The organism is Micromonospora sp. NPDC051196 (assembly GCF_040682415.1).
GTDB lineage: Bacteria > Actinomycetota > Actinomycetes > Mycobacteriales > Micromonosporaceae > Micromonospora.
On sequence record NZ_JBFBAY010000012.1, the window covers coordinates 59965 to 116093 of the forward strand.

The 56129-nt window shown below is 70.5% G+C and carries 56 protein-coding genes and 1 tRNA gene (2 of these 57 only partly in view); 16 read left to right on the top strand and 41 right to left on the bottom strand.

The features are described 5' to 3' along the window. From AB0M35_RS21890 to AB0M35_RS21910, 5 genes are all read left to right on the top strand, one after another. Positions 1-219 carry the final stretch of a DUF4126 domain-containing protein gene (locus AB0M35_RS21890; protein WP_363747597.1) on the top strand. It extends 402 nt beyond the left edge of the window, so the window shows 219 of its 621 coding nt (coding positions 403-621); its start codon lies beyond the left edge, outside the window; it ends in the stop codon at positions 217-219. Positions 220-309: 90 nt separating this feature from the next. Beyond that, positions 310-1239 carry a polysaccharide deacetylase family protein gene (locus tag AB0M35_RS21895; protein WP_363747415.1) on the top strand — a complete coding sequence of 310 codons (930 nt, stop codon included), beginning with the start codon at positions 310-312 and terminating at the stop codon, positions 1237-1239. An 84-nt stretch (positions 1240-1323) separates the two neighbouring features. Beyond that, positions 1324-1623, top strand: coding sequence for a DUF1540 domain-containing protein (locus AB0M35_RS21900; RefSeq protein ID WP_363747416.1), 300 nt, complete (start codon positions 1324-1326; stop codon positions 1621-1623). Positions 1624-1768: 145 nt separating this feature from the next. Further along, on the top strand, positions 1769-2617 hold the full coding sequence (locus AB0M35_RS21905) for an ABC transporter ATP-binding protein (RefSeq protein ID WP_363747417.1): 849 nt from the start codon (positions 1769-1771) through the stop codon (positions 2615-2617). Further along, on the top strand, positions 2614-3462 hold the full coding sequence (locus AB0M35_RS21910; protein WP_363747418.1) for an ABC transporter permease: 849 nt from the start codon (positions 2614-2616) through the stop codon (positions 3460-3462). The genes AB0M35_RS21905 and AB0M35_RS21910 overlap by 4 nt, the downstream gene beginning before the upstream one ends. A gap of 152 nt (positions 3463-3614) precedes the next feature. On the opposite strand, the gene AB0M35_RS21915 is transcribed toward AB0M35_RS21910, so the two are convergent. Together AB0M35_RS21915 and murA are read right to left on the bottom strand one after the other, a co-directional pair. Continuing rightward, positions 3615-4463, bottom strand: a complete 849-nt coding sequence (locus tag AB0M35_RS21915; protein ID WP_363747419.1) for a 3-hydroxyacyl-CoA dehydrogenase family protein — start codon at positions 4461-4463, stop codon at positions 3615-3617. A gap of 75 nt (positions 4464-4538) precedes the next feature. Next, positions 4539-5981 (bottom strand): UDP-N-acetylglucosamine 1-carboxyvinyltransferase, encoded by a 1443-nt coding sequence (murA, locus tag AB0M35_RS21920; protein WP_363747420.1) that lies wholly within the window; start codon positions 5979-5981, stop codon positions 4539-4541. Here murA and AB0M35_RS21925 point away from each other — a divergent pair. Both AB0M35_RS21925 and AB0M35_RS21930 read left to right on the top strand, forming a co-directional pair. Beyond that, positions 5980-6552 carry a cob(I)yrinic acid a,c-diamide adenosyltransferase gene (locus AB0M35_RS21925; protein WP_363747421.1) on the top strand — a complete coding sequence of 191 codons (573 nt, stop codon included), beginning with the start codon at positions 5980-5982 and terminating at the stop codon, positions 6550-6552. The genes murA and AB0M35_RS21925 overlap by 2 nt on opposite strands. After that, a complete protein-coding gene (locus tag AB0M35_RS21930) occupies positions 6528-6968 on the top strand; it encodes a VOC family protein (protein ID WP_363747423.1) in 441 nt (146 codons plus the stop codon). The genes AB0M35_RS21925 and AB0M35_RS21930 overlap by 25 nt, the downstream gene beginning before the upstream one ends. On the opposite strand, the gene AB0M35_RS21935 is transcribed toward AB0M35_RS21930, so the two are convergent. Next, complete coding sequence (locus AB0M35_RS21935) at positions 6914-7513, bottom strand: helix-turn-helix domain-containing protein (RefSeq protein ID WP_363747424.1); 600 nt, start codon at positions 7511-7513, stop codon at positions 6914-6916. The genes AB0M35_RS21930 and AB0M35_RS21935 overlap by 55 nt on opposite strands. 68 nt (positions 7514-7581) lie before the next feature. On the opposite strand from AB0M35_RS21935, the gene AB0M35_RS21940 reads away from it, so the two are divergent. Continuing rightward, positions 7582-7923: a hypothetical protein gene (locus AB0M35_RS21940; RefSeq protein ID WP_363747425.1), complete on the top strand. Its 342-nt coding sequence runs from the start codon at positions 7582-7584 to the stop codon at positions 7921-7923. Next, entirely contained in the window at positions 7920-8846 is a 927-nt protein-coding gene (locus tag AB0M35_RS21945; RefSeq protein WP_363747426.1) for an alpha/beta fold hydrolase, read from the top strand. The genes AB0M35_RS21940 and AB0M35_RS21945 overlap by 4 nt, the downstream gene beginning before the upstream one ends. Before the next feature lie 61 nt (positions 8847-8907). On the opposite strand, the gene AB0M35_RS21950 is transcribed toward AB0M35_RS21945, so the two are convergent. The 14 genes from AB0M35_RS21950 to glyA form a co-directional block, all read right to left on the bottom strand. Further along, complete coding sequence (locus AB0M35_RS21950) at positions 8908-9492, bottom strand: hypothetical protein (RefSeq protein WP_363747427.1); 585 nt, start codon at positions 9490-9492, stop codon at positions 8908-8910. A 570-nt stretch (positions 9493-10062) separates the two neighbouring features. Continuing rightward, complete coding sequence (locus AB0M35_RS21955; RefSeq protein ID WP_363747429.1) at positions 10063-10521, bottom strand: DUF2550 domain-containing protein; 459 nt, start codon at positions 10519-10521, stop codon at positions 10063-10065. Positions 10522-10533: 12 nt separating this feature from the next. Next, entirely contained in the window at positions 10534-10818 is a 285-nt protein-coding gene (locus tag AB0M35_RS21960; RefSeq protein ID WP_013735633.1) for a F0F1 ATP synthase subunit epsilon, read from the bottom strand. An 87-nt stretch (positions 10819-10905) separates the two neighbouring features. Continuing rightward, positions 10906-12057, bottom strand: coding sequence for an LCP family protein (locus AB0M35_RS21965; RefSeq protein ID WP_363747431.1), 1152 nt, complete (start codon positions 12055-12057; stop codon positions 10906-10908). A gap of 226 nt (positions 12058-12283) precedes the next feature. Next, positions 12284-13741: a F0F1 ATP synthase subunit beta gene (atpD, locus tag AB0M35_RS21970; RefSeq protein ID WP_363747432.1), complete on the bottom strand. Its 1458-nt coding sequence runs from the start codon at positions 13739-13741 to the stop codon at positions 12284-12286. Next, a complete protein-coding gene (locus AB0M35_RS21975; RefSeq protein ID WP_363747434.1) occupies positions 13738-14676 on the bottom strand; it encodes a F0F1 ATP synthase subunit gamma in 939 nt (312 codons plus the stop codon). The genes atpD and AB0M35_RS21975 overlap by 4 nt, the downstream gene beginning before the upstream one ends. Before the next feature lie 9 nt (positions 14677-14685). Then, on the bottom strand, positions 14686-16332 hold the full coding sequence (atpA, locus tag AB0M35_RS21980; RefSeq protein WP_363747436.1) for a F0F1 ATP synthase subunit alpha: 1647 nt from the start codon (positions 16330-16332) through the stop codon (positions 14686-14688). Between the two features lie 93 nt (positions 16333-16425). Next, a complete protein-coding gene (locus AB0M35_RS21985) occupies positions 16426-17247 on the bottom strand; it encodes a F0F1 ATP synthase subunit delta (RefSeq protein WP_363747438.1) in 822 nt (273 codons plus the stop codon). Next, positions 17247-17777 (bottom strand): F0F1 ATP synthase subunit B, encoded by a 531-nt coding sequence (locus AB0M35_RS21990; protein WP_013735639.1) that lies wholly within the window; start codon positions 17775-17777, stop codon positions 17247-17249. Before AB0M35_RS21990 ends, AB0M35_RS21985 begins: the two co-directional genes overlap by 1 nt. A gap of 31 nt (positions 17778-17808) precedes the next feature. Then, positions 17809-18030, bottom strand: coding sequence for an ATP synthase F0 subunit C (gene atpE / locus AB0M35_RS21995; protein ID WP_013735640.1), 222 nt, complete (start codon positions 18028-18030; stop codon positions 17809-17811). A gap of 95 nt (positions 18031-18125) precedes the next feature. Next, the gene (atpB, locus tag AB0M35_RS22000) at positions 18126-18947 is read right to left on the bottom strand and encodes a F0F1 ATP synthase subunit A (RefSeq protein ID WP_081476197.1); all 822 of its coding nucleotides are present in this window, start codon (positions 18945-18947) and stop codon (positions 18126-18128) included. Continuing rightward, positions 18948-19169 carry a hypothetical protein gene (locus AB0M35_RS22005; protein ID WP_203222149.1) on the bottom strand — a complete coding sequence of 74 codons (222 nt, stop codon included), beginning with the start codon at positions 19167-19169 and terminating at the stop codon, positions 18948-18950. Positions 19170-19336: 167 nt separating this feature from the next. After that, a complete protein-coding gene (locus tag AB0M35_RS22010) occupies positions 19337-19810 on the bottom strand; it encodes a hypothetical protein (protein WP_363747441.1) in 474 nt (157 codons plus the stop codon). After that, positions 19807-21093 carry a serine hydroxymethyltransferase gene (glyA, locus tag AB0M35_RS22015; RefSeq protein ID WP_363747443.1) on the bottom strand — a complete coding sequence of 429 codons (1287 nt, stop codon included), beginning with the start codon at positions 21091-21093 and terminating at the stop codon, positions 19807-19809. Before glyA ends, AB0M35_RS22010 begins: the two co-directional genes overlap by 4 nt. Before the next feature lie 35 nt (positions 21094-21128). Here glyA and AB0M35_RS22020 point away from each other — a divergent pair, with 35 nt between their 5' ends. Then, a complete protein-coding gene (locus AB0M35_RS22020; RefSeq protein WP_363747445.1) occupies positions 21129-22586 on the top strand; it encodes an SDR family oxidoreductase in 1458 nt (485 codons plus the stop codon). A gap of 59 nt (positions 22587-22645) precedes the next feature. Here the strand turns inward: AB0M35_RS22020 and AB0M35_RS22025 are convergent, their stop codons facing one another. The 4 genes from AB0M35_RS22025 to prmC all read right to left on the bottom strand — a co-directional run bounded on the left by AB0M35_RS22025 (position 22646) and on the right by prmC (position 27063). After that, the gene (locus tag AB0M35_RS22025; RefSeq protein WP_363747447.1) at positions 22646-24757 is read right to left on the bottom strand and encodes a transglycosylase domain-containing protein; all 2112 of its coding nucleotides are present in this window, start codon (positions 24755-24757) and stop codon (positions 22646-22648) included. Between the two features lie 96 nt (positions 24758-24853). Further along, on the bottom strand, positions 24854-25465 hold the full coding sequence (locus AB0M35_RS22030) for a phosphotyrosine protein phosphatase (protein ID WP_363747449.1): 612 nt from the start codon (positions 25463-25465) through the stop codon (positions 24854-24856). Then, the gene (locus tag AB0M35_RS22035) at positions 25466-26110 is read right to left on the bottom strand and encodes an L-threonylcarbamoyladenylate synthase (RefSeq protein ID WP_363747599.1); all 645 of its coding nucleotides are present in this window, start codon (positions 26108-26110) and stop codon (positions 25466-25468) included. Beyond that, on the bottom strand, positions 26110-27063 hold the full coding sequence (gene prmC, locus AB0M35_RS22040; protein ID WP_363747451.1) for a peptide chain release factor N(5)-glutamine methyltransferase: 954 nt from the start codon (positions 27061-27063) through the stop codon (positions 26110-26112). Before prmC ends, AB0M35_RS22035 begins: the two co-directional genes overlap by 1 nt. Before the next feature lie 70 nt (positions 27064-27133). Between prmC and AB0M35_RS22045 the strand changes: the two genes are divergently transcribed. Further along, complete coding sequence (locus AB0M35_RS22045; protein ID WP_363747601.1) at positions 27134-28684, top strand: GGDEF domain-containing protein; 1551 nt, start codon at positions 27134-27136, stop codon at positions 28682-28684. 6 nt (positions 28685-28690) lie between these two features. Here AB0M35_RS22045 and prfA read toward each other — a convergent pair whose 3' ends face one another. The 7 genes from prfA to AB0M35_RS22080 form a co-directional block, all read right to left on the bottom strand. Beyond that, entirely contained in the window at positions 28691-29779 is a 1089-nt protein-coding gene (prfA, locus tag AB0M35_RS22050; protein WP_363747453.1) for a peptide chain release factor 1, read from the bottom strand. A 94-nt stretch (positions 29780-29873) separates the two neighbouring features. Then, positions 29874-30098 (bottom strand): 50S ribosomal protein L31, encoded by a 225-nt coding sequence (gene rpmE / locus AB0M35_RS22055; protein WP_131305033.1) that lies wholly within the window; start codon positions 30096-30098, stop codon positions 29874-29876. A gap of 485 nt (positions 30099-30583) precedes the next feature. Beyond that, entirely contained in the window at positions 30584-32662 is a 2079-nt protein-coding gene (rho, locus tag AB0M35_RS22060; RefSeq protein WP_363747455.1) for a transcription termination factor Rho, read from the bottom strand. 296 nt (positions 32663-32958) lie between these two features. Then, a complete protein-coding gene (gene thrB, locus AB0M35_RS22065) occupies positions 32959-33912 on the bottom strand; it encodes a homoserine kinase (RefSeq protein WP_363747457.1) in 954 nt (317 codons plus the stop codon). Between the two features lie 94 nt (positions 33913-34006). Further along, complete coding sequence (locus AB0M35_RS22070) at positions 34007-35251, bottom strand: MFS transporter (protein ID WP_363747459.1); 1245 nt, start codon at positions 35249-35251, stop codon at positions 34007-34009. Positions 35252-35471: 220 nt separating this feature from the next. Continuing rightward, complete coding sequence (locus tag AB0M35_RS22075; protein WP_363747461.1) at positions 35472-38765, bottom strand: efflux RND transporter permease subunit; 3294 nt, start codon at positions 38763-38765, stop codon at positions 35472-35474. A 9-nt stretch (positions 38766-38774) separates the two neighbouring features. After that, positions 38775-40661: an ABC transporter ATP-binding protein gene (locus tag AB0M35_RS22080; protein ID WP_363747463.1), complete on the bottom strand. Its 1887-nt coding sequence runs from the start codon at positions 40659-40661 to the stop codon at positions 38775-38777. A 73-nt stretch (positions 40662-40734) separates the two neighbouring features. Between AB0M35_RS22080 and AB0M35_RS22085 the strand changes: the two genes are divergently transcribed. Further along, positions 40735-41304, top strand: coding sequence for a TetR/AcrR family transcriptional regulator (locus AB0M35_RS22085; RefSeq protein ID WP_363747465.1), 570 nt, complete (start codon positions 40735-40737; stop codon positions 41302-41304). 106 nt (positions 41305-41410) lie between these two features. On the opposite strand, the gene thrC is transcribed toward AB0M35_RS22085, so the two are convergent. The 4 genes from thrC to argS form a co-directional block, all read right to left on the bottom strand. Next, a complete protein-coding gene (gene thrC, locus AB0M35_RS22090) occupies positions 41411-42460 on the bottom strand; it encodes a threonine synthase (RefSeq protein WP_363747466.1) in 1050 nt (349 codons plus the stop codon). A 191-nt stretch (positions 42461-42651) separates the two neighbouring features. Next, positions 42652-43953 (bottom strand): homoserine dehydrogenase, encoded by a 1302-nt coding sequence (locus tag AB0M35_RS22095; RefSeq protein ID WP_363747603.1) that lies wholly within the window; start codon positions 43951-43953, stop codon positions 42652-42654. 8 nt (positions 43954-43961) lie between these two features. Beyond that, entirely contained in the window at positions 43962-45347 is a 1386-nt protein-coding gene (gene lysA / locus AB0M35_RS22100) for a diaminopimelate decarboxylase (RefSeq protein WP_363747468.1), read from the bottom strand. A 116-nt stretch (positions 45348-45463) separates the two neighbouring features. Then, positions 45464-47128 (bottom strand): arginine--tRNA ligase, encoded by a 1665-nt coding sequence (gene argS / locus AB0M35_RS22105; RefSeq protein WP_363747470.1) that lies wholly within the window; start codon positions 47126-47128, stop codon positions 45464-45466. A 100-nt stretch (positions 47129-47228) separates the two neighbouring features. Between argS and AB0M35_RS22110 the strand changes: the two genes are divergently transcribed. The 4 genes from AB0M35_RS22110 (at position 47229) to AB0M35_RS22125 (ending at position 49864) form a co-directional block, all read left to right on the top strand. Continuing rightward, positions 47229-48035 carry a DUF3105 domain-containing protein gene (locus AB0M35_RS22110; RefSeq protein WP_363747472.1) on the top strand — a complete coding sequence of 269 codons (807 nt, stop codon included), beginning with the start codon at positions 47229-47231 and terminating at the stop codon, positions 48033-48035. A gap of 1 nt (position 48036) precedes the next feature. Continuing rightward, complete coding sequence (locus AB0M35_RS22115; RefSeq protein WP_363747474.1) at positions 48037-48693, top strand: DUF305 domain-containing protein; 657 nt, start codon at positions 48037-48039, stop codon at positions 48691-48693. Between the two features lie 269 nt (positions 48694-48962). Continuing rightward, the gene (locus AB0M35_RS22120; protein ID WP_363747476.1) at positions 48963-49655 is read left to right on the top strand and encodes a winged helix-turn-helix domain-containing protein; all 693 of its coding nucleotides are present in this window, start codon (positions 48963-48965) and stop codon (positions 49653-49655) included. A 134-nt stretch (positions 49656-49789) separates the two neighbouring features. Further along, positions 49790-49864, top strand: a tRNA-Arg gene (locus tag AB0M35_RS22125). Between the two features lie 136 nt (positions 49865-50000). Here AB0M35_RS22125 and AB0M35_RS22130 read toward each other — a convergent pair. From AB0M35_RS22130 to AB0M35_RS22170, 9 genes are all read right to left on the bottom strand, one after another. After that, positions 50001-51368 carry an integrase gene (locus AB0M35_RS22130; protein WP_363747478.1) on the bottom strand — a complete coding sequence of 456 codons (1368 nt, stop codon included), beginning with the start codon at positions 51366-51368 and terminating at the stop codon, positions 50001-50003. Beyond that, positions 51365-51586, bottom strand: a complete 222-nt coding sequence (locus AB0M35_RS22135; RefSeq protein ID WP_363747480.1) for a helix-turn-helix domain-containing protein — start codon at positions 51584-51586, stop codon at positions 51365-51367. The genes AB0M35_RS22130 and AB0M35_RS22135 overlap by 4 nt, the downstream gene beginning before the upstream one ends. After that, complete coding sequence (locus AB0M35_RS22140; RefSeq protein ID WP_363747482.1) at positions 51583-51750, bottom strand: hypothetical protein; 168 nt, start codon at positions 51748-51750, stop codon at positions 51583-51585. Before AB0M35_RS22140 ends, AB0M35_RS22135 begins: the two co-directional genes overlap by 4 nt. A gap of 381 nt (positions 51751-52131) precedes the next feature. Then, positions 52132-53718, bottom strand: a complete 1587-nt coding sequence (locus tag AB0M35_RS22145) for a YfjI family protein (protein WP_363747484.1) — start codon at positions 53716-53718, stop codon at positions 52132-52134. Beyond that, a complete protein-coding gene (locus tag AB0M35_RS22150; protein ID WP_363747486.1) occupies positions 53715-54605 on the bottom strand; it encodes a bifunctional DNA primase/polymerase in 891 nt (296 codons plus the stop codon). The genes AB0M35_RS22145 and AB0M35_RS22150 overlap by 4 nt, the downstream gene beginning before the upstream one ends. 14 nt (positions 54606-54619) lie before the next feature. After that, entirely contained in the window at positions 54620-54919 is a 300-nt protein-coding gene (locus AB0M35_RS22155; RefSeq protein ID WP_363747487.1) for a hypothetical protein, read from the bottom strand. Continuing rightward, the gene (locus tag AB0M35_RS22160) at positions 54919-55209 is read right to left on the bottom strand and encodes a hypothetical protein (protein WP_363747489.1); all 291 of its coding nucleotides are present in this window, start codon (positions 55207-55209) and stop codon (positions 54919-54921) included. The genes AB0M35_RS22155 and AB0M35_RS22160 overlap by 1 nt, the downstream gene beginning before the upstream one ends. Beyond that, complete coding sequence (locus AB0M35_RS22165; RefSeq protein ID WP_363747490.1) at positions 55206-55454, bottom strand: hypothetical protein; 249 nt, start codon at positions 55452-55454, stop codon at positions 55206-55208. Before AB0M35_RS22165 ends, AB0M35_RS22160 begins: the two co-directional genes overlap by 4 nt. A 142-nt stretch (positions 55455-55596) precedes the next feature. Continuing rightward, positions 55597-56129, bottom strand: the end of a protein-coding gene (locus AB0M35_RS22170) for a cell division protein FtsK (protein ID WP_363747492.1). The gene runs 1663 nt beyond the window's last position; 533 of the gene's 2196 nt are visible here — the last part of the coding sequence; its start codon lies beyond the right edge, outside the window — the gene reads right to left on this strand; the stop codon is at positions 55597-55599.

The window sequence follows — 56129 nt, forward strand, 5'->3', positions numbered from 1 at the left end:
CCGGTCATCAACGCGGCCACGGCCGGCGTCGGGGCGCCGGTGGCGAGCACCGCCGAGGACGCCACGAGTGTGGTGATGTCCCTCGTCGCGATCCTCCTGCCGGTGCTGGTGCTGGTGTTCCTGGTCGCCCTCGTGTTCTTCCTGCCCTGGTTCCTGCGCCGCCGGGCGGAGCGCCGCCGGGAACGCCGGGCCGCCCGCGAGGCCGGCTTCCGCGTCTGAACTGGGCGTACGCGCTGCGCTTCCCATCCCGCCCAGGCGCTGCCTGGCCGGATGATGTTGGCGGTCGGACGCGGTTGACATCATCTCCCGGTGCCCGTGAAGAATTCCCGCGTTCCGCTCGTGGCGACGCTCGCCGCCGTCGTCGGTGCCCTCACCCTGCTGGTCGTCATGAACCCGCTCCAGCGCAACGGCGCCGACCTGGGGCAGCCGTCCGAATCCGGCGCGAGGTTCGTCGAAGCGGAGGTGGGTGCCAGCGACCGGCCCAAGGCGTCGGCGACACCGTCGAGTGCGTCGTCCACCCCGCCGGCCGGGGCGCTGCCCGGCGCGACCCGGACCGACGCGCTGCCTCCGGTAGTCGACCACGGCCCACGCCGGGGCAACAAGGTGGCGCTGACCTTCGACGCGGACATGACCGACGCGATGCGACGCCAGCTACGCAGCGGCGCCGTGCGGTCGTACGCCAACCTGGAGATCATCGACCGGCTGGAACGGGAGGGCGTACCGGCCACCTTCTTCCTCACCGGCATGTGGGTCGAGCAGTACCCGGACGTGACCCGGCGGCTGGCCGCCAACCCGCAGTTCGAACTGGCCAACCACACCTACGGGCACCTCGCCTTCACCGCGGACTGCTACGGACTGCCCCGCATCGACCGCCGGAAGATGACCGCCGATGTCGCCCGCACCTTCGACCTCGTGAGCGCCTACGGCGGTCGGCAGACCCGGTATTTCCGATTTCCGGGGCTCTGCCACGACCGGACGGCGCTGACCGCACTCGCCCCGCTCGGTCTCACGGTCGTCGACGGCGACGTGGTCAGCGGGGACCCCTTCGCGACGGCCTGGCAGCCGATCGTGCGGGCCGTGCTGGACCGGGTCCGCCCCGGCTCGGTGATCGTCCTGCACGTGACCGAGGCCAACGCGCCGATGACCGACGAGGCGCTGCCGCACATCCTGGCCGGGCTCGCCGAACGGGGTCTCGAACCGGCCCCGCTCTCCGAGGTGCTCGACGCGCCACCGGCCTAGGGTCGGTCGCACGGATCCCGGCGAACCCGACCGCACAGATCTCCCAGATGCCTAAAATCGGGCAAATACCTAGAGGAGGTCGCGATGACCGCAGCCTTGGAAATGCCGCGGGTCCAGGAGTGTGTGGTGGCCGCCTGCGCGTACAACCACACCAACGACTGCCACGCGTTCGCCATCACGATCGGCAGCATGGACCACGCCCACTGCCACACCTTCGTCGAGATGCCGACCATCCGGGCCGGCGCTGACGGCCAGAAGGCCCAGGTGGGCGCCTGCAAGCGAGCCGACTGCCGACACAACGTGCAGTTGGAGTGCCAGGCCCCCTCGATCCGCGTCGGCCCCGACGCCGACATGGCCGACTGCATGACCTACACCCACCGCTGACCGGTAAGGAAGGGCCCCTTCTTAACGCCTGCGGTATAGGAAGGGGCCCTTCCTAACATCTCGGCGCCGACACCTCGGGACGGGTGGCGGGAACCACCACCCCCGGTGCGGGCGACCCGCCGATGCAGGTCGCACACTTGACGACATGAGTGACGACGTCGCGATCCACGTCCGGGGGCTGCGCAAGGCGTACGGCGACAATGTCGCGGTGGCCGGGCTGGACCTGGACGTTCACCGGGGCGAGGTGTTCGCCCTGTTGGGGCCGAACGGCGCCGGCAAGAGCACCACCGTGGAGATCCTGGAGGGCTACCGGCACCGGGACTCGGGTGAGGTGCGGGTACTCGGCATCGACCCGACCGAGGCCACCCCGCAGTGGCGGGCCCGGGTGGGCATCGTGCTCCAGGGCACCGGCGAATTCGACGAGCTGACCGTCACCGAGGTGGTCCACCACTTCGCCGCCTTCTATCCCGACGCCGACGACCCGGACAAGGTGATCGCGCGCGTCGGTCTGGCCGACAAGGCCCGCGCCCGTACGCACACCCTCTCCGGCGGGCAGAAACGCCGACTGGACGTCGCGCTGGGCATCATCGGCCGCCCCGAACTGCTTTTCCTCGACGAGCCGACCACCGGTTTCGACCCGGAGGCACGCCGCGAGTTCTGGGAGCTGATCCGGGACCTCTCCGCGGCCGGCACCACCATCGTGCTCACCACGCACTACCTCGACGAGGCCGAGGCGCTCGCCGACCGGGTCGGCGTCATCGCCGGCGGCCGGCTGGTCGAGGTGGCCCCACCGAACAGCCTGGGCGACCGGCAGGAGGCGCTGGCCACGGTCTCCTGGCGTACGCCGGAAGGCACCCTGGAGAGCGCGCAGAGCGCGACGCCGACGGCGCTGGTGGCGGAGTTGGCAGCGCGGCTCGGTGGCGAGGTGCCCGGGCTCACCGTCACCCGGCCCACCCTCGAAGACATCTACCTTCGGATGATCGGACACCGATGACCACCACGACGAAGCCGGCGGCCCCGGTCGCCGCCGCCGCGCCAGCCCGCCGGCCGGGGCCGGCAAGTCTCGCCCTGCGCCAGGGACGGCTGGAGATCCGGCAGTTCCTGCGCAGCCGGGAATCCGTCGTGTTCACGCTCGGCTTCCCGATCATCATGGTGCTGATCTTCGCCTCGATCTTCGACGGCGACCTCGGCAGCGGGGTGAGCTACACGCAGTACTTCATCACCGGCATGATCGCGACCGGTCTGATGACGGTCAGCTTCCAGAACCTCGGCATCTGGATCCCCATCGAACGGGATCGGGGCGTGCTCAAGCGCTACCGGGGCACGCCGATGCCGAAGTGGGTCTGGTTCGCCGGCAAGGTGATCATGGTTTTGGTGACCGGCGTGGTGATGACCGCCCTGCTGCTCGGCGTCTCGGTGGCCCTGTTCGACCTGAACCTGCCGAGCACCGCGACGGCATGGCTCACCTTCGGCTGGGTCAGCGCGCTGGGCGTCACCGCGTGCACCCTGTGCGGCATCGCGATCTCGTCGCTGGCCCGCACCGCGCGCAGCGGCTCGGCGGTGGTCACCCCGATCGCCCTGATCCTCCAGTTCATCTCCGGGGTCTTCTTCGTCTTCACCAACCTGCCGAGCTGGATGCAGCAGGTGGCGGCCATCTTCCCGCTCAAGTGGATGTGCCAGGGGCTGCGCGCGGTCTTCCTGCCGGAAAGCTTCGGCGCCAACGAGCCCGGCGGTTCCTTCGAGCTGACCCGGGTCGCCCTGGTGCTGGGCGCCTGGTGCGTGATCGGCCTGGTGCTGTGCCTGACCACCTTCCGCTGGACCACCCGCCGCGACGGCTGAGCCCGGTGTAAGGAAGGGCACCTTATTAACGCCTGCGGTAGAGGAAGGGCCCCTTGTTAACAGACGCCAGCGCCCGAGCTGCTGATCTTGTTAATAAGGGGCCCTTCCTATGCACGAGGCGTTAACAAGGTGCCCTTCCTTACGCCACACCCTCAGTACGAGTAGAAGCCCTGGCCGGTCTTGCGGCCCAGATCGTTGGCGGTGGCCATGCGCTGGAGCAGCTCCGGTGGGAAGAACTTCTCGTCGGCGGTGTCGCTGTAGATGTTGCGGGTGGCGTTGAGCAGCACGTCGACGCCGGTCAGGTCGACGGTGGCGAGCGGTCCCATGGCGTGCCCGAAGCCGAGCTTGCAGGCGGTGTCCAGATCCTCGGCGGAGATGACCCCGGCCTCGACCAGCCGGACCGCCTCCATCGCCAGGGCGCAGATCAGTCGGGTGGTGACGAAGCCGGCGATGTCCCGGTTTACCACCACGACGGTCTTGCCGATCTCCTCGGCGAAGGACTTGACCGCCTCCAGGGTCGCGTCGCTGGTCTTGTAGCCCCGGACCAGCTCGCAGAGCTTCATCATCGGCACCGGCGAGAAGAAGTGGGTGCCGACGACCGCCTCGGGACGGTCGGTGACCGCCGCGATCTGGGTCACCGGGATCGCCGAGGTGTTGGTGGCCAGGATCGCGTCCGACTTGCAGATCCTGTCCAGCGCGCGGAACACCTCGTGCTTGATCTCCAGCCGCTCGAAGACCGCCTCGACCACGATGTCCGCGTCTGCCGCGGCCTCCAGTTCGGTGGTGGGGGTGATCCGTCCGAGCGCCGCCTCGACGTCGTCGGTGGAGATCTTCCCCTTCTCGGCGAACCGGGTCAGCGACTTGCGGATGCCGTCCACGCCACGCTGCGTCGCCGCGTCGTCCAGATCCCGCAGTGTCACCTGCCAGCCTGCCTGCGCCGCCACCTGGGCGATGCCCGAGCCCATCAGCCCGGCACCGACGACTGCGAGTCGACCCGCCATCTGCCTCTCCCTCGCTGCGATTTCGAGTGTCTGCCTGCACCCTAGTCGGCGAGCCTGAACGACCACTAAGGCGGCTCAGATGGTCAGTTCCGGTTCCTCCGGCGCGGTGGCCCGCTCGACCTCGATGCCGAGCGCCCGCAGGTCGGCGACGAAGTCGGGATAGCCCCGGTCGACGTGGTGCACGTGGGACACCTCGGTCACCCCGTCGGCACAGAGCCCGGCGATGATCAGCCCGGCGCCGGCCCGGATGTCGGTGGCGCGTACCGGTGCACCGGAGAGCCGCTCCCGGCCGCGTACCACCGCGTGATGCCCGTCGGTCTTGATGTCCGCACCGAGTCGCATCATCTCGTTGGCGAACATGAACCGGCCGTCGAAGATGTTCTCGGTGATCAGGGAGGCGCCTTCGCTGAGCGCGGCCAGACCGATCGCCATCGGCAGCAGGTCGGTGGCGAAGCCCGGATAGGGCAGGGTCACCACGTCCACCGCCCGGGGCCGGTCGTCCATCCGTACCCGGAAGGCGTTCGCCCGGGTTTCCACCAGGCCGCCGGCCGCGACCACCTTGTCCAGCGCGATCTCCAGGTAGGTCGGGTCGAGACCGGTCACGGTGACGTCGCCACGGGTCATCGCCGCCCCGAAGGCCCAGGTGCCGGCGACGATCCGGTCCCCCACCGTCGCGTGCCGGACCGGTTGCAACCGGGGTACGCCGACGACGGTGATGGTGGACGTACCCTCGCCCTCGATCAACGCGCCCATCCGGATCAGCATGGTGCAGATGTCCACGATCTCGGGCTCACGGGCCGCGTTGTCGATCACGGTGGTGCCGTCGGCCAGCACTGCCGCCATGATCAGGTTCTCGGTCGCCCCGACGCTGGGAAAGTCCAGAGTTATCTCCGCGCCGTGCAGTCCGTGCGGTGCGGCGGCGATCACGAAGCCGTGCTCGCCGGAGATGTCGGCACCCATCCGGGTCAACCCGGCGATGTGCATGTCCAGCCCACGCGAACCGATCGCGTCACCGCCCGGGTGGGCCACCCGCACGTACCCGCGCCGGGCCAGCAGCGGGCCGAGCACGCAGATCGACGCGCGCAGTCGGCGGACCAGGTCGTAGTCGGCCTCGACGCCCGGCTGCTCGGGCACGCCGATGGTGACCGACCGGGAGCGGGGCACCCCGCCTACCCCGACCATCGGATCCACCGGGTCGTCCACGTCGAACCGCACGTCGCAGCCGAGGCGCCGCAGCACCTCACCCATGATGGCGATGTCGGTGATCCGCGGGACGTTGGTGATCACGCTCCGGCCGGGGGCGAGCAGCGCGGCAGCCATCAGCTTGAGCGCCGAGTTCTTCGCGCCGACCACGTGCACCGTGCCGGCGAGCCGGGCCGCACCGTTGACCTGGATGACGTCGACGTCGGATATCGCCGGGTCGCCCGCGTCACCCGGTCCGACCCCGGCGGACCAACCCGTACCCGTCTCCGGACGCGTCGGGATGGTCAGGTCCGGTATCCGTAGGCTGTGCGTCATGGCCGTCCACCTCACGCGCATCTACACCAAGGCCGGCGACGCCGGCATGACCAGGTTGAGCAACAACGAGCAGGTGTCGAAGACAGACCCGCGGATCTGGGCGTACGCCGATGTCGACGAGTGCAACGCCGCGATCGGCGTGGCGCTCGCCCTGGGACAGCTCGACGACACCCTGCGGACGGTGCTCGGGCAGATCCAGAACGACCTGTTCGACGTGGGCGCCGACCTGTCCACCCCGGTCGAACCGGATCCCAAGTATCCGCCGCTGCGGGTCACCGAGGGGTACGTCGAGCGCCTTGAGGGCTGGTGCGACGAGTACAACGCGCGCCTGAGCAAGCTCGACTCCTTCATCCTCCCCGGCGGCACCGCGGGCGCGGCACTGCTGCATGCGGCGCGGACGATCGCCCGGCGCGCCGAGCGGTCGGCGTGGGCGCTTGTCGCACACGACCCCGACCGGACCAGCCACCTCCCGGCAAAGTATCTCAACCGGCTGTCGGATCTGCTCTTTATCCTGTCAAGAACGGCAAATCCGGACGGAGATGTGCTATGGGTCCCCGGCGGAGGCCGGTGACGCTTGGCGCCCTGCACCACGTGGAGGTCTGGGTACCCGACCTGGGCGCGGCAATGCACAGTTGGGGCTGGCTGCTCGGGAAACTGGGTTGGGCACCGTTCCAGGAGTGGCCGGTCGGCCGCTCCTGGCGGCTCGGCCCGACGTACCTCGTCCTTGAGCAGTCACCCGCGCTCTCCGGTCGGCACCACGACCGGCTCACGCCCGGCCTGAACCATCTGGCCTTTCACGCCGGTCCACCCGCCGCGGTGGACCGGCTGGTCGAGCAGGCCCCGGCGTACGGCTGGGAACTGCTCTTTCCTGACCGCCACCCGTACGCCGGCGGCGCCGGCACCTATGCCGCCTACCTGTCCGACGGACAGGGTTACGAGGTGGAGTTGGTGGCCTCCGACGGCGCGCCGCCGAGCCCGTCGTCCTGACCAGCCGTCAGGTCGGCCGGGAGTAGGACGGTGGTGAACAACCGCCGCGCCCGGTCCGGGCCCGGTCCCAACGCCGCGTACTCGGCGAACAGCTCACGCATCCGGGTGATGAACTCGACCGCTTCGGCGTCGGAGACGTAGAACGCGTTCTGCCGATAGCCGGCCAGGTCGCGGGCCAGGTCGCCACCGCCGCTGTCGAGATAGCGGTCGAAGTCGGCGAGCAGCCCGGCGACGAAGGTGAGAAAGGCCCGGCGATGCTGTTCCGGGGTCATCCCGCGGATCGCGTCGGCGTCCACCGCAGCCGCCGACTCGTCCAACTGGTAGCTGCGCTCGATCGCACCCCGGATCCGCCGTTCCCCGACCGACCGCAGCACTCCGTGACCGGCGAGGGTGGCGACCTGCCGGTACAGGGTCGCCGGGGCCACGTCCGCCAGTTCGGCGCGCAGGTCGGCGGTGGTCAGCGTCCGGCCGCCCAGAAATGCCTGGACGATCCGCATCCGGACCGGATGAAGCAGCAGCTCAGCAGTGTCGAGGGCCACAAACATCTCCCAATCGTTCTCACATCTGATAATGTTCTCGCTAACGAGATTATAGCGAGCATGAAGGAGCGCCGATGGCCACCATCGACCTCACCGCCGAGACGATCCGCATCCGGCTCACCCCTGCCGAGAAGCTGTGGGCGCTCCGGGGCGACGTCACCGTTCCGCGCTCCGCCGTAACCGCCGTCACCGTGGAGCCCGACGGTCTGCGCGCTCCCCGGGGCATCCGGGCACCCGGGCTCGGCATGCCCGGGTTCCGCAAGGTCGGCACCTGGCGCGGCCGGGCCGGTCGGGAGTTCGTCAGCGTCCGCGCCAACCAGCCGGCCGTGCGCATCACCCTGACCGGTCAGGGGTACGACGCCCTGGTCATCGGTGCCGACGACGCGGCGGCCGTGGCGGAGGCGGTACGCCGATGAGCACCGACCGCGAACTGGCCTTCGACTCCACCGGTCACCGTTTGGTCGGCACCCTCACCCTGCCGGACGGTCCGGGGCCCCACCCCACCGCGCTGCTGCTGCCCGGCTCCGGGCCGTTGAACCGCGACGGCGACCACCGCCGGCTACGCCTCGGCATCCAGCGGGAACTGGCCGCCGCGCTGGCCGCCGCAGGTGTCGCCACGCTGCGGTACGACCGACGCGGAGTCGGCGACAGCTCCGGCCGGTTCTGGCCCACCGGGTTCCACGACAACGTCGACGACGCCCAGGCTGCCCTCGCCGCACTCGACGCCGACGCGGACGTGGACAGCGAGGCGCTGTTCCTGGTCGGGCACAGCGAGGGCGCACTGACCGCGACGATGCTCGCCGCGCGTGGCGTGACCACTGCCGGGCTGGTCCTGCTCTCCAGCAGTGCCCGGCTCGGTGCCGAGGTGCTGCGCTGGCAGACAGCCCAGATTCTGCCCAGCCTGCCCGCCCCGGTACGCCTGTTCCTCCGGCTCACCAGCTTCGACCTGGTGGCCAAGGTGACCCGCAACCACGAGAAGATCCTGGCCACCACCGGCGACGTGACACGGATCGGCGGGCAGCGGATCAACGCGAAGTGGATGCGGGAGTTCCTGCGGTACGACCCGCGGCCCGACCTCGCCCGCATCGACGCACCGATCCTCGCCGTCACCGGCACCAAGGACCTTCAGGTCGACCCGACCGATCTCACGCTCATCGCCGAGCACGCGGGCGGCCCGGTCGAGACCCGGCTCCTGCCGGACGTCACCCACGTGCTGCGACACCAGCCGGGCCGGGCGTCGCTGGGGGCGTACCGCCGGGAGGTCCGCGACCCGGTTGACGCAGCCGTCACCGGCGCGGTCGTCGACTGGCTCCGCGCCCGTGTCGCCGAGCTGACCTGATGTGAAGACGCCGAAAGCCGGCACCCGGGATCGGGTGCCGGCTTTTCGGGTTGTCTACCGGTCAGCTGTTCCAGTACTTGGTAACCAGGTCAGCGGCCTGCTGCTCCCACTGGGCGTAGTGATCCGGGAACGCCGACACCTGGACGGTCTGGGCGGCCTTGGTCAGCGGCATGTCCTGCCAACCGTCAACCTGCTTCAAACCCTTCAGGAACGCGGTGGTCGAGTACTCGGGGTCGGTGATCTGCTCGACCGTGCCCCAACCACTGGACGGACGCTGCTGGAACAGACCCTGCGAGTCGTGGTCGTTACGGTCACCCAAGTGACCCAGGTTCTCCAACTTCGACTCCTGCAACGCGGTCGCGATCGACACGACGGCGGCACGCTCGTCCATACCAGCCTTCTTCGTCGCGGCGATGATCGCCTTCGTGTTCGCCACCTGCTCATCGTTCAGATCGATGCGCGACTGGGCGCCCTGCACACCATGCGGGATCAACTTGCTCGTGTCCGGCTTACCAGCCTGCACGGCCACAGGGCCCGCCTTCACCGGCGCGGCGTCGGCGTGAGCGGCCACCGGGCCGGCGAACACGCCACCGGCGAAAGCCAGACCAGCAATACCAAGCATGCTCTTACGGAAGATCGAGTTCATGACGAAGCTCCATTCGGGGGTAGACACACACCTCGGGGGACGGGTGCGTGCGACGCCGTCAGGCGCTGAAGAACAAAGGGGAAAAGGATCTCCGGCTCACTCGCGGGGCGAGGGCCCTTCGCGGCGCCGGGACCATGTACAACGACCGACCGCCCACCATCATTCCCGGGGGCCAAGCCATCTGCGGAGCCATCTGAACTGCTCCGGGGGCCTTCGTCGGCCGGTCAGACATGTTCAACGACCCGCTGGCCGCCACCATTCCCCGGATGCCACGCACGCCGGACCGGACATACCCCGCACCGGGCCCATCTTCCGACGGCCGGCTGCGCCGTTTCGCCGAAACGGCGGGGTCCAGCTCGGCGGGGGACCGCCATTTCGGCTAAACGGTGTCGGTCATCGCGCGCCGGGCACGCCCCAACGGCTACTGAGGAGAGGTGCGCCGGTGACCGACCCCGGCGCCCACGCCGGCTCCACCGGCAAACCGCCCAACGACGGCCACACCACTCACGCCAAGCCAGCCCGTGACCAGACAGCCCGAAGGCCGGCCGCCTTGCGGGCTGTCGGACGGGGTCAGGCCGCGGGCCAGTCCTGCTGAGGGGCCAGACGTGGCGAGACCGCCCCCGGAGGAGCGGCCTCAAGCCAGGAGAGGAACCCGGTAACGGTGGATCGTGCCATGGCGATCTCGACCGGAGCGTGTCGACTCGTACAGCGGAGAATGACCCAGTCCGCCGGCATGGACATCCGTTCCTGCCCCTCCGGCAGCCGCCGACGCTCCACGTTCAGCCCTTCGCGGGAGAGCACCCGCTTGGGGCGTACGGCGAAACTGACCATCCGGTACCAGCGGAGTTCGTCGCCGACGAACCGGCCGAAACCGGGTGACCAGCCCCGGCCGTCGAGCATGGTGGAGGTCCGGACACTGAGCCGGATTATGCCCCCGCTTCGGGTGACCACTGCCCGCCGGATGAAGAGGAAAAGGATCGCGCCGAGGATCACGGCGATGCCGATTCCGATCCCTTCCACGATCTCCATCGGCGGGGCTGCTCAGTTGCCCGAAGCGGCGGAGGCCGGAGTGGCGCTCTCGGCGAGCACGGTGACGCCCTGCCCGCTGACCGAGAGGAAGCCGCCGGACACCTCGTAGGCGACCTGCTCACCGCCGGGGAGCTTGATGCGTACCTGGCCGGGCTCGGCGAGCTGGCCGAGCAGGGGCGCATGCCCCGGCAGCACACCCAGCTCACCTTCGGTCGTCCGGGCCATGACCATCTCGGCCTTGCCGGACCAGACCTTCTCCTCTACGGCCACGAGCTGGACGTTGAGCTGCTCTGCCACGCTGTCTCCTTGCTGAGGCGGATTGGGGAAAGTCTAGTCACGTCCCGGACCAGTTCTTCAGGCGGGTGCCGAGACCTGCACCACGACTCAGCCCTTGTTCACCAGCTTGGGATGTTCGAGGAGGAACGGATCGAGCAGTCCGCGTTCCAGGGCCACGAAGAACTCCTCCACCTCGGGCTCGAACCGCTCGCCGAGATAATCGCCGTTGTTGAAGACGCCACCACCCGGCAGCTTGATCATCTGGATGTTGCCGGGACGGATGTCCTTGAGCGCCAACCCGAAGTCGACCACGCTGTGCCCCCGACCGTTGAAGATCAACGACTCACCGGCCGCCCGGAGCACCCGGTCCAGCTTGACCGGGTTGGTCACCACGTCAGCGCTGAACGCCTGGCCGGCCATGGCCTTGACGAACTGCTGCTGGTGCCGCTGTCGACCGTAGTCACCATCGGGTACGCCGTTCTTCGGGTACCGCTGGCGGACGTAGTCCAGCGCCTGCCAGCCGCTCAGGTGCTGCTTGCCTTTCGGATAGACCGCCTGCGGCCCGATGTAGCCCTCGCCGTTGGGGTTGCCCTTGCGGTGCTTACCGCTCGGCTCGCGGTGCTCGGAGCGGACCTCACGCTCGATGTTCATCGTGACACCGCCCATGGCGTCGACGATCTTCTGGAAGCCGGAGAAGTTGATGATCGCCCCGGCGTCGAAGCGCTCGATCCCGGTCACGTTTTGCACGGTGGTGGCGAGCAACTCGAAGCCCCGCGCCGCGTCGGGGTTGCCTCCGCCGGGCACCCGACTGCCGAACGACATCGCGTCGTTCAGCTTGGAGGTGGCGCCGTCGAAGTTCGCCTTCTGGAACGCCGGGATCTCGACGTAGAGGTCACGCGGCAGGGAGAAGAGGTAGGCCCGATCCAGTTCCTCCGGCACGTGCAAGACCATGATCGCGTCGGCCAGCGGCGGGGTCTTGTCGTTGCGCGGGTCGATGCCGACCAACAGGATGTTGAGCGGTCCCTTGATGTCGCTCTTACGTTCGCTGGCACCGGCCGCCTGGTCGCCGAAGAGGTCCGCCTTGCCGATCGCGCCCTCGTAGCGGGCCATCAACGCCTCGGCACCGACCAGCGACGTACCGCTGAGCATCATCAGCACGACACCGAAGACGGTGCAGAACTTGGCCCAGCCCGGCACCCCACGCCAGAGCGAAGCCCGCCCACCACGCTTGCCGCGTCTACCGGCCTTACCCACGAGCATCTCCGTTCGTCGCGTCCCGCAGGGGATACGGGTACGCGCAGCCGAATGGTTGAACACGGTCACCGCTCATCGGCGCATGAGCGTGGCTAGACGGTATCTCGCGGAGACGGTGATCGCCGACCACGGAAAACCGGGCACCGGCGACGCTACGGTGCGAAGGTGAACGAAAGGCCGCCCCGGCGTTAATCGGGGCGGCCATTTCTGTTCGTAGCGACGGACCGAAAGGTCAGCCCTTCATCAGCTCGGCGGCCTTCTTCTCCAGGTCGTCGAGCCCACCGCACATGAAGAACGCCTGCTCGGGGAAGTGGTCGTACTCGCCCTCGCTGATCTTCCGGAACGCCTCGATGGTCTCCTTGATCGGGACCGTCGAGCCCGGCACGCCGGTGAACTGCTCCGCCGCGTAGGTGTTCTGCGACAGGAAGCGCTCGATCCGCCGGGCCCGCTGGACCGTGATCTTGTCTTCCTCGGAGAGCTCCTCGATGCCGAGGATGGCGATGATGTCCTGCAGATCCTTGTAACGCTGGAGGATCCGCTTCACCTCGCTGGCCACCTGGAAGTGCTCCTGGCCGACGAACTCGGGGGCGAGGATCCGCGACGAGGACGCCAGCGGGTCCACCGCCGGGTAGATGCCCTTGTCGGAGATCGACCGCTCCAGGTTGGTGGTCGCGTCCAGGTGGGCGAAGGTGGTGGCCGGCGCCGGGTCGGTGTAGTCGTCCGCCGGCACGTAGATCGCCTGCATCGAGGTGATGGCCTGGCCCCGGACGGAGGTGATCCGCTCCTGGAGCTCGCCCATCTCGTCGGCCAGGGTCGGCTGGTAACCCACCGCGCTGGGCATCCGGCCCAGCAGGGTGGAGACCTCGGAACCGGCCTGGGTGAAGCGGAAGATGTTGTCGATGAAGAGCAGCACCTCCTGCTTCTTCACGTCACGGAAGTACTCCGCCATGGTGAGCGCGGAGAGGGCGACCCGCAGCCGGGTGCCCGGCGGCTCGTCCATCTGGCCGAAGACCAGCGCGGTCTTGTCGATGACGCCAGATTCGGTCATCTCGTGGATGAGGTCGTTGCCCTCACGGGTGCGCTCACCCACGCCGGCGAAGACCGAGGTACCACCGAAGTTACGGGCAACCCGGGTGATCATCTCCTGGATGAGCACCGTCTTGCCCACGCCGGCACCGCCGAACAGGCCGATCTTGCCACCCTTGACGTACGGGGCGAGCAGGTCGATGACCTTGATGCCGGTCTCCAGCATCTCGGTCTTCGGCTCCAGGTCCGCGAAGGCCGGAGCCTTGCGGTGGATGCCCCAGTGGTCGTCGGCGGAGATGGTCTCGCCCTCGGTGAGGTTGAGGCACTCGCCGATCGCGTTGAAGACGTGGCCCTTGACCGCGTCGCCGACCGGCACCCGGATCGGGAAGGCCGTGTCACGTACCTCGGCGCCACGGACCAGACCGTCGGTGGGCTGCATCGAAATCGCGCGGACCAGGTTGTCACCCAGGTGCTGGGCGACCTCCAGGGTCAGCGTCTTCTCGCCGCCGGAGAGGGTCACGTCCACGTGCAGGGCGTTGAACAGGTCCGGCATGGCGTCACGCGGGAACTCGGCGTCGACGACCGGGCCGATGACCCGGACCACGCGACCCGTGGCCGTCTTGGTCTCGGCTGGTCCCCCAGCCGCGGTGGAAACAGTCATCACACTTCACTTCCCGACGCGGCCAGCGCGTTAGCGCCGCCGACGATCTCACTGATCTCCTGGGTGATCCCGGCCTGGCGAGCCGAGTTCATCTCACGCGTGTACTTGTCGATCATCTCTTCGGCGTTGTCGGTGGCGCTCTTCATCGCCCGCCGACGGGCCGCCGACTCGCTGGCCGCCGACTCCAGCAACGCCGCGTAGATCCGCGTGTTGATGTACTTCGGCAGCAGCGCGTCGAGCAGCGCCTCCGGGTCCGGCTCGAAGTCGTAGTCCGGCAGGGCACCGGGCGCCGCCTCCGTGCGGGGGCGCTCCTCGACCTGCAACGGGCCGATGATCCGGGTGACCGGAGTCTGGGTCATCAGCGACTTGAACTCGGTGAAGACGATGTGCAACTCGTCCACCCCGCGTACGCCGTCCGGGCCGGGATCGCCGTCGACGTCGTCCGCACCGGCGGTGAACGCCTTGATCAGCGTCTCACCCACCTCGCGGGCGTCGGCGAACGACGGCTGCTCGGAGAAGCCCGTCCAGCTGCCCTCGACCGGCCGGTTGCGGAAGCGGTAGAACGACACGCCCTTGCGCCCGATGACGTAGAGCACCGGCTCCTTGCCGTCGGCCTGTAGCCGGGCGATCAGCGACTCCGCCGTCTTGATGGCGTTGGAGCTGTAACCGCCGGCCAGACCCCGGTCGGCGGTTACCAGCAGTACGCCCGCCCGCCGCACCCGCTCGCGCGGGGTCAGCATCGGGTGGTCGATCCGGGCGTTGGACGCCAGCGCGGTGAGCACGCCGGTGATGGCCCGGGCGTACGGCAGGGACGCCTCCACCCGGGCCTGGGCCTTGGCGATCCGGCTCGTCGCCACGAGCTCCATCGCCTTGGTGATCTTCTTCATCCCCTTCGCCGAGCGAATGCGTTGACGAAGAACACGTACCTGCGCCGCCATGGCCCGACCCTAACGCTTCTCGGCCGGAGCACCGCCGCTGTAGCGGGTGACCGTCTCGTGCTCGGACTCGCCCTCCAGCGGCTCCGCCGGCGCCTCGTTGACCGTGCGCTCGTCCTCGCGGCCGAGGAAGCCCTTCTTGAACTCCACGATGGCCGCGTCGAGGGCGGCGACGATCTCGTCGTCCCACTTGTTGTCGGCGATCGCCTGCAGGGTGGCGTTGTGCTTGCGCCGCAGGTGCTCCAGGAACTGGGTCTCGAAGCGCCGCACCTCGCCGACCGGGACGTCGTCCAGCTTGCCCTCGGTGCCGGCCCACACAGAGACGACCTGGTCCTGCACCGGGTACGGCGAGTAGTTCGGCTGCTTGAGCAGCTCGACCAGGCGGGCACCGCGGTCCAGCTGGGCGCGGGAGGCCTTGTCCAGGTCCGAGGCGAAGGCGGCGAACGCCTCCAGCTCACGGAACTGGGCGAGGTTCAGCCGCAGCGAACCGGCGACCTTCTTCATCGGCTTCACCTGCGCCGCACCACCGACCCGGGAGACCGAGGTGCCGACGTTGATGGCCGGCCGGACGCCCTGGTTGAACAGGTCGGTCTCCAGGAAGATCTGGCCGTCGGTGATCGAGATGACGTTGGTCGGGATGAAGGCCGAGATGTCGTTGGCCTTCGTCTCGATGATCGGCAGACCGGTCATCGAGCCGCCGCCCATCTCGTCGGAGAGCTTCGCGCAGCGCTCCAGCAGCCGGGAGTGCAGGTAGAAGACGTCACCCGGGTACGCCTCACGGCCCGGCGGGCGGCGCAGCAGCAGCGACACGGCCCGGTACGCCTCGGCCTGCTTGCTCAGGTCGTCGAAGACGATCAGGACGTGCTTGCCGCCGTACATCCAGTGCTGACCGATGGACGAGCCGGTGTACGGGGCGAGGTACTTGAAGCCGGCCGGGTCGGACGCCGGGGAGGCGACGATGGTGGTGTACTCCATCGCCCCCGCCTCCTCCAGCTGGCCCTTGATGGAGGCGATCGTGGAGGCCTTCTGGCCGATGGCGACGTAGATGCAGCGGACCTGCTTCTTCGGGTCGCCGGAGGCCCAGTTCTCCCGCTGGTTGAGGATGGCGTCCAGGGCGACCGTGGTCTTACCGGTCTTCCGGTCACCGATGATCAGCTGACGCTGGCCCCGGCCAATCGGCGTCATCGCGTCGACGGCCTTGATGCCGGTCTGCATCGGCTCGAAGACGGACTGGCGGGCCATCACGTTCGGAGCCTGGAGCTCCAGCTCGCGGTAGCCCTCGTCGGCGATGTCGCCGAGGCCGTCGATCGGCTGGCCGAGCGCGTTGACCACGCGACCGAGGAAGGCGTCACCGACCGGCACCGAGAGCACCCGGCCGGTGCGCTTGACGCGCTGCCCCTCCTCAAGCCCGGAGTAGTCGCCGAGGACGACGACACCGATCTCCCGGACGTCGAGGTTCAGCGCCACGCCGAGCGTGCCGTCCTCGAACTCCAGCAGCTCGTTGGTCATGGTCGAGGGCAGGCCCTCGACGTGGGCGATGCCGTCGCCGGTGTCGGCGACGGTGCCGACCTCCTCACGGGAGACGTCGGGCGAGTAGGAGGAGACATAGCGCTCAAGTGCGCCGCGGATCTCCTCCGTCGAGATGGTCAGCTCGGCCATCCTCTGCTTCCTTAAGTTTCAGGGGCCCGGGATACCTAGTACCGACCGGTCCTCGGGTCGACTGTCGTTTCCGGGCGCTTCGCGGGGTGCTGGTCAGCGCTTCGCGAGCGCGTTGCGGGTCTCGTTGAGGCGGCGCAGGATCGTCCCGTCGTACAGGTCCGAACCCACCCGGACGCTCGCTCCACCGAGGATCGCCGGGTCAACCGTAAGCTTCACGGCGACCGCGCGACCGTAGATGGCCGCGAGCCGGTCACTCAGCCGACGCTCCTCGTCCTCGCTGAGGGGTGCCGCGACGGTCACGTACGCGACCTGCCGGTCCCGCCGTTCCGCCGCCGACTCCACCAGCCGGGACAGCGCGGTGGAGAACGACCGGCCACCGAAGCCGGCCAGGGCTGCCTCGACCAGTCGCACCGTCGCCGGCCGAGCCTTGCCCGTCAGGAGCATCCCGACCAGCTCGGCCCGCTGCGCCACCGGCGCGATCGGGTCGGACAGAGCGTTGGACAGCTGCGGGTCCGCAGCGACCACCTGGCCGAAGCGGAACAGCTCGTCCTCGACCTCGCCCAGTTCGTCGGCCCGGTCGGCACTGCCCAGCAGGGCCTGCACGCCGAGGCGCTCGGCACCGTCGAGCAGCTCCGACGGCGCCGACCACCGGCCGGCGACAAGCGTGCCGAGCAGGTCGAGCGTGTCCGCGCCGACCTTGCCGGAGAGCACCGAGGTCAGCAGCCCGGTCCGATCCGCACCGGCACGGGCCGGGTCGGACAGTGCCCGGCGCAGCCGAACCTCCCGGCGCAGCAGGTCCGCCACGGCGAGCAGTTCGGCACCGGTGGCGGCGACCGCCGACGGCTCGGCGCGGGAGATGTACTCCTCCAACCGCGCCAAGGCGGTGGCGTAGGACTCCCGGCTGGCGGCCTGCATCAGCGGGCCCCCGCGCTCTCGAGGTCGGTGAGGAACCGCTCGACGGTGCCCTTGCGGCGGGCCTCGTCGGCGAGCGACTCGCCCACGATCCGGCTGGCCAGGTCGACCGCGAGGCCGCCGACCTCCGCGCGCAGCTCGCGCACGATGGTCTGCCGCTCCACGGCCAGCGACTCCCGGCCGGCGGCGATGATCCGGTCCGACTCTTCCCGGGCCTTGGCCAGGATTTCGGTACGGATCGACTCGGCGTCGGCGCGGGCGTCGTCCCGGATCTGCGCCGCCTCGGTACGCACCTCGGCGAGCTGGGCCCGGTACTGCTCCAGCAGCTGGTTCGCCTCGGCCTGAGCAGCCTCGGCACGCTTGAGGCCGCCCTCGATCGCGTCGACCCGCGCCTGGTACATCGTCTCCATGCGCGGCAGCACGAACTTCATCAGGACGAAGCAGAGCAGGGCGAACGCGATCGACCCGACGACAAGCTCCTGCCAGATCGGCACGAGCGGGTGGTGCTCCACGCCTTCAGCGGCGAGATTCATGTCAGACCTCCGGGTCGCGTCGGGCGAGGCGTCAGACTGCGAACGCGAGCACCAGGCCGAACAGGGCGAGCGCCTCAACCAGCGCGAAGCCCAGGACCAGCCAGGTGCGGTTGTAGCCGGCGGACTCCGGCTGGCGGGCGCTGGCCTGAATGTAGGCCGCGAAGACCAGGGCGACACCGATGCCGGGGCCGATGGCGGCGAGACCGTAACCGATGGTGTTGACGCTGCCCTCGATGGCGGCAATAACGTCCATTGCGGGTATTCCTCCTAGTAGACGCATGATCCCTCACGCGTACGCGGTCGTACCGGAAGCTCTGGTCGGGCCGGGCGGCCCGCCGAAGTCTGGGGTCAGTGCTCGTCGGCGAGCGAGCTGCCGATGTAGTTGGCGGTCAGGGTGACGAAGACGTATGCCTGCAACAGCGCGACCAGCACCTCGAAGAAGGCCATCAGGATGGCCATCAGGAAGGCGGCGATCGACGAGACCTGGATGAACAGGTTGTCCGAGGCGAGCATCACGAAGCCGCCGACGGTGAAGACCAGCAGGATCAGGTGGCCGGCGAACATGTTGGCGAAGAGTCGCACTGCCAGGGTGACCGGCCGGTTGATGAAGTTCTGCAGGAACTCGATCGGGATCAGCAGGAAGTGCATCGGCCAGGGCACGCCCGGGATGATCAGGGTCTGCTTGAGGTAGCTACCCAGACCGTGCTTACGGACGCCGATGTAGAGGTACATCACGTAGGTGATCACGGCGAGCACGATCGGGAAGGCGATGTGCGAGTTCGGCGAGATCTGCAACCCAGGGACGATGCCGAACAGGTTGGTCACCACGATGAAGCAGAACAGCACCGTGAAGTAGGGCGCGAACCGGATGCCGTCCTTGCCCATCTGCTCGCGGGCGATGTTGTCCCGGACCAGGCCGTAGACGGACTCGGCCATCCACTGACCCTTGCTCGGCACCAGCTTCGGGTTCCGGTAGGTGGCCATGAAGAAGATGATCAGAAGCCCGACGGCCAGCCAGATCATCAGCGTGAACTTCGTTACCCACGGGCCGGCGAGATCCGGCGGGTAGAAGTCTCCGACGCTGGGGGGCCAGGGAAGGCCCTCTGCGGCGACAAGCTGTCCGCTCACCGTGTCATCCTCCGCACTCGACAGACCCGCGCGTGCCGGCACTCAGGCACTGAGCCTCTTCATGATCAGGTAGATCGCTCCGGCTGCGCCGAGCATCATGCCAACGGCGATCCCGATGCCGGTCGGCAGTCCGAGGAATTCCCCCGCCAACCAACCGAGGAATCCCCACACCAAGATGCCGGCGAGCAGGTAACCAACTACGGATCCGGCTGCGCCTTCCGACGAGTGTTCGTCGGAGCTTTTGCGGTGAGGGTTGTCGGCCATGACGTGGCGAACACTATCAGCCGGGAGTTTCACGAGTGTGCGGCACCCCCCACACTGCGAGCAGCGTGCGGGCGTCGGGAGCCGGCGGGTCGAGCCTCGGGTAAGAGTACTCCTGTCCGGCCACCCGGACAGGACCACGAAACGCCGGGGAAAGCCCGACCGTACGGTCAGTGCTCCGCCGTTCGGTCCACGGTGGGCAGCGGGGTACGCAGCGCCCAGGCCAGATGGGCCCCGGTCCATACCACCACGGCCGCGATGATGGCGACGCCCATGTCCGGCAGTCCGGGCCAACCGGTGGCCGCGACCGCCGCCATCGCCACGCCCAGGACGACGATTTTCGTGGCGTAGGTGATCAAGCCCACTGACATGATCAGCTTGGGATGCACCGCATCGGCCCAGGCCACCGAGAGGCTGGAGACGAGGTAGCTGACGATCACCAGGGCGATGCCGGCGGCCACTCCGGCCGCGCTGGTCGCCCCGCGCAGCCAGGCCGCGACGGGCACCGCGACCACGGCTAACGCGGCGCAGGCGAGCAGCGGCAGGCGCAGGTGCGGCAGCCGGGCCCGGATCGCACCCGGCTCCCCCGCACGCGGGGCAGTCGTCGCCGACACGTCGGGCTCACCGGCACGCGGCGCGGTCATCGGGGGTACGCCGGGAACTCGGTTGCCAACTCGGCCACGTCGGCGGCGACCCGGGCCAGTTCGTCGGCCCCGCCCGGGGCCGCCGGGTCGGCGCGTACCGCTCGGGCTATCAACTCCGCTACCTGCCGCATCTGTGGTTCGGTCATGCCCTGGGTGGTGACGCTCGGGGTGCCCACCCGGACACCGGAGGCGACCATCGGCTTGCGCGGGTCGTACGGGATGGCGTTCTTGTTCAGCGTGATGGTCGCCGCGTCGCACCGCGCCTCGGCCTCGGCTCCGGTCACCCCGGTCTCCTGAAGGTCGATCAGAGCCAGGTGGGTGTCGGTGCCGCCGGAGACCGGTCGCATCCCTTCGGCGGCCAGCCCGTCGGCCAACGCCCGCGCGTTGGCCACCACCTGGGTGGCGTAGCGCCGGTACTCCGGCTGGGCCGCCTCGCGCAGCGCGACCGCCTTGGCCGCGACGGCGTGCATCAGCGGGCCGCCCTGGGTGAACGGGAAGACCGCCTTGTCGATCCGCTCGGCCAGCGACTCCCGGCACAGGATCATCCCGCCGCGCGGTCCGCGCAGCACCTTGTGCGTGGTGGCGCAGACCACGTCGGCGTACGGCACCGGGGAGGGGATGGCCTGCCCGGCGACCAGCCCGATGAAGTGCGCCGCATCCACCATCAGGTACGCACCGACGGAGTCGGCGATCTCCCGGAACAGTGCGAAGTCGATCAGTCGCGGGTACGCCGTCGCACCACAAATGATCATCTTGGGCCGGTGGGCCAGGGCGAGGTCGCGTACCTCGTCGTAGTCGATCAGCTCGGTGTCCCGCCGGACGGTGTAACCGACCGGGTGGAACCACTTGCCGGAGAAGTTGACCCGGCTGCCGTGGGTCAGGTGCCCACCGTGCGGCAACTCCATCGCCAGCACCGTGTCGCCCGGCTGCACCAACGCCGCGTACGCGGCCAGGTTGGCGCTCGCCCCGGAGTGCGGCTGAAGGTTGGCGTGCTCGGCACCGAAGAGGTCCTTCGCCCGGGCGATGCCGATCTCCTCGGCCCGGTCCACCTGGGCACAGCCCCCGTAGTAGCGCCGCCCCGGGTAGCCCTCGGCGTACTTGTTGGTCAGTGTGGAGCCCAGCGCCGCGAGCACCGCCGGTGAGGTGAGGTTCTCACTGGCGATCAGTTGCAGGCCGGTACGCAGCCGGTCGAGTTCGCCGAGCACCACCTCCGCGATCTCGGGATCGCCGGTGCTCAGTTGCTCGAAATCCGGCCCCCAAAAGGTGCCTGTCGCGGTCTCCACAGCGCATGAGTCTATTGGGCCGCAGACTGGAAGCCGTGAGATGCCTGGTCACCGGCGCGACAGGTTACATCGGCGGACGTCTGGCGCCCCGCCTGCTGGCGCAGGGGTACGACGTGCGCTGCCTGGCCCGCCGGGCCGGACGGCTGCGCGACGTGCCCTGGTCCGGGCAGGTCGAGATCGCCGAGGCGGACCTGAGTCGGCCGGAGACCCTGCCCGGGGCGTTCGACGGCGTCGACGTGGCGTACTACCTCGTGCACTCGCTCGGGCAGTCCAGCTTCGAGGCCACCGACCGGCAGGCCGCGACGAACTTCGCCACTGCCGCCCGGGCGGCCGGCGTACGCCGGATCGTCTATCTGGGCGGTCCGGAACCGGCGGCGGACGACCCGGACACCTCGGCGCACCTGCGCTCGCGCAGCGAGGTGGGGCGGATCCTGCAGGCCAGCGGGGTGCCGACGGTGGTGCTGCGGGCCGCGGTGATCATCGGCTCCGGCTCGGCGTCGTTCGAGATGCTGCGCTACCTGACCGAGCGGCTGCCGGTGATGGTCACCCCGCGCTGGGTGGCCAACCGGATCCAGCCGATCGCGGTCCGCGACGTGCTGCACTACCTGGTCGGCTGCGCGAGCCTGCCGGCCGAGGTCGACCGGGGCTTCGACATCGCCGGCCCGGACGTGCTCACCTTCGGCGAGATGATGCAGCGCTACGCCCGGGTCGCCGGGCTGCCCCGCCGGCTGCTGCTGCCGGTCCGCCCGCTGACTCCGACGCTCTCGTCGTACTGGGTCGGGCTGGTCACCCCGGTACCCAACGCGCTGGCCCGGCCGCTGGTGGCCAGCCTGATCCACGAGGCGGTCGCCCACGAGCACGACATCGCGGCGTACCTGCCGGACCCGCCGGGCGGGTTGACCGGCTTCGACGAGGCCGTCGAACTTGCCCTGGCCAAGGTCCGCGACGCCCAGGTGGAGACCTGCTGGTCCACGGCGGCCGGGCCGAACGCGCCCGCCGAGCCACTGCCCAGCGATCCCGACTGGAGCGGAGGTACCGCCTACACCGACGTACGGGAACGGGCGGTGGCGGCGTCGCCGGAGCAGCTGTGGCAGGTCATCGAAGGCGTCGGCGGCGAACACGGCTGGTACTCCTTCCCGCTGGCCTGGTCGGTGCGCGGCTGGCTGGACAAGCTGGTCGGCGGGGTGGGACTGCGCCGGGGCCGGCGCCACCCGCACCAACTGCGGGTGGGCGAGGCGCTGGACTTCTGGCGGGTGGAGGAGATCGTGCCGGGCGAGTTGCTGCGGCTGCGCGCCGAGATGCGCCTCCCCGGCCGGGCCTGGCTGGAACTGCGGGTGCAGCGCGGCGACGACGGTGCCGTCCGCTACCGGCAGCGCGCCGTCTTCCTGCCGCACGGCCTCGCCGGGCACGCCTACTGGACCGCGGTGGCACCGTTTCACGCGCTGGTCTTCGGCGGCATGGCCCGCAACATCACCGCCCGCGCCGAGGGGTAAGGAAGGGCCCCTTGTTATCGCCTTTTGTATAGCAGGGGCCCCTTCTCAACCAGGCGAACTCAGTTGCCGACACGTTCACCGGTGATCCGCCAGGCGGTCGTCTCGCTGGGCGGTACGAAGTCGCGCACCGGCTGGCCCCGCAGGGCGAAGGCGAGGATCTCCCCCACCGAATCCACCATCCCACGCTGCACCGCCTGGCCTACCGCGTCCCGGGGATCGTCCGGGTTGGCCGCCATGGCAGCGACCGCCAACTGGGGCGTGAACGCGACCACGGTTTCCGTGCCGTACCCCTCGGAACTGCCGGTCTTGCCGCCCACCGGCCGATCGAGCTGGGCGTGCAGTCGGGTGGCCGTCCCGCCCTCACAGGTGTGATACATCGACTGGTCGCCGACCGGGCAGCGGGCCGCGTCCACCGCCGCGCGGGCCACGTCGACGTCGAGCACCTGCCGGCAGTCCGGTTGCCCGGCGTTGACCGGCCGTCCGGTGGCGTCGGTGATCGAGGTGATCGGGGTGGGGGCACACCAAGTCCCCTCCGCCGCCACCGTGGCGTACGCGCCGGCCAGATCCAGCGGGGTGGTGGCGGCCACGCCGAGCGTGAACGGCCCCCACTCGCGTGCACTGTGCCGGGCCAACTGGGCGTCGTCCTGGGCCCGCAGCACGATGCCGAGTCGCTCAGCCATCTCCACCACCCGGTCGGCGCCGACCCGCTCGGTCAGCCAGACGAAGTAGGTGTTGACCGACTCGCCGAAGGCGGTCCACATGTCGTGCTCGCCGTCCATCGACGCGCTGGCGTTCTCCGGGCACCAGTACCCGCCGCAGCTCGCCTCGCCGCTGACCCGGTAGTCGGTGACGATCCGGTCCGGCGCGTCGAACAGGGTGTTCAACGGCAGCCCGGCTTCCAGCGCGGCCAGCAGCGTGAAGAGCTTGAACGTGGACCCGGCCTGGTAGCCGACGATGGTGCCGCCACCGGCGACGAGTTGGTTGACGGTGTTCGGGTGGTTCTTCTGCCCGGGTGGGTTCGCCGCCACGCTGTAGGTCCGGTTCACCGACATGGCCAGCACCCGACCGGTGCCCGGCTGCACGACCGCGGTGGGCATCGCGTACCGGGCCCGCGCCGAATAGACCCCACGCACCTGCTCGGTGGTAGCCCGCTGCACCGCCGGGTCGAGGGAGGTGACGATGGTGAAGCCGCCCCGGCGCAGGGTGCGCTGCCGCTCGTCGACGGTGCTGCCGAACGCCCGTTGGTCGTTCCACCATCGGGTGAACCAGTCGCAGAAGAAGCCCCAGTCGTTGTGCCCCTCGGGCACCGCCGTGCAGTCGTTCGGGGTCTCGCTGGGGCGCAGGTTCAGCGGCTCGGCCTGAGCGCGCTGCGCCACGTCGGGCGGTACCTGGCCCGACTCGACCAGCCGGTCCAGGACGTACCCCCGGCGGGCCGTCGCACTGTCCGCGTCCCCGTTGATCGGGTCGTCGGTGTTCGGCGAGCGCACCAGCCCGGCCAGCAGCGCCGCCTGCGCCAGCGTCAACTCGGCCGGTGAGACCGAGAAGTAACGCTTGCTGGCGGCGGCGATGCCGTACGCGCCGGCACCGAAGTAGGCGATGTTGAGGTACCGGGTCAGGATCTGGTCCTTGGTGAGCTCCCGTTCCAGGGCGAGCGCGTAGCGGATCTCCTGGATCTTGCGGGCGGTGCTCACCTCGGTGGCGGCCGCCCGCTGCGCCTCGCTCAGCCGGGGATCGGTGCTCAGTACGTTGCGCACGTACTGCATGGTCAGCGTGGAGGCGCCCTGCCGGGTGGTGCCGTCGCGCTGGTTGACGGTGAAGGCCCGGACGATGCCGCGCAGGTCGACCCCACTGTGTTCGTGGAAGCGGACGTCCTCGGCGGCGATGATCGCCTGGCGCATCACCGGCGCCACCTCGTCCAGCGGCACGTCCACCCGGTCCTCCTGGTAGAAGGAGGTGATCAGGGTGGTGCCGTCCTTGGCGTACAGGTTGGAACGCTGGGCGGTCGGTGGGGTGCGCAGGGTGTTGGGCAGGTCCGCGTACGGCGCCGAGAGCGCCGAGAAGCCGACGCCGTACACCAGCGCGGCGGGCAGCGCCGCCACCGCCAGCGCCAGGCCGGCCAGCGTGCCGGCCAACAGGACGGTGAACACTTTCGGCAGCAACGCCCGGGTCATCAGCTCTCCCCGTAGGAGCCGTCAGGACCCTCCCAGAATGGCGCTAATCACCACCTCTGCCGCCCTTTCCCCCCAAACCCGGAGGAAATTCACCGATCAGGGCAGCAGGATCACGGCGAGCGGCTGGACCGTCTCCTCGATCTCGTCGGCGACCCGGGTGAAGCACTGGTCGCCGCGGCCCCACGGATCGTCGAGGTCGTCGGTGGGCAGCAGGGCGCTGCCCTGGCGGGCCGCGTGCACCGCCTCGACCACAGCCACCCCACGGGCGTGCACCGCCTGCGGCGTGGCCTCGGCCGCCGGCAACCCGGCGGGATCCAGCGTGGCCAGCAATCGGCCGAACTCACCCAGCACGAAGGTGCGCGAGGCGGCGTCGGGACGCAGCGCCACCACGTACTCCTGCTGGTCAGCGGTGGCGGTGAGCACCAGGTCCGCCGCGTCGATGTGATCGGAGCGCAGCTTGCGCGCGGCGAACCCGGCGGTGCTGCCGCCTCGGGTGATCACCTGCCGCGCGGCCGGAGGGTTCATCTCCTCACCGGCGTGCCAGCCACCCGTGCCGGCACTGTGACTGTGCAGCAGCTCATCGGCGCGGGGCGGGTCGACGTCCCGCCGGACCAACCGCTCGCGTACGGCGAGGACGAGCAGCCGCTCCGCCATCGGCGAGCGGCAGATGTTTCCCATGCAGACGTGCAGAACGGTGAACGGGGGCACCTAAGCCACCTGACTCTCGCGGATTTCCGGCACCACTTCGCGCAGCTTGTCCAGCCCGATGGCGCCCTCCCGGACGAGCACCGGCTCGTCACCGGTCAGATCCACGATCGTGCTGGGCAGCGGATCCACCGCCAGCCCCGCCTCCAGATACGTCCGCACCGAGTAGGCCAGTTGGTCACGCGCCTCGTCGGCCGTGAGCGCGGGCTGCTGGCCGAACTTGTTGGCCGACGCGACCGCCATCGGGCCCGTCTCCCGCAGCACCTCCAACGCCACCGGATGCAGCGGCATCCGCACCGCCACCACCCCGCTGTCGTCGCCGAGATCCCAGCGCAGGCTCGCCGAGTGCTGCACCAGAATGGTCAACGCGCCGGGCCAGAACGCCTCCACCAGGTCCCGCGCCGCGGTCGGCAGCGAGTAGACCAGGCCGTCGAGGGTGTGCCGAGAGCCGATCAGCACCGGCGGCGGCGTGTGCGGGGCGTCCTTGGCGTCCAGCAGCGCCCTGACCGCGTACGGGGTGAAGGCGTCCGCGCCGATCCCGTAGACCGTGTCGGTCGGCAGCACCACCAGCTCGCCGTTGCGGACCGCCTCGATGGCCGCAGCGATGCCGCGGTCCCGGTCGGCCAGCGACCGGCAGTCGTAGAGCATCACGAGGAGCCAGTCTGCCACGTACCGGCCGTACCGACTGCCGGGTGGTCCGCTCGGCGGGACGCGGTGGCGAAACGGGGACGGCCGGCGAGGTCGTGATGAGCGGTGATCGCGATGTAGCGACCATCCACGGCGAGCAGGTCGGGCACCACCGCGCCATGAGTGTCGTCGTGTTCCACGCCGAGTCGACCGCCCGGCCGCAGCAGGGCCGCCGCACGATCGATCACCGGACGGATGACCGCGAGGCCGTCCGCCCCACCGAACACCGCCTCCGCCGGATCGTGCCCGGCCACCTCCGGCGGTACGGCCACCGCCCGGGGCACGTACGGCGGGTTGCAGAGCAGCACGTCCACCTGGCCGACCAGCCCGGCCAGCAGATCCGGGTCGGTGGCGTCCGCCTCGACCACCTCGATCGGCCGGTCCCCCGCCGCGGCCCGGTCCGCCGCGTTGCGTCGCAGCCAGACCAGCGCGGCGGGCGAGCGCTCCACCGCCACCACCCGGGCGGCCGGCACCTCCTGGGCCACCGACAGCGCGACCGCCCCGGACCCGCTGCACAGGTCGACCACCAGCAGCTCCGGCCGCGCCATCCGGCGGGCCTGTTCGACACCCCAGCCGGCGAGTAGTTCGGTCTCCGGGCGCGGAACGAACACGCCGGGCCCGACCGCCAGTTCCAGATGCCGGAAACCGGCGCTGCCGGTGAGGTGTTGCAGCGGCTCCCGCCGTGCCCGCCGACCCACCAGCGCTCGATAACGATTCAGTTGCCCGTCGGTGAAGCCGTCGGCGAGCGCAAGCCGCCCCCGCGGCACCTCGAGAACGTACGCGGCCAGCAGTTCCGCCTCCGCTCGGGCCGAGATCACCCCGGCGGCGAGCAGTTCCCGGGCGGCGGCGGCGACCAGGGGAGACGGGCGGTGTCGTCTCGTCCCTTCGGACGGGTGTTGCGGCTTGGTGGTCACGCAATAATCATGAGTCGTCGCGGTGCACGTGCAAAAGCAGGTGCAGCGGCACGCCGACAGGAGGTCGCGGGTGGGCTGGCTCGACCGGGTCGACGACCAGGTTGACGCCCTGACGAAGGCGCGGGCGTTACAGGAGGTGAGCCGCTCCACAGAGGCGTACGCGATCCTGGAGCGGGTGTTGCGTACCACCCATGACCAACACACCCGCGCCGACGCGCTGGTGCAACGTCTCTCCGCACTGATCAACCTGGGCCGCACGGCCGAGTACACCCGGGCCATCGAGGAGGCCTCCGCAGCGGTACGGGATCTCGCCGAGCCCTACCTGCACGGGCACCTCAACGCGCTGGCCGCGCTCGCCGCACACCACCAGGGCGCGCTGGACCGCTGCGTCACCCACCTGGTGCGGGCCGCTCGCGCGCTGGGTGCTGTCGACGATCCGGATCGGGACACCGCCTGGGGCTGGCACGACCTGGCCATGGCCTACTCCTACCTGAGCTTCCACGGCTATGCGCTCGGCGCGATCGAACGTGCCCGGCAACTCGGCAACGCCGCCGGCATCCCGGAGGAGACGTTCGCCGCCCCGGGCATCCGGCTGCGCAACGCGGTGGCCCTGGACCACACCGGTGACGGTGACGGCTGCCTGCGCGTACTGCGGGACATCGCCACCGACCTCGACCGGTTCATCGCCACCGGCAACGCCGACCGGCTGCGTCCCAGCAGCCTCGCCGCGTACGGCTACGCGGGCGCCCGGCGGGCTGCCCTCGGCGACGTCGTCGACACCGCCCGAGCCGCCGAACCGGCTCGGCTGCTCGGGCACGGCGCGGACAGCGCCCGCGCCCGCGACATGCGCCAACTCGGTCAGGCCTGCCTGGCCATCGCCGCCGGCCGGCCGATCGAGGCCGTCACCCGGCTGGAGACCGTGCAGGTCTCCCCCGAAACGCTCGGTGCAGCCGAGCCGGCCCGGCTGCGCAGCATCGCGCTGGGCCGGGCCGGCGACCACGCGGGCGCGCACCGGGCCGACCGGTTGGCTTTCCGGCTCGCCGCCCAGCGTCACGATCGGCTCCGCGACGTCTACATCGACGGCATCGCGGCCCGCATAGACCATGAGGAGATGCGCCGTGAGGCGGCCCGCTTCGAGGGCGAGGCGCTCACCGACCCGCTGACCGGGCTGCCGAACCGACGCCGGCTGGAGCGTTACATCGCCTCCGTCGTCGCCCGGGGCGAGCGGGTGGTGATCGGGGTCTGCGACCTGGACGGCTTCAAGGCGGTCAACACCCGGCACGGGCACCACTCGGGGGACCTGGTCCTCCAGCGGATCGCCGGGGTGATCAACCGGGTTATGCGCCGGGGTGACTTCGTGGCCCGCTACGGCGGCGACGAGTTCGTCGTCGTGTTGCCGGGTGCCGGGATGTCCGAGGCCGTCGAAGTCGCCCGGCGTATCGACGCCGCCATCCGCACCGAGGACTGGGAATCGCTGGTGCCCGGCACCCCGGTCGGGGTCAGCATCGGCTTCTCCGAGGTCGGCGCGGGTAGCCCGGGTCAGCGGGACGCCCTCGGCGCCGCCTTCGAGGCGGCCGACCGGGAGATGCTGCGGGCCAAGGACCGCCCGCGCAGCGCCTGAGGCTGCTCAGCGGCGGGCGAGTTCCGGGTCGCCGGCGAGTCGGGCGGCGCGGTCGGCCTCGCTGAGCGCGTCCAGCACGCCGTCGAGTTCCCCGGCGAGCGCCAGATCCAGGTTGTACGCCGTGTAGCCGATCCGGTGATCGGTGATCCGGTTCTGCGGGAAGTTGTACGTGCGGATGCGCTCCGACCGGTCGACCGTACGGACCTGGGCCTTACGCGCATCCGAGGCGGCCGCGTCGGCCTGCTCCTGGGCGGCGGCGAGCAGTCGGGCCCGCAGGATCCGCATCGCCTGTTCCCGGTTCTGCAACTGGGACTTCTCGTTCTGGCAGGACACCACGATGCCGGTGGGCAGGTGGGTGATCCGTACCGCCGAGTCGGTGGTGTTCACCGACTGCCCGCCGGGCCCGGACGAGCGGAAGACGTCGATCCGCAGCTCGTTGGGGTCGATGGTGACGTCGACCTCCTCGGCCTCCGGCAGCACCAGTACGCCGGCGGCGCTGGTGTGGATGCGGCCCTGCGACTCGGTGACCGGGACCCGCTGCACCCGGTGGACTCCGCCCTCCCACTTGAGTCGGGACCACACGCCGTTGCCGCCCTCGGGGACGCCCTTGCTCTTGATGGCCAGCGAAACGTCCTTGACCCCGCCGAGGTCGGAGTCCTGGGCGTCGATCACCTCGGTGAGCCAGCCGCGCCGCTCGGCGTACCGGGTGTACATCCGCAGCAGATCACCGGCGAACAGGGCCGACTCCTCGCCGCCCTCGCCGGCCTTGATCTCGACGATGACGTCCTTGGCGTCGTGCGGGTCACGCGGGATCAGCAGCTCGGCCAGCCGTTCCTCCAGCGCCGGCAGCTCCGCCCCGATCGTCTCGGCCTCGGCTGCGAAGGACGGGTCCTCGGCGGCCAACTCCCGCGCCGCGGCCAGATCCGCCCGGGCCTGTTCCAGCTCGGCGGCGGCCTTGTGCAGTGGGACCAGTTCGGCGTACCGCCGACCGACCCGCCGGGCGGTGCCCTGGTCGGCGTGGATGGCGGGGTCGGCCAGCCGCTTCTCCAGCTCGGCGTACTCGTCGAGGAGCCTGGCCAGGCGCTCGCTGCTCATGCTGTGCATCGCTCCTTCGACGGTGGCTGGGGGCGGGAACAGACGGACGACGCCCGCGTCCGGCCAGAACCGGACGCGGGCGTCGGACCAGGAGCTACTTGGCCTTCTTGGCCTGAACCTTGGCGTACTTCTGCTGGAACTTCGCGACCCGACCGGCGGTGTCCAGGACGCGCTGCTTGCCGGTGTAGAACGGGTGGCAGGCGCTGCAGGTCTCGACGTGGATCGAGCCGCCCTTGGCGGTGCTGCGGGTGGTGAAGGTGTTGCCGCAGGAGCAGGTGACGTCGGTGGTCACGTACTCCGGGTGGATGTTCTGCTTCATGTCGCCTCGGTCCTCTCGTCGTGGTCGCCGGGTCGCCCTGGCGCGCCGCTGCGCGCCGATGATTGGGGCGTGAACCGGAACCGGTGGCCGATTGACCAGTGTGCCATGGGCCTCGACCGGCCCCGGAATCGGGCCGCACCAGCTGGTCGCCGGTAGCAACATCAGGCCGTCCGTACGCATTCCCGGCATCCGCGCGCAGTATTCCTCCGGCTGCCCTTCGGCACCGCCGGTTCCACGGCCGCCGCCCGGCCTCCTGCCGACGTGATCGGCCTGCCGGGCCTGCCGGGGCCTGCTGGCGGAGATACCACCCCCTGTGCGCCCTTTGCTCTGCTTCAACCAGCGCATCGGTTTCGGCCGGTTTCGTTGCGTGGAGTGAAGCAGAGCAAAGGGGCCACGACCCAGGCACGGGCGGAGGCGGTCGGACACCTACGCGAAGGGGCGCGGCCAACTGGCCGCGCCCCTTCGTCGATCTCCGTCGGCGGACGTTACTCCCCCGGCGTCGACTTGGCGATCTGCATCAGGAACTCGATGTTCGTGCGGGACTGCTTGAGCCGGTCCAACAGGAGGTCGAGCGACGCCTGCGAGTCCAGCGAGTGCAGCACCTTGCGGAGCTTGTGCACGATGGCCAACTCCTCCGGCGCGAGCAGGATCTCCTCCTTGCGGGTGCCGGACGCGCTGACGTCCACGGCCGGGAAGGTCCGCTTGTCGGCGATCTTCCGGTCCAGCTTCAGCTCCGCGTTACCGGTGCCCTTGAACTCCTCGAAGATGACCGTGTCCGCCATCGAACCGGTCTCCACCAGCGCGGTGGCGAGGATGGTCAGCGAGCCGCCGTTCTCGATGTTGCGGGCCGCGCCGAGGAAGCGCTTCGGCGGGTACAGCGCGGTGGAGTCGATACCACCCGACATGATCCGGCCACTGGCCGGCGCCGCCAGGTTGTACGACCGACCGAGCCGGGTCACCGAGTCGAGCAGTACGACCACGTCGTGGCCCAGCTCGACCAGGCGCTTGGCCCGCTCGATCGCCAGCTCGGCGACCGTGGTGTGGTCCTGCGGCGGACGGTCGAACGTGGCCGCGATGACCTCGCCCTTCACCGAACGCTGCATGTCGGTGACCTCTTCGGGCCGCTCGTCGACCAGCACCACCATCAGGTGGCACTCCGGGTTGTTGTGCGTGATCGCGTTCGCGATCGCCTGCAACACCATGGTCTTACCGGCCTTCGGCGGCGAGACGATCAGCGCCCGCTGCCCCTTGCCGATCGGCATGACCAGGTCGATGACCCGGGTGGTGAGGATGTGCGGCTCGGTCTCCAGCCGCAGTCGCTCCTGCGGGTAGAGCGGGGTGAGCTTGTAGAACTCCGGCCGTCGCTTGGCCTCGTCCGGCTCCATCCCGTTGATGGTGTCCAGCCGGACCAGGGGGTTGTACTTGTCGCGACGCTGCTCGCCGTCCCGGGCCGCCCGCACCGCGCCGGTGATCGCGTCACCGCGTCGCAGGCCGTACTTCTTGATCTGGGACATCGACACGTAAACGTCGTTCGGGCCGGCCAGGTAGCCGGTGGTCCGGACGAAGGCGTAGTTGTCGAGCACGTCGACGATGCCGGCCACCGGCACGAGCACGTCGTCCTCGCCGACCTGCGGCTCACGGCCGCCCTCACGGCCGCCCTCGCTGCCAGACTCGCCGCGCTCGCCACGGCCCCGCCGACGGTCCCGGAAGCGGCTACGCCGGCTGCGCCGGCCGCCGTTCTCGTCATCGTCGTCGGTGTTGTTGTCCCGCTCGGTACGCTGCCCGCGCTCGCCACGGTCCCCGCGCTCGCCACGCTCGGCGGCACGCTCACCACGGTCCCCACGCTCACCGCGCTCGGTGGCACGCTCGGCACGCTCACCGCGCTCGGTGGCACGCTCGGCACGCTCACCGCGCTCAGCACGGTCCCCGCGCTCGGCCGCACGCTCCGCACGCTCACCGCGCTCGGCGGCACGCTCCGCACGGTCCCCACGCTCGGCGGCACGCTCCGCACGCTCACCGCGCTCGGCACGCTCACCGTTGCGATCGGCCGTACGCTCGGCACGCTCCGCAGCACGCTCACCGCCACGCTCGGCGGCGCGGGCGGACCGGCCCTCGCTCCGCTCGCCCGTCTCGGCGGCGGCTTCCTCGGCGCGCGGCTCCGCCACGGCGGTGGCCCGGCTGCGCCGGGTCCGGGTACGGCCCTCGGTCTCCACGCTCGCCGCTGGTTGCTCGGCGGCGCGGCGCCCGGCCTCCGGCCGCTCACCCGTCTCGCGTACCTCGGCGTGGACCTCTTCACGAGCCGGCGCAGCGGCCGCCGCGACCTCGGCCCGTGGTCGAGGGGCGCCCGCGGCGCTGCCCTGCCGCTCGGTGATCGCGCTGATCAACTCGCCTTTGCGCATGCGAGCCGTCCCCGAGATGCCGAGCGACGCAGCCAGGCTCTGGAGCTCCGGCAGCAGCATCGCCGACAAGCCGGTGCCGCTGCGCCGGCGGCGGGCAGGAGCAGCGGTGGTGGCATCGCCAGCGACGTTGGAAACATCCGACGTCACGTCGGTGGTGTCGCTCAATGGATTCCTTCCCTCGATAGGCCGGGACTGCCCGGAATCGAACTACAGGTGGCCGGGCGGCCTCGGTGCACCCGCCTCGCATGACGCTTCGCGGGAGTCTGTAACACAGCAGCCGGTCGGTCGCCCGGCCCACCAGGAAAGCGGTGAGCAGGGTATCGCCGTCTGCGGCGACCAGTGACGACTGCGGTGCGGCGTGGGCCTAGGCAGGGGTGACGGGCTTACCGCCGAAAGCTTCGGGGGTGCGCCGACCCGCAGGAGATCGCATGCTTCGCGGCTGTGCTAAGTCTAGAGCGTAATCAACTCTTGCGACCTGCGGCAACAGGGTCCCGCTCCGCGTGTCCGAGTCTACCTTGCTCGACCTGTGCGCCGTGCACGTCTACCGGCAACCGCAGAATCTGCCAATCTGTTCCCGCGTCGAAACCTTCGGGCAGGTCAGACAGGGCGAGCACGGTGGGGCCCGCCCCGCTGACCACGGCTGGCACACCGGCCTCACGAAGCGCTCGGACCACGGCGGTCGTACCCGGCATCGCAGACGCCCGGTAGTCCTGGTGCAGTCGGTCGACGGTGGCCGGCAGCAACAGATCCGGTCGCGCGGTCAACGCGTGCACCAGCAGCGCCGCCCGGCCCGCGTTGAGCGCGGCGTCGCCGTGCGGCACGGTCGCCGGCAGCGCCGCCCGGGCGGAGGCGGTCAGGCCACGCTCGGTGGGCACCAGCACCGTGGGGCGTACGCCGTCGGCCACCGGCAGCGACACGGCCCGCGCGCCGGACGGTTCCGTCCAGGCCAGGGTGAACCCGCCGAGCAGGCAGGGCGCGACATTGTCGGGGTGACCCTCGATCCGGGCCGCCAGCCGCAGCACGGCCGCGTCGTCGAGCCGCCGCTGCCCGTCGGTCACCAGCGCCCGGGCCAGCAGCACCCCGGCGACGATGGCGGCCGAGGAGGAGCCGAGCCCCCGGGCCTGCGGGATGCGGTTGACGCACTCCACCGCCAGCCCGGACGGCTGCCCGCCGAGTTCGTCGAAGGCCGCCCGCATGGCGCGTACCACCAGGTGGCTGTCATCGACCGGCAGGTCACCGACACCCTCACCGACCACGGAGACGGTCACGCCGCTCGTGGTCACCTCGGCGGCCACGTCGTCGTAGAGCGCGAGGGCGAGCCCCAGCGCGTCGAAGCCGGGCCCCAGGTTCGCGCTGGTGGCGGGGACCCGGACCCGGACCGGGCCGGCGGCGAAGGTGGTCGGCACGCCGCCCATGCTAGGACTCGACCGGCGAGGTCCGGCGCGAATGCCCGCCCCCTGAGACGTAACTCGCGCCGCAGCGCGCCGGCGCGACGTGGGCCGGGCGGGTCTACCGGGTTCCTGTCTCGGCGACGGTCGGCGCCACGGCGGCGAGCGAGAGCCGTCGGGTGGCGATCCGCCAGCCGATCGCATAGGTCAGCGTGACCAGCCCACAGCCGGCCAGTACGACCCGCTCGTCCACGACGTCGACCACGGAGGCCACCACCAGTTGGCTGACGGAGATGGCCAGGGTCGCCAGCATCATGTCGGTGGCGAAGACCCGGCCGCGCAACCGGTCCGGCACCTCGCCCTGCAACGCGAAGTTCGACATCACCCAGTTGCTGCCACCGGCGAAGTGCGCCACGAAGACCAGGACCAGCACCAGCGGGAACCAGGACACCACGGACGTACCGAGGTAGGCCAGCCCGTACGCCGACATGGACAGTGCCAGCCCCGGCAACAGCCAGGCGCGGTTGGTCAGCACCCGGCGCATCAGGATCGGGCCGACCAGGGCGCCCGCGCCGCGTACCGCGAACAGCAGCCCGGCGCCGAGCGGGCCGACCCCGTACAGCCCGGCGAGCAGGGGGAAGACGGTCAGGACGCCGTTGCCCAGCCCCACCGCGGACTTCACCGTGACCAGAGCCAGCACCCGTGGGCGGTGTCCGATGTAGCCCAATGCCTCGCGGATCGCGGTCCAGGTCTGCGGTACCGGCGCGTCCTTGTCGCGGGGTGCCTGCAACGGCCGGCGGATGCGCCCGGCCAGGCCCGCGGCGACCACCAGAGCGACCGCGGCCACCCAGAAGCAGACGTACGGGCCGGTGACGGCGGTGAGCACGCCGCCGAGTGACGCACCGACGATGGTCATCGTGCCCCAGGCCGACCCGGCCACCGCGTTGCCCGCGGCTAACTCCTCCGGTTCGAGGACGTTCGGCAGGGCGGCCTGCGCGGCCGGGGAGTAGAAGGCCTTGGCCACCGCGACCACGCCGATGCCCAGCATCGCCAGCCACGCCGTACCGGCGTCGCGTACCCCGAGCAGGAGCAGCACCCCGACGAGCGCGGCCACGTTCGCCACGATCATGATCTTGCGGCGGTCGAACCGGTCGGCGATCGCCCCGGTGTACGGCAGCAGCAACGCCACGATGCCGGTGTCCACGGCGAGCACCAACGCACCCCACACACCGCTACCGGTCAGCTTCGGCAGCAGGACGAGCAACGGCACCATCACGAACCAGTCGGCACCGAAGACCACCAACTCGGCCAGGAACAGATTCCGGAAGTTCCGGTTGCGGGTAAGGACCGAGAGGGTGGACGTCACGAGGCGGACCATACCTGGCAGGTGTCGCGGACTGAGTCGTGGCGCGGACATCGACGGAGACACGCCACGATCGCGTAAACCAGGTCGTCACCGAGGTGCGGACGGGCTCAGAGGTATGGACGGGCTTGGCGGTACGCACGGGCCTGCCGGACGCCGACGCCCCCGGCGGTCGCCGAGGGCGTCGGTCGTGGTGCTGGTGACGGTCGTGGTCTGGCGGCCGTTACTCCACGGGTGGGAAGGGCGAGTTGCGGCTCTTGGGCAGCCGGAGCACCTCGAACTGGTCGGTGCCGTCCACCAGCGCGCCGGAAGGCGCTGCCGGTACCGGCCGGCTCTGCGCCGGGCGCTGTTCGGTCGCCGCCGGCCCCGGCGTGGCGCGCTCGGTGGTGGGTGGCTGCGCACCGTCCGGCCCCGTAGCGTCGGTCTCCGCCACGGCTGCACCGGAGTCGGAGGCACCGGCGGAACGGCCCGACCGCCGGCCGCGCAGTGACTGCTTGGTGTCCTCCACCATGGCGTACAGGGTGGGCACCAGGATCAGCGTGAGCAGGGTGGAGCTGAGCAGCCCACCGATCACCACGATCGCCAACGGGCGGGAGATGAAACCGCCCTCGCCGGTGAGCCCGAAGGCCATCGGCGTCAACGCGAAGATGGTGGCGATCGCGGTCATCAGGATCGGGCGCAACCGGTGCCGCCCGCCCTCGACAACCGCCTCCCGTACGCCGAGTCCCTGCGCCCGGTACTGGTTCACCAAATCCAGCAGCACGATCGCATTGGTCACCACGATGCCGACCAGCATGAGTACGCCGATCAGCGCCGGCACGCTCAACGCGGTCCCGGTGGCCAGCAGCAGGGCGACCGCCCCGGTGGCCGCGAACGGGATGGAGACCAGCAGGATCAACGCCTGCACCACGCTACGGAACGTGGCCATCATGATCAGGAACACGATCGCGATCGCGGCCAGCACGGCCAGGCCCAGGTCGGCGAAGGTCTCCCGCTGCTCGGCGCTGACCCCGCCCAGGGTCAACGTGGCCCCCGGTACGTCGATCGCGTCGAGCCGCTGCTGCAACTCGGTGCTGATCGCGCCGAGGTCGGAGCCGCTGACCGTGCCGGTGACCGAGACGCTGCGCTCGCCGTCGATCCGGCGTACCTGCTGGGGCCCCTCGGTCTCGGTGACCTCGGCGATGTCGCCGAGTTTGACCGGGCCGACCGGCAGTGCCTTCAGCTCGTCCACCGTCAGCGGCGGCTTCGCCGACAGCCGCAGCACCACGTCCCGACTGCCGCCGTCGAGGCTCACCTGACCCACCGGCGTACCCCGGAACGCCTGCGCCACCAGCTGACCGACGGTCGCCTCGGTGAGCCCGGCCCGGCTGGCCGCGACCCGGTCGACGGCGACATCCACCCGTGGTACCTGCTGGGCGAGGGTGGTCGAGACGTCCTCGACGCCGCCGATGCCGGCCAGGGCCGCTCGGGCCTGTTCCGCGGCGTTCGCCAGGGTCTCCTGATCGGCGGCCCGCACGATGACCGCCAGTTCGTTGGCGGACGCGCCGCCCTGACCGGCCGGAAAGGTGATCTCGCCAGCCGTCGAACCGAGCGCCGCGAACCGCTCCCGCAGGATGCCGCGCATGGCCTTGGCGTCGGTCTCGCCGTCGAGTCGCAGCGCGTAGCTGGCCACGTTGTTGCCGGCGCTGCCGGTCCACGGGCTGTCCCCGCCCCCGGCGGTGACCTGGTACGACTCGACGCCCGGAGTGTCCGCCAGCACCGCCTCGACGCGGCGGGCCGCCGCGTCGGTGCCGGCCAGCCCGGTGCCCACCGGCAACTCCTGCCGGATGTTGAGGGTGTCCTGACCGGAGTCGTCGAGGAAGTTGCTCTCCAGTTGCCGGGCCAGCCCGAAGGTACCGAAGAGCACGAGCACGCCCACGGCCAGGGTGGCCCAGCGGTACGCCCGCCGGCCGGTGGCGAACCGGATCACCGGCAGGTACGCCCGCTGCAACGGGCTGCGCAGCTCGCGCTCCTCGGCGGCCCGCCGGATCGCCTCGCCGTCGGCGCCGGCAACCGGCTTGAGGAACCAGTACGCCAGCACCGGGATCACCGTCAGCGACACCAGCAACGAGGCGAGCAGCGCCACGGTGACCGTGATCGCGAACGGCGCGAACAGCTGCCCGACGAAGCCGCCGACCAGGGCGATGGGGGCGAAGACGGCGACCGTGGTGAGGGTGGAGGCGGTGACCGCCCCGGCCACCTCGCGGACGGCGGTGAGGATCGCCTCCCGCTTCGGTTCGCCGTACGTCAGATGCCGTTTGATGTTCTCCAGCACCACGATCGAGTCGTCCACCACCCGCCCGACCGCCACCGTCAGCGCGCCGAGGGTGAGCAGGTTGAGCGAGTAGTCGCCGATCCAGAGGGCGAGCAGCGCGACCACCACCGACAGCGGGATGGAGACCGCGGTGACGATCGTGGACCGGATCGACAGCAGGAACACCAGGATGACCACCACGGCCATGATCAGACCCAGCAGGCCCTCGGTGCTCAGCGTCTTGATCGACTTCTCCACGAACGGCGCCTGGTCCAGCACCACGGTCAGCTCGGCCCCGGTCGCGGCCCGCAGGTCGTCGAGCCGGTCGCCGACCGCGTGCGAGATCTCCACCGCGTTGCCGTCCGGATCGGCGGTGACCGCGATGCCCAGACTCTCCCGGCCGTTGGTACGGGTGATCGCGGTGGCCGGCGTCAACTGCTCCTCGACCGTGGCGACGTCACCGAGCCGCACCGGGCCGGCCTTCTTGACCGGCGGGGCCACGATCACGTCCCGCAGTTCGCCCAAAGTGGTCAGCGGAGCGCCGACCTGCACCGGCAGGCTGCGCTCGCCGTCCAGCACGACACCGGCCGGCACCGCCACGCCGTTGGCCTTCAACGCGGTGGTGATCGCGCTCGGCTGCACCTTCGCCTTCGCCAACTTCGCCGGATCCGGCGTGATCACCACCAGTTCGTCGCGGACGCCGGTCAACTCGACGCCACGTACGCCCTCGATCGCCGCCAACTCGGGCACCACGACGTCGCGCAGCTTCGCCGCGAGTTCCCGCTCGTCGCCGCCGCCGGACGCGGCCAGCACCACCGCCGGCAGGTCGTCGGTGCTGCCCGCGAAGACCTGCGGCTCGACGCCGTCGGGCAGCCGGGTGCGGTTCAGCGCGGTCTGCATCTTGCTGACCACGTCGTCCAGGTCGGTACCGAACTCGTACTGGACGGTGATGGTGGTCAGGCCCTCGCGGGAGGTGGAGGTGACCGTGTCCAACGCGGGAATGCCCCGCAGGCTGTTCTCGATCGGCTCGGTGACCTGGGACTCGACGACCTCCGGCGCGGCGCCGGGGTACGAGGCGACGATGAAGGCGGCGGGAAACTCCAGCGAGGGCAGGAGTTGCTGCTTCAGCGACGGCACGGCGTACGCACCGAACGCCGTGGTCACCACCGCGATGAGGGCTACCAGCCCCCGGTTGGCGAGGCTGAATCTGGCGAGCAGCGACATCGGCGTGACTCACTCCTGGGGGAGACGGTCGTGGGGCACGAGCAGTGTGCCCGACCCGTTCCGTTCGTCAGCTTCCGGGGCGGTCGTGACCATTTCCGTCGCGGTGCCGATACGCAGTGACGCCACCAGGTCCCGGTACATCTCGTCGGTACTCAGCAGGGTGGCGTGGTCGCCGACGGCCCGGATCCGGCCGCGGTCCATCACCACGATCTGGTCGGCGTCGAGCACGGTGGAGAGTCGGTGCGCGATCGTCACCACCGCACCCTGCTCGGCCCGCTGTCGGACGCACCGGCTCACCACCGCCTCGGTCAGGCCGTCGACCTGCGAGGTGGCCTCGTCGAGCAGCAGCACGTCCGGCGTACGTAACACCGCCCGCGCCAGCGCGATGCGCTGCCGTTCGCCGCCGGAGACGGTGGTGGCCGATAGCGGCGTGTCCAGCCCGAGTTCCAGTGCGGCCACCTTCTCGTGCAGGTTGACCGCGCGCAGCGCGGCCCACAACTCGTCTTCGCCGGCGTCGGGATGGGTGAAGCGCAGGTTGTCGCCGATCGTGCCGGGCACCACCGGCGCCTCCTGCTCCACGTAGGCCAGTCGGCCCCGGATCTGCGCCGGGGTGTGGTCGGAGTACCGGCGGCCGTCGAGCAGCAGTTCACCGCGCTCCGGTTCGAGGAAGCGCAGCAACAGGGAGAACAGCGTGGTCTTGCCGGCTCCGGAGGGCCCGACCAGCGCGGTGTGGCCGACGCGGGGGATCTCCAGTTCGATGTCCCGCACGGCGGGTGACGTTCCGGGAGCGTACCGGGCGGTGACCCCGCGCAGGGCCAGCACCGGCCCGGCGGTACGACCGGCAGGGGCGCCCTCGTCCTCCGGCCGGCCTGCCGGTCCGACCTCGGCCGGCGCCGAGCCGGGCTCCACAGCGAGGGCCTCGATCTCACGCAGCCGGCCGGCCGCCGCGATGCCGGCCTGCATGGCGGTCAGGTTCTGGGTCAGCTCGCCGATCGGCCCCATCAGCCCGAAGGCGTAGAGCAGGAAGGCGATGAGGGTGGAGACCTCGATCAGGCCGCGTTCGGCCCGCGCGGCGCCGACGCCGAGGATGACGATGACCGCGAGCTGGATGCCGGTCCAGGAGATGGTCCACACCAGGGCGGTACGCCGGGCGGCGTGGATGCCGTACCGGGCGGAGTCGCGGGCGTGCGTGGTGAGGGCGTCGGTCTGGCGCTGCTCGGCGCGGCTGGCCTTGACCGTGCGGATCGCACGTAGGGAGCCTTCCAGGGCCCCGCCGAGTCGACCGACCGATTCCTGGGCCGCCTCCTGGGCGCGGCCGATGGAGGGCAGCAGCAGTCCCATCAGCACTGCCACCACGACCACCGCGACCATGGTGGCGCCCAGCAGCACCAGGTCGAGCGTGCCCATCAGCACCAGCGTCCCGACCAGCGCCAGCGCTCCGTTCGTCAGTCCGACGATGCTGCCGGATGCCTGGTGCAGCAGCGCCGGGTCGGAGGTGGCCCGGGTGACCAGTTCACCGCCGGGGCGGCGGGTCAGCTGGTCGATCCGGGCGGCGAGGTAGCGGCGGATCACCCCGGTGCGGGCGTCGAGCACCACCCGCTCGGCGATGCGGCCCATCAGGATCCACTGCCACAGCGAGATGGCGGCACCGACCACCACGAGCACCAGCAGCACGGTGACCGGTCGAGCCAGGGACTCACCGGCACCGAGGGTGTCCAGCACCCACTTGGTGACCAGCGGGGTGGCCAGCCCGGCCGCGTTGGCGACCAGGCCGAGCAGCAGGCCGACCAGCATGGCCGGCCAGTGCGGCCGGAGGTAGGCCAGCAGCAGCCCGGTGCGGGCCCGCTCGGCGGTCGGCTCCGGTTCGGTCTGGGTGGGTATGGTGGCTGTCGTCACCCTGCAATGGAACACCACTGTTCCATTGCGGGCAAACAATATTCCGAATCCGTACGTTGATAGCCTCTCCGGCGTGGTGACCACCGACGAGAGCGGCAGCCGGGCGCGGACCCGACAGGCCATCCTGCAAGCCGCGATCGAGGTGCTCAGCCACAACCAGGCCGCCAGCCTGGGCGAGATCGCCACCGCCGCCCAGGTCGGCCGGACCACCCTGCACCGGTACTTCGCCGAACGATCCGACCTGCTGGCCGCCGTGGCCGCCGAAGGTGCGACCCGGCTGGGCGAGGCCACCGCACGCGCCCGCCTCGCCGACGGCACCGGCGCCGAGGCACTGCTGCGGCTCTGCGCCGAGTACTTCGACCTGGGCGATCTGCTCTCGCTCGTCTTCGCCGAGCCGACGCTGGTCAACGACCCGGCCTGGGGCACCGGGGTCTGCGACGACGACTTCTACGCCATGGTGGCCCGGGGCCACGCCGACGGCAGCATCGACCCGGCGCTACCCGGGACGTGGTTGCAGTCAGTCCTCTGGTCCCAGTTGTACGCCGGCTGGAGCTACCTGACCGAACACGACGTCTCCCGGCACGAGGCCCTCGGCCTGGTCATCCGCACCCTCACCGGCGCAGTCAAACCCCGCACCGCGTGAGGTTGATCAAGAGGTTTGCGTCGGACATGGCGCCGACCACGACGCAAACCTCTTGATCAACACGGGGTCGGACGGGGGCCGGGCAGGGCGGGCGACGCGGGCGCTGTCAGGCCAGGTCGAGGGAGCGGGCGGCGGCCAGCGCGTCGTTGGCGATGGTCACCGGGGCGGGAGCGGTGGAGATGGCCCACTCCGGGTCCTTGAGGCCGTGCCCGGTGACCGTGCAGACCACGGTGGAACCGGCCGGCACCCGACCGGCGGCGGCCTGCTGGAGCAGACCCGCCACGCTGGCCGCGCTGCCCAACTCGACGAAGACGCCGACCTCCCGGGCCAGCAGCCGGTACGCGGCCAGGATCTCCCGGTCGGTGACCGCGTCGATCAGACCCCCGGAGGCGTCCCGGGCGTCCAGGGCCTTCGTCCAGCTCGCCGGGTTGCCGATCCGGATTGCGGTGGCGATGGTCGACGGCTCCGGGACCACCTGCCCGGTGACGATCGGCGCGGCACCGGCGGCCTGGAAGCCGTACATCCGGGGGGTGCGGGTGGCGTTGCCGGCCGCCGCGTCCTCGGTGTAGCCCATCCAGTAGGCGGAGATGTTGCCGGCGTTGCCCACCGGCAGACAGTGGATGTCCGGCGCGTCACCGAGCGCCTCGACGATCTCGAACGCCGCCGTCTTCTGGCCGTGCAACCGGTCGATGTTGACCGAGTTGACCAGCGCCACCGGGTAGTCCTGGGCGAGCTTGGCGGCCAGCGCCAGGCAGTCGTCGAAGTTGCCGTTGACCTGGAGCAGCTTGGCACCGTGCACCAGCGCCTGGGCCAGCTTGCCCAACGCGATCTTGCCCTGCGGCACCAGCACCGCACAGGTCACCCCGGCGCGGGCCGCGTACGCGGCGGCGGAGGCGCTGGTGTTGCCGGTGGAGGCGCAGATGATGGCCTTGTTACCGGCCTCGACCGCCTTGGAGACGGCCATCGTCATGCCACGGTCCTTGAACGAACCGGTCGGGTTCGCCCCCTCCACCTTGAGGTAGACGTCACAGCCGAGCCGGGCGGAGAGCACCGGGGCGGGCAGCAGCGGGGTGTTCCCCTCATGCAGCGTGACGACCGGCGTGGCGTCGGTGACCGGCAGTCGGTCCCGGTAGGCGTCGATCAGGCCCCGCCACATGTCGTTCTCCTCATCTCAGGTCTGCCCCGTCGGCCACCACCAGCGTGGCGCGGCTGCGCCAAGCGGGTGCCGGCGCACCCTCGCCCAACCACCTGGCGAGACACCGGCGGCCACCTCACCAGTCAACCAGCCGGCCCGAACGCCCCTGGCAGCGGCCTCGCCACCAGGTCACCACCGCAGTGTCGGCGCGGTCAGAGGCCGCCCTCGACCCGCAGCACGCTCGCCACCGACCGGACGATCTCCAGGCCGCGTAGCTCACCGACAGTGGCCGCGAGCGCCGCGTCCGGCGCGACATGGGTCACGATCACCAGTACGGCGTCGCCGTTGTCGCCGCCCGCCGGGCCCTGCCGCACCGTGGCGATGGAGACGTCGTGTCGGGCGAACACCCCGGCCACCGCCTCCAGTACGCCCGGACGGTCAGCCACGTCGAGGCTGATGTGGTAGCGGGTGAGCGCCTCCCCCATCGGCCGGACCGGCAGGGCAGCGTACGCGGACTCGCTGGCCGAGCGGACCCCGGCGAGCCGGTTGCGAGCCACCGCCACCACGTCACCGAGCACCGCGCTGGCGGTCGGCGCACCACCGGCACCCCGACCGTAGAACATCAGCTGCCCGGCCGCGTCCGCCTCGACGAAGACCGCGTTGAACGCGTCGCCGACGCTGGCCAGCGGATGGGTCAGCGGGATCATCGCCGGGTGCACCCGGACGTTCACCGACTCCCGGCCCTGCCCGTCGGTGCCCCGGGCCGCGATGCAGAGCAGCTTGATGGTGCAGCCCATCGCCTTGGCACTGGCCACGTCGGCGGCGGTGACCTCGGTGATGCCCTCCCGGTGCACATCGGCCGCGCCGACCCGGGTGTGGAAGGCCAGCGAGGCGAGGATCGCGGCCTTGGCCGCCGCGTCGAAGCCCTCCACGTCGGCGGTGGGGTCGGCCTCGGCGTACCCCAGTTCGGTCGCCTCCTCCAGCGCCTCGGCGAAGCCGGCGCCGGTGGCGTGCATGGCGGAGAGGATGAAGTTGGTGGTGCCGTTGACGATGCCGGTGACCCGGGTGATCCGGTCGCCGTGCAGCGACTCGCGCAGCGGGCGCAGCAGCGGGATCGCCCCGGCCACGGACGCCTCGTAGTACAGGTCGCCGCCGCCGTCGACCGCCGCGTCGTGCAGCGCGCCGCCGTCCTCGGCGAGCAGTGCCTTGTTGGCGGTGACCACGCTCTTGCCGGCCCGCAGCGCCTCCACCAGCCAGCTACGCGCCGGTTCGATGCCGCCGACCACCTCGACCACCACGTCGACGTCATCGCGCTTGATCAGCCCGAGCGCGTCCGTGGTGAACAGCGCCGGGTCGACCGGCAGCTCACCACGGTCACGACCGATCCGGCGTACGGCGATGCCGGCGATCTCCAGCGGGGCACCGATCCGGGCGGCGAGGTCAGCCGACTGCTCGTGCAGCAGCCGGACCACCTCGGCACCGACGGTGCCACAGCCGAGCAGGGCCAGGCGCACAGGTTGTTTCATCCCACATCCAAGGCGAGCAGGTCAGCTTCGGTCTCCCGTCGAACGATCAGCCGGGCCTGGCCGTCCCGTACCGCGACCACGGGGGGTCGGAGCACGTGGTTGTAGTTGCTGGCCATGCTGCGGCAGTAGGCACCTGTGCCGGGCACCGCGACAAGATCTCCGGGCTGCACGTCGGCGGGCAGGAATTCATCCTTCACCACGATATCCCCGGACTCACAATGCTTTCCCACCACGCGGGCGAGCATCGGCTCGGCGGTGCTCGCCCGGCTGGCCAGGGTCGCCGAGTACGAGGCGTCGTAGAGGGCCGTCCGGATGTTGTCGCTCATCCCGCCGTCGACGCTGACGTACGTCCGGATGCCATCGACGTCCTTGACCGTGCCCACCTCGTAGAGGGTGAACACGGCCGGACCGACGATCGCCCGACCGGGCTCGATGGACAGGTGCGGCACGGTCAACCGCTCCGCCGCACACTCCGAGTCGACGATCTTGCGCAGCCGCTTGGCCAGGTCGTGCGGGGCGGCCGGGTCGTCCTGGCTGGTGTACGCGATGCCGAAGCCGCCACCGAGATCCAGCTCGGGCAGTTCCACCCCACGGGCGTCGCGGATCTGCGCCTGCAGAGCCAGCACCCGGCGGGCGGAGACCTCGAAACCGCTGGTGTCGAAGATCTGCGAACCGATGTGCGAGTGCAGTCCGCGCAGCTCCAGCACGCCCTCGTCGAGGATGCGCAGGGCGGCGGCGATGGCCGCGCCACCGGCGAGCGAGAAGCCGAACTTCTGGTCCTCGTGGGCGGTGGCGATGAACTCGTGGGTGTGCGCCTCGACGCCGACGGTGACCCGGATCAGCACCCGCGGGCGGACCTCCCGCTCGCGGGCCAGCGCGGTGAGCCGGTCGATCTCGGCGAACGAGTCGACGATGATCCGGCCGACGCCAGCGTCCAGCGCCCGCCGCAGCTCCGCCTCGGACTTGTTGTTGCCATGGAAGCCGATCCGCTCCGGCGGCATCCCGCCGGCCAGCGCCACGGCCAGCTCACCGCCGCTGCACACGTCGAGGAACAGGCCCTCCTCGGCGATCATCCGGACCACCGCCCGGCAGAGGAACGCCTTGCCGGCGTAGTAGACGTCCTCGGACGGGAAGGCTGCCCGGAAGTCCCGGCAGCGCGAGCGCAGGTCGTCCTCGTCGAGCACGTAGACCGGGGTGCCGAACTCGGCGGCGATGTCGCGTACGCGCAGGCCCGCGACGACCAGGTCGCCGTCGTCGCCGCGTACCGTGTTGCGCGGCCACAGCTGCGGCATCAGGGCGTTGACGTCGGCCGGGGTACGCAGCCAGGCCGGCCCTCGGTTACCGATGTCGCCGTGCAGCGCACCGGCCTCATGAGCACGCATCAGTTGTCTCCACTTCGCGACTGCGGGGCTCGCAAGCTCACTCCTCGCGCTCGCATTACTTGTCTCCACTTCGCGACTGCAGGGCTCGCAAGCTCACTTCTCGCGCTCGCACGGAACTACATCCTCTCCGGGGCCGAGACGCCGAGCAGGCGCAGGCCGTTGGCGATGACCACCCGGGTGGCGTCGTTGAGCCAGAGCCGGGCCCGGTGCAGGTCGGTGACCTCCTCGTCGCCGCGCGGCAGGATCCGGCAGTTGTCGTAGAACCGGTGGTACGCCCCGGCCAGGTCCTCCAGGTATCGGGCCACCCGGTGCGGCTCACGCAGCTCGGCGGCGGCGGCGACCACGGCGGGGAACTCGGCGAGCGCCTTGAGCAGCTCGTTCTCCTTGTCGTGGTCGAGCAGCTCGGGACGGAACGCGTCGGCGTCGCCCCGGGTCAGCCCGACCTCGGCGGCGTTGCGTCCGACGCTGGCCGTCCGGGCGGCCACGTACTGCACGTAGTAGACCGGGTTGTCGCGGGTGGCCCGGGTCCACAGCTCGATGTCGATGTCGATCGGGGAGTCGCTGGAGTAGCGGGCCAGCGCGTACCGGGCGGCGTCCACCCCGATCGCGTCGACCAGGTCCTCCAGGGTGATCACCGTGCCGGCGCGCTTACTCATCCGCATCGGTGCGCCGTCGCGGACCAGGTTGACCAGCTGACCGATGAGGATCTCCAGGCTCTGGGCCGGGTCGTCGCCGAAACAGGCGGCCATCGCCTTCATCCGGCCGATGTAGCCGTGGTGGTCCGCACCGAGCATGATCACGACCCGGTCGAAGCCGCGCTCGCGCTTGTCCAGGTAGTAGGCGCAGTCCGCGGCGAAGTACGTCCACTCGCCGTTGGACTTGCGCAGCACCCGGTCCTTGTCGTCGCCGAAGTCGGTGGTGCGCAGCCAGGTGGCACCGTCGGCCTCGAAGATGTGCCCCTGCTCACGCAGGCGGGTCAGAGCGTGCTCCAGCTCACCCCGGTCGTGCAGGTCCTTCTCGTTGAAGTAGGTGTCGAACTCCACCCCGAAGTCCCGCAGCGAGGACTTGATCTCTTCGAACATCAGCTCGACGCCCTCGACCCGGAAGACCTCCTGGGCGGCGTCCTCGTCCAGCGACAGCACCTCCGGCCGCCGGGCGGTGACCTCGTTGGCGATCTCGGCGATGTACGCCCCGCCGTAGCCGTCCTCCGGGGCGGGCTCCCCCTTGGCGGCGGCGAGCAGCGAGCGGGCGAACCGGTCGATCTGGGAGCCGGCGTCGTTGAAGTAGTACTCCGTGCCGACGTCCGCGCCGGCGGCCCGCAGCAGCCGGCTCAACGCGTCACCGACCGCCGCCCACCGGACCCCGCCGATGTGCACCGGGCCGGTCGGGTTGGCCGAGACGAACTCAAGGTTGATCTTCAGTCCGGCGAGCACGTCGCCCCGGCCGTACGCCTCGCCCGCCGTCACGATCGTGCGGGCGAGCTGGCCGGCGGCGGCGGCGTCGAGCCGGATGTTCAGAAAGCCCGGACCGGCGATCTCCACCGACTTGATCCCCGACATGCTGGCGAGCTGGGCGGCCAGCCCGGCGGCCAGCTCGCGCGGCGGTACGCCCACCTTCTTGCTCAGCTGCAACGCCAGTGTGGCGGCGTAGTCACCGTGCTCGGGATTACGCGGTCGCTCGACCGTCGTCTGCTCCGGCAGCGCCGCGCGGTCCAGGCCTCGTTCGGCAAAGACGGCGTGAGCGGCGGCTAGGACAGCTTCGGCGAGTTCTGCGGGAGTCACCGAACCATGTTATCGGGGGTAGACTCGGCCTCCGCGGCGGCGACCCGGCATCGGGGGCCGGGCCGCCAGATCCCCTGACCGACCGACCTGACGAGGACCGATGAGCATCAGCACCCCGGGCGGCCCGCAGCGCCGCCCGACCGTGGTCAGCACCGGCAAGAAGCCGGCGGCGGGGCGGCCGGCGGCCGACACCAAGGCCGCCTCCACCAAGCCGGCGACTCCCAAACGTGCTGGTGGGGGTGGTAAGGGCCCACGAAAGCCGATCACCCCCGTCAAGGTCAGCCAGGGCCGCCCCTGGGGCCCGATCGCCCTCTTCGTCGCCGTCGGCGTGCTCGCCACGTCGATCATCGGGTACGGCGCCTGGGCTGCCATCCGGGGCGCCCAGACGTGGGAGGAGAAGGCGGCGCAGATCGAGGGCATCGTCAACTTCCGCGAGACCGACCCGGAGGCCATCTCCAACTCGGAGCACCGGTCCGGCAAGCAGGAGTACGCGCAGAGCCCGCCGGTCGGCGGCCCGCACAACAACACCTGGCAGCGCTGCCTCGGTGACGTCTACGACGCGCCGATCGCCAGCGAGCACGCCCTGCACAGCATGGAGCACGGTGCGGTCTGGCTCACCTACCGCCCCGACCTGCCCGCCGCCGACGTGGAGAAGCTGGCCGGTGTGGTTCGCGGTAACGACTTCATGCTGATGAGCCCGTACGAGGGCCTCGACAAGCCGGTCTCGATCCAGGCGTGGGGCTACCAGCTCAAGGTCGACAGCGCCGACGACCCGCGGATCAAGGAGTTCGCCACCACGCTGGCGCGGAACGCCACGGTCGAGCCGAATGCCACCTGTTCCGCCGGCAACTACACCACCGGCACCGGCACGGAGCCGCGTGACCTCCAGCCGTCGATGGGCGGCTGACATGCCCAGCGCGGTGCAGGAGACGGCGGTCGAGGAGCGGGCCGCCTCGGCCGAGCCGCGGCCGGGGTCGCCGATGCTGCGCTACCTGACGCTCGCCATGACGGCGTTGCTGCTGCTCGGCGTCGGCTGGACGGCCGCCACGCTCTACGCCGGGCGCACGCCGGGTGAGACGTCGGCCGAGGCCGGGTTCGCGCGGGACATGTCCCGCCACCACGCCCAGGCGGTGGAGATGGCCATGGTCGCGTACGCCAAGGGCCAGGATCCGGCGGTGCGGCAGATCGGGTACGACATCGCCCTGACCCAGCAGGGCCAGATCGGGCAGATGCAGCGCTGGTTGCAGGAGTGGAATCTGCTGCCCACCGGCTCCCGGCCGGCCATGGAGTGGATGCCCGACGGGGTCACGGTGAACGCCGACGGCCTGATGCCCGGCATGGCCACCCGCGAGGAGATCACCAGCCTGCACGAGGCCCAGGGCGCCGAGGTCGACCGCCTCTTCGTCGACCTGATGATCAAGCACCACATCGGCGGCGTGCACATGGCCGACGGGGTGCTCGACGCCTCCGACCGCCCCGAGGTGGTCCGGCTCGCCCAGTCGATGAAGCAGGGCCAGCAGAAGGAGATCAACGAGCTGCGGAAGCTCCAGCAGGGCGCCGGCTGAGACCCCGACCCGTAGTTTGACCGGTGCCGCCCCGCTCACGTCGAGCGGGGCGGCACCGTTTTTCCTGCTCAAGAGCCCATGTTCCGGCAGGCGCGCCAGCGCCGGCAGCCCAGCGCCGACCCACTGCCAGCGCCCAGCCCTGGCCCGGCCCCGGTCGACGCCCAGCCGGCAGAGCGTCCGGGATCAGACCCTCCGTCACACCTTGGTGGCATACGACCGATTTTCCCTCTAGGGGTTACTTGGGGAGAAGTGCGCTCGTTGTCCAAGACGTGGGGGTTGCACTCAGAGACGCACGGCGTTCCGTCACCAGCTGGTGCCGGCGCCACACCATCGGCGGTGACGGGACGGTGGCAGCCGTCCGTCGCGGACAGCGGCAGGGCGAGCCGGGAGCGCTCAGCCGCGAACAGGAGTTGGAACTGATCGACACCCTCCGGGGCGTCCACCCCGACGAGTTCGGCCTGGACGACGAGCTGTGGACCCGGCAGAGTCTGCACGCCCTGATCCAGCAGCACTTCGGGCTGACCCTGGAGGCCGGCGCGGTCGGGGCGTACCTGCGGGCCTGGGGGTTGGGTCCCCGCGAGCCCCGCGAGCGGGCCTGCGGCCTCTGCGTCGGCGCGGTCGAGCGCTGGGTACGCAGTGAGTACCCGGCGATCACCCGGGCCGCCCAGGAGCACCTCGCCGAGGTCTACTGGCTCGGCCGGATCCGGCTACGCGGCACCATGCCGGCCGCCGACGTGATCTCCGCCGTCTCGTCCCGGGGCCGGGTCCGCTTCATGATCACCACACCGTCGCTCGACCCGGCGCTGCCCCGGGACTTCGTCCTGCGGCTCAGCGGCGCGGAGCAACGCACGGTACACCTGATCGTGGACGGCTCCTGGGCCCGCAACGAGTGGCCCCGCCGACTGCCCCGGCGCATCGTGCCGCACCCGCTGCCGAGCTGTGGACGCGCCGTGGCCGCGTGACGTCGACCACCCGGTTGACCAGGGCTGGATCGGTCTCGGCAAACACTCGCACCCGACCGGAAGCATGATCACGGCCGGGCGGGTACCGATTCGGCGATTCGAGGAGGAGTTTGCTAGTCTTCTCCAGTCGCTGAGCCCCCGTAGCTCAGGGGATAGAGCACCGCCCTCCGGAGGCGGGGGCGCAGGTTCGAATCCTGCCGGGGGCACCAGATTCAACCAGCACGAAAAGGCCGCTGACCAGGACGAACCCGGTCAGCGGCCTTAGTCGTGTGTCCGGCTGTGTCCGGCCGTCAGCGGCCCGTGGCGGTCATCTGCGCCATATACGTGCCCAAGTTTGGGCGCGGGTCAGCCGTGGCCTAGCGCCATCTCGATGCGCTGCCGCAGGGCCGCGTCACCGCCGTCAAGGCACTTGGCGTAGATCCTCAGCAGCACCTCCACCGACTGTCCGGCCCACTCGGCTACCTGAGTCGGCGGCACTCCCCCGTTGAGCCAGGTCGACACCGCCGCGTGCCGCAGGTCGTACGGCGTGCGGGCCAGCGGCGAGGCGTAGACCTCGGGCGTGAACACGGCGGCCCGTGCCCACCGCCACACGCGGTTGATTGTGCCCTTGGGTAACTCGTCCTTGTTGCGCTCCCCCACGAACAGCCGACCGGTCGGACCGAACCCGAACAGTTCGACGTGCGCGTTGATGATTGCGGTCAGTTCCGGTGGGCAGGGAACCGTTCGCGTCTCCCCTCTCGCCCGTTGCTTGAGTTGGCGACTGTCCCGATTTTTCCCACTGTCGGTCCACTCCCGACCCGCGTGCGGTTCCGCTCCGTCGAGGGTGAATTCGCCCCACCCTTCTTCGGGTAGGTGCAGGTTCGGTTTGGCGAGGCGGACGGCTTCCTCAGGCCGCATTGCCGCGTAGTACAGGCAGGCGTAGAAGGCGACCATGCGCGGCCCGATGCGGCCCTGTTCCCTGACTCCTTCCAGGAGCGTTCGCGCCTGCACCGGGTTGGCCACTGACCGGCGGTCAATGGTGTTGACGGTTTTCGGCGGCTTCCATTTCAGCTGCGGCAGCGGGTTTGCCGGCAACAGGCGTTTCTCAACCGCGTATTCGATCGCTGTGTTGAATATCTTCCGGCGACGGCTGATAACGCTCGGTGCGGCCGGCGCTCCGTCAAGCCGAACGGTCAGACCATCCAACACCGGGCGCAGAATCTCGGGGCGACCCAAAGCCGCCACGTCACGAGTGTTCCGCTTCACCCATTCAAGAGCGGCCCGGACATCTTCGGGAACGTCCTCCGCCTCACGGCGCGGGGTGTTGAATGCCCAGCGACCCAGGGCGTAGCGCAGTATCTTGCCGTCCGGGCGACCCCTTGTGCTGGTCAGCATGAGCACGGTAAGCGCGGTCAGTGCTTCCGCGTGAGTGCGGCGAGTCGTGGCGGCCACATGCTGCCACTTCATATCGGCAAACGAACAGGCCAGGTCGTACCAGGAACTGACAGTTGCCGTCGAACGCATCGAAAGAGGGCGGCCCGTCTCGATGTCGAAAGCCTCACCCTTGCGGGTCGCGGTGATCAGTTCCGATCGGAAACCGTCCGCAAGAGCCTTAGTCTTGAAGACCGCCTTGTGTTGCCGGCCAGCCACCCGCCAGCGAACACGATAGGTCTTCCCCCTTTTCCCCTCATAGGTTTGGGTTGACCAGATACGTACGTCATAGCTTGTGTTCAAGCGACCTCCTCGTAGAGCGACTCAAGCCAGGTTTCGTAGTCGCTGCGGTCAATCCGAATCTCCCCGTTCGGCAGCTTGCGGGACGGCGGACCCTTCCGCTTCGCCCGCCAGTCGTAGAAGGTCGACCGGCTGATGTCGAGGTCATCGCAAACGTCAGCAACGGTGAGGTGGCGGGCGGAACGAGGTGCCCCCTTCTTGGGGCGAGGTGGCGCGGTCATTGGCGGGCGTCCTTCCTCGGGGTGGCGTCGAGGTAGATGCGCTGGAACATCGGGGATCGGCGGTCGGGGTAGGGCCGGGAGACGTGGCGGATGTGCAGCACTTGGGCGATAGCGGACAGGGCTGCGACTGTTTCAGCGGGGGTGCCGTGCAGCCTGATTCGCACGCTGAGGGCCTTTCGGTCGCTGGCGGTCACTTATGGAGGAACAGGGAGGCATCGCCACAGAGGGGCGTAGGACGACCCGCTGATAGCGCCGTAGACGCAAGATCCGGGCAGGGTTGGTGCAAGGCATGGGGCCGAACCGTCTGTGTGGCTCTGAGCGGGCCGTTTCCGGGGTGCCGGTCGGTGGCTGACGGCCCGGTGCGGGCGGTGTGGGGCCGAGTAGCGGTGACACGGTGACAGTCCGGCTACTGGCCGGGTGTTTGTGCTGGTCAGCGGGTGTTTGAAGCTGTCACCGTGGGGTGGTGACAGGTGGTGACAGCGGTGACAGCCGCCGGGGGTGTCACCGCTGTCACCGGGGTGTCACCGGGGGGTGGTGACAGGGTTTTAGGTGGCGTGAGCTGCGGAAACGTGGCCGGCGGGCGGGGTTGTCACCGTGTCACCGCTGTCACCGCCCCCGCCGGCCAGCTCGGCGGCGCGGGGGTGGACTTCGTAGCCGCCCCCGTCGTTGCTCCTGACCCAGCCGTGGGCAGTGAGCACGTCCAGGACGGCGGTCACGTCGGCGGCGCGGGGCAGTTGCCGGTGGCAGCGTCGGTGCAGTTCCCGGCGGGTAAAGGTGGTCATGCCCTTGGCGGTGACGATGGCCAGGACACGGCGGGCGGTTTCGGCGGTGGCGTCGGCGGTGATGGTGGCGACAGCGGCCCGGTAGTGGGCGGCGAAGAAATCCGCGAGGCGTACCGCGTCGGTCATGCGGTGGGTGTCGATGGGGCGTCGCCATGCGTCGGCGGGGTGGTGGGCGACGTGCAGTAGCCCGGCCAGCCGCAGGGTTGCGCCGGACAGCTTGTTGCCCCATTCGCGCATGTCGTGGAGGCTTCCGCCGGGCCGTAGCTCGGCTTCGACCTGCTCGGCGGCGGCCCGCCGCACCTTCCCGGCGTCCTCGGTGAGCACGACGACGGCCGGGTCTTCCCACTCGGCGAACGTGGCGGCCAGGTCGTGGATTCGGTGGCGGTAGCCGGCTGCCACCTGTTCCGGCACCGGGGGCGTGTCCACGGGCCGATATCCGGCCATCGACGCGGGCAGCGCGAACAGGAACCGGGCCGGCAGGCCACGCCCGGCCAGGCCGGCGTTACCGCCGAACTGGCGCAGCACCACCGGTTGCGCCATCACGCACACGGTCAGCGCTGGCTTGTCGACGGCGGCGCCTTCGCGGGTGGTCCGCTCGTTGCTCATCGGCTGCCCGGCGTGGCCTTTCAGGTACGGGTCAAGGTTGGGAGCGCCGGAGTAGCGGCCGGCAAGCGTGTCGAAGATCCCGCCTTCATCGCTGATGATGGCCATCCGTCCACCGTTGGCGGCCATCAGGCTAATGAGCGCTTCCGGGGTGGCGTCGTCGGTGATGAGTTTCGGCAGGCCGGGAACGGTGATGGCCTCGGCGGCGATAGCGGCGGCCACCGCATCGGCGGTGGCGTCGTCGCGCTTGCCGGGGTCGGTGGCTTTCGCGGCGGCGGCTTTGGCCTGCTCGGCTTGCCGGTCGGCGATGTCGCGTAGGGCGGCGGCCTCAGCGATGCGGGGCCGCATCGCGTCAGCGAGGGTGGACTGTGCGGCGAACAGGGGCGCGGTCATCGCGCGGTGTACCGGGCTCTTGCGTTCACCGGGGCCGGCGATGACGGCGGCGAAGATGTTCACCGGTTCCCGCCACCCGGCCACCGGCTCCACCTCCAACCGCCCACCCGCGCACGCAGACAGGGCGGCTACGGCAAGGGTGCCGGCCATGGCCGGATCGGTGGCGGTGAACCGGGCCACCCCGGTCACCATGTCGGCCAGCCAGGTCGGGAACACGTCGACCGGAAACGGCGGGGTTGCGGTGGCGGCGCCGGTCAGTGGCACGGGCACGTCCCACAGCGGACCGCCGGTGGCCGGCTGTTCGTCGGGGTGCGGGTGGTCGGGGTTGACGAGGTGCAGACGGGCGGGCGTCATGCGGCGACTCCTTCGGCACGGAAGCCACCACGGATGGCGGCGCGGATATCGCGGTCGGTCTGCTCGGCGCGGCGGCCGGCGTCGGTGAGGGCGGCGATGGCGTCGGCGTGGTCGATGGCGTCGGCTTTAACCATCCGGGCCACGCCCCGGGAGGCGCCGTAGAGGGTGGTGCGGCGGGCGCCTTCGGGGGCGCCGGTCACGCGGTCGAGTAGCACGGCCAAGAGGCGGTCTGGATGGGAGATGCCCCCCGCCTCGCGTAGCTGCGTCGGGCCGGTCGCGGCCGGGATGGGCGGGGCCGGCGGCGGTAGGCAGGCCGTGAGCAGGGCGGGGGGCATCTCCTTCACGGGCTGGCCCGTTATCCACCGGTAGGGCCGTCCGGTACGTGGATGCACCGATGGTGGGAGAACGACGTAGCCGCCGTCTGCCCTCACGTCGATGCCGGGGCCGAGTCCTTGACCGGGCTTGCCCTGGCTACACGGCACCCGGCGGCCCGGGTGCCGGTAGTACAGGTGCAGGCCACCCGATCCGGTGCGGACCCGCGCCGTGGGCGGGATCAGACCAGCGGCGATGAGCCGTACCAGGGTGGCTGCTCCGTCGTGCGCCGGGTCGACATCGACTACCACCACCCCGGCCGTCGTGCCAGTGCGCAAGGCGAGTTGCCCGCACGGTACGGCGGCCACGATCGCGGCGATCCGCGCCGGGTCGGTGGTCGCGGCGTAGAAGCCGTGGCAGGTCAGGCACGGGCAGGCGTCCTGATCGTGGGTCGGGTCTTCGTCCGCCTTCGGGCAGTCGGGACAGTTGGCAACGGGCCGTTTGGAACGGCCAAGCATGAACACTGGCCACCCGTGTTCGGCGTAGCGCAGGGCAGCGGGGAGCAGGTCAGGCAATGGGTGCCTCCTGATCAGGCGATATGGCGTTGGGCGCGGGCCGTGTCGAGGTCGATCAGCGCCGCGTCGGCGTTGTCGGGAATCCCGCCGGGCCGCCGTGCGGCGGTGGCGACGGACAGCCGCAGGTACAGGCGGTATCGGCCGGCATCGGCGCCGGCCAGCGGGCGGCGGGTACCGCGCTGAGCGAGCCGCCCGGCAGCGGCGAGCGCGGCCGTGGCCGCGTCCAGCTCGGCCAGCGTGCCGGCTAGCCAGACCTCCAACCCGGACAGCCGGCCGTCACGCGGTGAAGCACCGTCGCGGCGCGGTCCGGCCATCAGGCGGCCCGCCGGGGTCGGGGCCGTGCCGCGATGGCCGCGCGGGTGACGGCGTTCCGCAGGTCGCCGAGCAGTCCGACCAGCTGACGCCGTGCGGCGGGTTCGGTCGGGGCGAGGGCGACCCGGATGCGGATTTCGGCGTGGTCGCGGCCGGCGGTGGTCCGCACGCGCACGAGCACGGCACGCGCCCGGCCGGGGATGTCGACCACGATTTCCGGGGAGCGGTGTTCGTTGAGGTTGCAGCGGTGGTCCCGTCCGCACCAGTCGGTGTGACCGGTCCGGCGGTTCATCGGTGTGCCTCAGCGCGTAGCCGGTGAACCACGTTGTAGATGCGCCGTCCGGTGCGCAACCTGGTGCCCCGGTCGCAGCGGCGGCAGGCACGCGGCCGGCGCAGGAACCGGGTGGTGGTCTGCCCGGTGCCGGCGCAGCGTTGGCAGGTTTTGAACGGGCTGACCCAGCACAGGACGCCGTAACCGAGGGTGATCAGTGTGGGGATGGTGGCGAGGGTGATAGCGGCGAGGGTCAGGGGGTCCACGGCAGCCTCCTGGGCCGGTTTTTGGGCGTGTGGGGCTGTGAGCTGCTATCCGCTAGAGGGCAGCTCATGATTCGGTTTGGGTGCTAGCGGGGGTGCTAGCGCTAGCAGTACGGGCCGCTAGCGCTAGCACTCTGGCGGCTGGTTAGCCGGCGGACCGTTTGCGGTCACGCTCCGCGATCGCGGCGAGTAGGTCGGTGTGCTTGATGCCGCGCCGGGTGACCGGCTTGCCGTCGATGCGGCGGCCCACGTCGGCGACCTTGACGGCGGGGTGGGGTTTGAGTGCGGTGGTGAGCTGGGCGGCTTCCCATCCGCCGTAGACGTTGGGTCGCAGTTCGGCGAGCAGTCCGCACAGCGTTTCGTTCCATGCCGACTTGTCGTCGCCTGGCCACACGCGGGCGAGGTCGCCGAGCACGTCGGCGACCGGGGCGATGTCGCGGGTCTGCTCGTCCGGCTTCGTCAGCGTCCCGGCGGTCTGCCGCAGCGCTACCGCGCGGGTGACGATGCGGGCGGCGGCGGTGGTGTCGACGTAGAACGACCGGACCGCCGACGCTTTCGGCCCGAAGCCGCGCAGGATGCCCCACCCGGCTTCGATGACCGGCTGAAACACGGTCGCCCGGTATCCGTTCTTGTACGCCGAGGTGCCGAGGATCATGTCGTTGGCGGTCTGGTCAGCGA

Excerpts from the sequence above, each read along its gene's own strand:
- AB0M35_RS21900 (WP_363747416.1), top strand. The coding sequence starts at position 1,324 with ATGACCGCAGCCTTGGAAATGCCGCGGGTCCAGGAGTGTGTGGTGGCC.
- AB0M35_RS21905 (WP_363747417.1), top strand. The coding sequence starts at position 1,769 with ATGAGTGACGACGTCGCGATCCACGTCCGGGGGCTGCGCAAGGCGTAC.
- AB0M35_RS21910 (WP_363747418.1), top strand. The coding sequence starts at position 2,614 with ATGACCACCACGACGAAGCCGGCGGCCCCGGTCGCCGCCGCCGCGCCA.
- AB0M35_RS21915 (WP_363747419.1), bottom strand. The coding sequence starts at position 4,463 with ATGGCGGGTCGACTCGCAGTCGTCGGTGCCGGGCTGATGGGCTCGGGC.
- AB0M35_RS21925 (WP_363747421.1), top strand. The coding sequence starts at position 5,980 with ATGGCCGTCCACCTCACGCGCATCTACACCAAGGCCGGCGACGCCGGC.
- murA (WP_363747420.1), bottom strand. The coding sequence starts at position 5,981 with ATGACGCACAGCCTACGGATACCGGACCTGACCATCCCGACGCGTCCG.
- AB0M35_RS21930 (WP_363747423.1), top strand. The coding sequence starts at position 6,528 with ATGGGTCCCCGGCGGAGGCCGGTGACGCTTGGCGCCCTGCACCACGTG.
- AB0M35_RS21935 (WP_363747424.1), bottom strand. The coding sequence starts at position 7,513 with ATGTTTGTGGCCCTCGACACTGCTGAGCTGCTGCTTCATCCGGTCCGG.
- AB0M35_RS21940 (WP_363747425.1), top strand. The coding sequence starts at position 7,582 with ATGGCCACCATCGACCTCACCGCCGAGACGATCCGCATCCGGCTCACC.
- AB0M35_RS21945 (WP_363747426.1), top strand. The coding sequence starts at position 7,920 with ATGAGCACCGACCGCGAACTGGCCTTCGACTCCACCGGTCACCGTTTG.
- AB0M35_RS21950 (WP_363747427.1), bottom strand. The coding sequence starts at position 9,492 with ATGAACTCGATCTTCCGTAAGAGCATGCTTGGTATTGCTGGTCTGGCT.
- AB0M35_RS21955 (WP_363747429.1), bottom strand. The coding sequence starts at position 10,521 with ATGGAGATCGTGGAAGGGATCGGAATCGGCATCGCCGTGATCCTCGGC.
- AB0M35_RS21965 (WP_363747431.1), bottom strand. The coding sequence starts at position 12,057 with ATGCTCGTGGGTAAGGCCGGTAGACGCGGCAAGCGTGGTGGGCGGGCT.
- AB0M35_RS21975 (WP_363747434.1), bottom strand. The coding sequence starts at position 14,676 with ATGGCGGCGCAGGTACGTGTTCTTCGTCAACGCATTCGCTCGGCGAAG.
- atpA (WP_363747436.1), bottom strand. The coding sequence starts at position 16,332 with ATGGCCGAGCTGACCATCTCGACGGAGGAGATCCGCGGCGCACTTGAG.
- AB0M35_RS21985 (WP_363747438.1), bottom strand. The coding sequence starts at position 17,247 with ATGCAGGCCGCCAGCCGGGAGTCCTACGCCACCGCCTTGGCGCGGTTG.
- AB0M35_RS21990 (WP_013735639.1), bottom strand. The coding sequence starts at position 17,777 with ATGAATCTCGCCGCTGAAGGCGTGGAGCACCACCCGCTCGTGCCGATC.
- atpE (WP_013735640.1), bottom strand. The coding sequence starts at position 18,030 with ATGGACGTTATTGCCGCCATCGAGGGCAGCGTCAACACCATCGGTTAC.
- AB0M35_RS22005 (WP_203222149.1), bottom strand. The coding sequence starts at position 19,169 with ATGGCCGACAACCCTCACCGCAAAAGCTCCGACGAACACTCGTCGGAA.
- AB0M35_RS22010 (WP_363747441.1), bottom strand. The coding sequence starts at position 19,810 with ATGACCGCGCCGCGTGCCGGTGAGCCCGACGTGTCGGCGACGACTGCC.
- AB0M35_RS22025 (WP_363747447.1), bottom strand. The coding sequence starts at position 24,757 with ATGACCCGGGCGTTGCTGCCGAAAGTGTTCACCGTCCTGTTGGCCGGC.
- AB0M35_RS22035 (WP_363747599.1), bottom strand. The coding sequence starts at position 26,110 with ATGCTCTACGACTGCCGGTCGCTGGCCGACCGGGACCGCGGCATCGCT.
- prfA (WP_363747453.1), bottom strand. The coding sequence starts at position 29,779 with ATGAGCAGCGAGCGCCTGGCCAGGCTCCTCGACGAGTACGCCGAGCTG.
- rpmE (WP_131305033.1), bottom strand. The coding sequence starts at position 30,098 with ATGAAGCAGAACATCCACCCGGAGTACGTGACCACCGACGTCACCTGC.
- thrB (WP_363747457.1), bottom strand. The coding sequence starts at position 33,912 with ATGGGCGGCGTGCCGACCACCTTCGCCGCCGGCCCGGTCCGGGTCCGG.
- AB0M35_RS22075 (WP_363747461.1), bottom strand. The coding sequence starts at position 38,765 with ATGTCGCTGCTCGCCAGATTCAGCCTCGCCAACCGGGGGCTGGTAGCC.
- thrC (WP_363747466.1), bottom strand. The coding sequence starts at position 42,460 with ATGTGGCGGGGCCTGATCGACGCCTACCGGGACCGACTGCCGGTCACC.
- lysA (WP_363747468.1), bottom strand. The coding sequence starts at position 45,347 with ATGCGTGCTCATGAGGCCGGTGCGCTGCACGGCGACATCGGTAACCGA.
- AB0M35_RS22110 (WP_363747472.1), top strand. The coding sequence starts at position 47,229 with ATGAGCATCAGCACCCCGGGCGGCCCGCAGCGCCGCCCGACCGTGGTC.
- AB0M35_RS22115 (WP_363747474.1), top strand. The coding sequence starts at position 48,037 with ATGCCCAGCGCGGTGCAGGAGACGGCGGTCGAGGAGCGGGCCGCCTCG.
- AB0M35_RS22135 (WP_363747480.1), bottom strand. The coding sequence starts at position 51,586 with ATGACCGCGCCACCTCGCCCCAAGAAGGGGGCACCTCGTTCCGCCCGC.
- AB0M35_RS22145 (WP_363747484.1), bottom strand. The coding sequence starts at position 53,718 with ATGACGCCCGCCCGTCTGCACCTCGTCAACCCCGACCACCCGCACCCC.
- AB0M35_RS22155 (WP_363747487.1), bottom strand. The coding sequence starts at position 54,919 with ATGGCCGGACCGCGCCGCGACGGTGCTTCACCGCGTGACGGCCGGCTG.
- AB0M35_RS22160 (WP_363747489.1), bottom strand. The coding sequence starts at position 55,209 with ATGAACCGCCGGACCGGTCACACCGACTGGTGCGGACGGGACCACCGC.